The sequence below is a fragment of the Enterococcus sp. LJL120 genome (genome assembly GCF_054871765.1).
In genome coordinates, this window is sequence record NZ_JBTXLV010000002.1 from 1 (window position 1) to 57,671 (window position 57,671).

The following is a 57,671-nucleotide window of genomic DNA, read 5'->3' on the forward strand; positions in this document are numbered from 1 at the left end:
GCGTCGAATAAGTCGACTCTACGATAGGATAAATGAAATCAAAAATAATAGATTGATCAATTTTTCTTACTAAATGGTCTTTAGGAACCAGGTCATCCATAATAATCAACGTCATTTGATTGCGACCGTTGGCATCATGTTTGGACATCATAGGCTTTCTCTCCTTAAATTCGTTTTCATAATTCTATTATAAAAGAAAAGACTGTAGACTTCATCCAGAAGTTGGACTTTGTCTACAGTCTGAGCCTCAGCTAAATAGCTGAGGCCGCAGTTTTTAGAAATTATTTGCCGGCACGTTTTACGTAAGTGCCTTCTTGGGTATTGATTTCCAATAGCTCATCTGTTTCAACAAAGTCCGGTACATTGACAACTAAACCAGTTTCCATAGTTGCTGGTTTACCAGAGCCTGTCACAGTTGCGCCTTTAATAGAAGGCTGAGTTTCCACGACACGTAGAACAACAGTTGTTGGCAATTCAACACCAATTACTTCTGTACCATAAAATTGAATTTTCAATTCTGAATTTTCTAAGACATACTTCATTTCATTTTCAATCGAAGTTAAAGGTACTTCATATTGTTCGTAGCTTTCCATATCCATGAAAACTGCCACGTCGTCTTGGCTATATAAATATTGTACGGTTTTCGTATCAATATGAGCCCGTTCAACTTTTTCTTCCGGACGCATGGTTGTATCAAACGTTGCGCCAGTGCGGACATCCCGCAGTTTCATTCGCATAACGGTATTGCCTTTACCTGGTTTGTGGTGGCTAATTTCCAAAACTTTAATTAATTTACCATCTAAGATAAAGGTCATCCCTGCTTTTAAATCACTAACTGAAATCATGTTGTTTTCTCCTCCAATGCTGAGTTACACGCAAAATTATCCTATCCTATTGTAGCAAAGTAGCGCTATTTATTCTAGTAAAAATCGTTAAAACCGGCTTTTCAGCTAACTTTCAAAGATTTTCAGCGCTGCCCAAGAGCTTTGCCAGTCTTTTTTCGCCACTCGCTTACGATAAACAGCCATTCGCTCAGACGTCTCTTTAAAAAAAGGCGTCGGCCGAACTTCAAAATTTAGTAAATCAGTAGCGCCATAAGGCAAAAATAATTCCAGCTCTCCCTCAGCCAACAAACGAGCAGCAATCGCCGTACAAGTCTCAGGAAATTTACTGATAGCTTCTTGGCTATTTAGATATGGTTCAGCACCTGGATTGTGCTGGTGCATATAGACTTCATTTTTTAATTCCCACGGATACTCAGGATAATTCCTTTTGAGCTTAGCCTCCAGCTCCAATGTTTCTTGGTAGCTAATCTTAGGGTCAAAAAAGACCACATCGACATCCTGCTGATGAGCCATTAAGGGCTGGTCACTCAAATAATTCCAAAGAAAATTTCGCAAACTACCGGCCGCTAGCCAGCAGTCCTCTAGCTTCAAGCTTTTTATGATGGTCAAGATATCGAATAATCTTTCATTTTGCAGGATTAGCTGTTGGATTTGGTGGTGGGTCATAAACTCGGTCCTCTTTTCTTTTGTTCAAGTATCTCTCTTATATATACTAACTTATCTAGTATGCATATCAAACTTTTCTTTAATGTTTTCGCTCTTCTACTAAAAAACTAGCAGCAGAATCTCCCTCACAAGATTCAACTGCTAGTTTTCTAGTTTATTTAATTTTTAATGGAGCTAATTGTTCGAGAATATCCTCTTGGTTTGTGCCCGCCTGTAATAAGGCGGCGGCTGTATAGGCTCCTTCGATGAAGGCGACATCCTGTAAGAGAATTTTTTTCTCTGTCATTTCCATGGCCATCTCCAAGTTCATTTTGGCTGAACCTAAATCATAAAAGGCAAAGAGTTCATCAGCCGTGTTGTCTTCAAATGCCGTAGAAATTTTATCAAAAGAGGTGCCAATATCGCCGTCTTCTGTTCCACCAGCTGTGGTGATGGGGACGTCTTTAGCGACTTCACGAATCAATTTTTCTAAGCCCTCGGCAACTTCCTTTACATGGGAAACTAACACGATACCGCTAGTCATGGTCTAACACCCCAGCTTCCATGAAGGCTTCAAATAAATATTTAGAAGACATTGCGCCGGGGTCAATGTGACCTTTGGAGCGTTCTCCTACATAGGATGCTCGTCCTTTAGTCGCGACTAAATCTTTGGTGGCTTCGACAAATTCTGTCAGTTTTGCTTCTGTTAAATCGCCAGCTTTGACTGCCGCCACTGCAGGAATCCATAGATCTAGCATCGTTTTTTCACCGAGTGTGGCTTTGCCTCGTTTTTCAATACCGGCAATTCCGGCAGTTAAAATGGTTGTGGGATCCTCAGTATCTTTGCTGGCTTTGGCCATTTCCATGAAGGCCGTACCGTAAAGCGGACCTGAGGCACCACCGACTTTACTAATCAGCTGCATCGCAACTAATTTTAATTGGTCAAACACGCTGCCGCTTAAATCCTGCTGGCGAATCGCTTCCATACCGCGAGCCATATTGTTACCGTGGTCGCCGTCACCAATTGGCGTATCCAGCTCGCTTAAGTAGGCTTTATTGGTTTCAATTTTTTCATCAAACAGACTGATGGCTTTGGTTAATTTTTCAGGTGTAAACATCTGCAACAATTCCTTTCAACAACTGCGAAAATTTTACCAGCCGATTACATCAACCGGTTCATTTAAAGCAGCCACAATTTTTTCATCGGTTTTAATTAGTGTCAACGATAGACCCGCCATATCAAGGGAAGTCATATAGTTTCCGACTTTACTGAAGGTGATGCTAATGCCATCCGCCCGCAATAGTTCTTCAACATCATTATAGAAAACATATTGCTCCATCAGTGGAGTCGCTCCCATACCATTGACTAAGACGCCGTATTCATCGCCAGCTTGCCAGTTAAATTCTTCTTTCAATTTGCCGACAATTTCATTGGCCATCTCTTTTGAAGCTTTTAATTTTTCACGACGATAGCCGGGTTCTCCGTGGATACCAACACCGTATTCCATTTCATCTTCGGCTAACACGAAACCAGGCTTGCCCACTTCTGGAACAGTTGCGCCAGATAGCGCGATGCCGATAGTCTTAATTTGTTTAACCAATTCATTGCCATAGGTTTCCAATTCTTTGACACTTTGACCACTGCGAGCTAAAGCACCTAAAATTTTATGCACTAAAACTGTTCCAGCAACGCCACGGCGCCCTTGCGTATAGGTGCTGTTTTCAACAGCGATGTCGTCATCGACTAAGACATAGCCGACTTCGATGTCATCCATTTCCGCTAAATCCTTCGCCATTTCAAAATTCATGACATCACCGGAATAATTTTTGACAATCAATAAGACCCCTTTGCCAGTTTGGGTAGCGTTGATCGCTGCCTGCACTTGGTCAGGTGTTGGCGAGGTAAAGACTTGCCCGCAAACTGCAGCGCTTAACATGCCATCGCCGACAAAACCAGCATGAGCCGGCTCATGGCCGCTACCACCGCCGCTGACTAAAGAAACTTGATCGGCATTTTTTAGCCGTTTGACAACATAAGTATCCGGCACTAACTCGATTTTACTGCTGTATGCCTTTGTCAAACCAGTGACCATTTCTGCAACAATATTCTTCGGATCGTTAATAATTTTTTTCATCATCAAAGCCTCCAATAGGTTAATATTGCTTCTGCTGTTAGAAAAATAACTGCTATTTCTCTACAGTAAAAGCATACGCTTTCTTAAAAAAATAAGCAAAAATTTGTCGGTTCCTTTTCACTAAAAAAGGGATAAGAGCATCAACTTTTGTCGACGGACCTATCCCTCCTGTTAAAATTTTTCATTTACTCCCAATTGAATTTGAAGTCAACGTGGTACTTGTCCCGCACAGCCACTAATGATTTTTTGACGGCTGGATTCAACGGTACTCCGTGTTCTTTACGGTCCAAATAAGCTAAATATTCTTTTTCGCCGGCCGTATAAATTCGTTCAGCCCCTTCAGCTTTTTTGGAAGCCCGCAAGTCCCTGAGAATATCACCGGCTATTTTTTTAAAATCCGCCGGGTCAGTGAAGGCATTGATATCAATGGCCATAAAGAAATGTCCGAGATGATAAGGCTGCTTTTCACCCTGTGCATCAACTCCTGTTAACTGATGCAAGAATGAACCGCCCTGTAACGCTGCTGAAAGAACCTCAACAACAGTCGCATAGCCATAACCTTTATAACCAGCCAATTCTTCACCGATACCACCAAGGGGTGTTAAGGCACAAGTTCCTTTCACTAAGCCTTCTAAAGCAACATCAGGATCAGTGACGGCTTCACCTTTTTCATCGATAACCCAGCCATAAGGCATCGTTTTACCGATTCTGGCATAGTGTTCAATTTTTCCCCGTTGTGTAATTGACGTCGCACAATCAATTACAAATGGAAAATCTTCATCCGTGGGAAAGCCGATGGTTAATGGATTGGTGCCTAGCATATTTTCAACGCCAAAAGTTGGCGCAATCGAAGGACGAGCATTCGTCCCGGTGATGCCAATCATGCCTGCTTCAGCCGCCATTAGCGGATAATAGCCGGCAATGCCGTAATGGGTGGAATTGCGCACGGCTACCATGCCCATGCCATACTCTTTGGCTTTCGCTAGCGCCATTTCCATCGCTTTAACGCCAATCACATGACCCATGCCGTCACCGCCGTCTAACACGGCGGTGGTTTTCGTTTCCCGAATGACTTGCAGATTAGTTGTTGTATGTTGAATGCCTTCTTCAATCCGATCTATATAAATCGGTTTAAAGCGGCCAACACCGTGAGAATCAATGCCCCGCTTATCAGATTCAATTAGGACTTTTGCGCAGATGGCAGCATCTTCTTTAGGCACCCCGACTGCTTCAAAGCCTAAATCCATAAATTTTTCTAAGCGTTCAAAACTTTCATAGGAAATATCCGTCATTGAGCCTCCCCGCTTTCTTTATTTTAATGGCCGATGTTTGTATTTCATCGTTGCTTCAACCGCTTCTTGCCAGCCTTCGTATAAATTGTCTGCCAATGCTGGCTCCATTGTCGGATCAAAGCGCACGCCGGCTTGGTTGAAGGCCTTCAATTCATCTAAATCTTTCCAGAAGCCAACTGCTAAACCAGCCAAGTAGGCTGCCCCTAAAGCCGTTGTTTCTAAATAATGGGCCCGTTCAACTGGTGTTTGTAAAATGTCTGCTTGGAATTTCATCAGGAAGTCATTATTCGAAGCCCCTCCATCAACCCGCAGCTCTTTAATTTCCACACCAGAATCTTTATTCATGGTTTTCACCACATCGGCTGTTTGATAAGCCATCGATTCTAAAGTTGCCCGAATGAAATGTTCTTTTTGCGTGCCCCGGGTCAAGCCAAAGACTGCTCCCCGCGCATCTTGATCCCAATATGGCGCACCAAGACCTGTGAAGGCCGGCACTACATAGACATTCAAACTATTTTCAACACGAGTTGCATATTCTTCAGATTCTGGTGAGGATTTAAACATTCTCAAGCCATCTCTTAACCATTGAATCGCAGAACCCGCAACGAAAATACTACCTTCTAACGCATAAGTTACTTTACCGTTAATGCCATAGCCAATTGTCGTCAACAGACCATTTTCAGAATGAATGGCTTCTTCACCGGTATTCATTACGATAAAGGCTCCGGTACCGTAAGTATTTTTCACTGAGCCCGCTTCAAAGGCAGTTTGGCCGAATAAAGCCGCTTGTTGGTCACCAGCCATGCCGGCGATTGGCACATTTTCGCCATAGAAATGATAGCTTTCTGTTTTACCGTAAACTTCTGAATTTGAGCGAACTTCTGGAAGCATTTCTTTTGGAACATCCAACAGCTCCAGAATTTCTTCATCCCATTTCAAATCAAAAATATTATACATCATGGTCCGACTAGCATTGGTATAATCGGTGACATGGGATTTACCGCCGGTTAGTTTCCAAACCAACCAAGTATCAATCGTACCAAACAATAACTCGCCTTTTTTCGCCCGCTCACGAGCGCCATCAACGTGGTCTAAAATCCATTTCACCTTGGTTCCAGAGAAGTAGGAATCAATAATCAAACCAGTTTTCTTTTGAATTTTTTCTTGATACCCTTTTTGTTTTAAATCTTCTGCGATATCACTGGTTTGTTTTGATTGCCAGACAATTGCATTGTAAATCGGCTTGCCAGTATCTTTTTCCCAAACAACTGTTGTTTCCCGCTGGTTCGTGATCCCTAAAGCAGCAATTTGTGTCGGTTGCAAACCACTTTCAATCAAAGCTCCTGCGATAACTGATTGCACAGAATTCCAAATTTCATTGGCATTATGTTCCACCCATCCGTCATGTGGGAAATATTGCGGAAATTCTTTTTGCGAACTCCCGACCGGTTTACCTGCTTTATTAAAAACAATTGCTCTCGAACTCGTTGTTCCTTGGTCAATAGCCATAATATACTTTTCTTCTGACATTCAATACCCTTCTTTCTAAAATATTAGTAAACTAATCCTTGGAAAATGGATTGAGATCCCCAGTCACCACCCTTATTTCACATTTTCCCTTACTTCGATTTTAAGCGCTTACAAAACCAGTTAAAAAAAGAGGTTCCTTTATAAGTCTAACACAAAATGAAATAAATGAGTAAGAAATTAGCCAAAAAAGCTGCTCATTTATTTCATCAATTTTTGTTTTTTTTAGGCAGTCCATTTGTTTACTTATTTCCGCGGATGCCAGCTTATTTTTTGCTGTATCCTGTTAAAATTCTTCGTAAACAGCTGGGTCTTGATTAAAGGTGCGGCCATCTGCGTGGGACAAGTGATTAATAGTTGCCATTTCTTCATTTGATAAAGTAAAATCAAAAATTGCTAAGTTGTCCCGCTGCCGACTAACATGACTAGCCTTAGGAATCGGTACAACTCCTAATTGCAGATGCCAACGCAAAATAATTTGGACAATCGACTTTTGATGAGTAGTCGCAATTTCTTTGATTGTTTCATTTTGCAGAAGATCATTGGCCCGGCCTAGAGGACTCCAAGCCTCCGTAATAATTTTTTTCGAGGCGTCAAACTTCCGTTGCTCTGCTTGGTTGAAAAACGGATGCAGTTCAACTTGGTTGACAGCTGGCAGAACGCCTGTCTCTTTTTCTAGGCGTTCGATGTGTTTCGGCAGAAAATTACTCACCCCGATAGAACGAATCCAGCCCCAACGCTGGGCATCGATCAAGGCCTGCCACGCTTCGACGTACAAATCTTTCTGAGGATTTGGCCAATGAATCAAATATAAATCTAAATAGTCAAGACCCATCCGTGTGACCGATTCTTGAATTGTTTCCAAGGCTTCTTGATAATGATGATGACGCCCGGGAAGTTTTGAAGTCACCGTAATCTGATCTCGTGGCACACTGCTGTTTTTGATTGCCTGACCGACAACTCCTTCGTTCTCATAATTGAAGGCACTGTCGATTAAGCGATAGCCAACGCTTAAAGCCGATTCAATCCTGCGGGCCCCGGCTGTTCCATTTAAGCGATAGGTCCCAAAACCAACCTTTGGTAAGTCAAAGCCATCATTCAATTGATACATTTCCATTGTCAATAATTCCTCCTTGCAAGTTAGTTTGCGAATCCGTGGTGAGAGTGTGGCTTAGGTTAAAACTAAAGATGAAATAAGATTTCCAGATGCTCATCTGGCGAAGGATACTAATGTTGTGAAATTGCGATTAGTTCCTGTTCAATCACAAAAAAAATCTGATTCAAAGCTCGTCTAAGAATAAAACCTGACACTATCTCTGTTAGCTTAATTTTAGCAGATATCCCTTGAGATTCAATTTCTGCGCTTTTTTCAATTAAAATCACCAAGCATGGGTTCGAGACAAACCTGCTAGAGAAGTTTTTCTTGATTCGTCAAAGTACCCGTCAAAATCCATAAAAATCTAGTTGGCAAACTTTTTTGAGGAAAGAAGGTAAGAAAACTTTCAAAATGATTTCTCCCAGAGTATAATAGCGAAGGAAAAGGCAGGTAATCATGATGAACAAAGATGTTTCACCCCACGAAACCTTAAAAATTGGTGCCCTCTTAGCGGTAACTGCGGGCATTTTAGATGCGTATACGTATTTGGTCCACGGCGAAGTTTTTGCCGGTTTGCAGACCGGCAATTTAATTTTAATGGGCATTCATATTTTAAATAGTAATTTTGCAGATTTAGTTCACTATCTAATTCCGTTATTTGCATTTATGCTGGGGGTTATTTTAACCCGGCTGTTCCAGCAACGTTATGCGGAACATCACGACGAAAGTCTACGACCGATTTGTTTGATGATTTTTGAAATTATTTTGATAATTTTGACGGCCTTTTTGTCACCATATTTATCTGACCGGCTGGCAAGTGCCTTGATTTCAATTACGGCTGCCATTCAATTACAAGAATTTCGCAAACTAAAAGGTGCTCCCTTCACTTCCTTGATGATGACCGGTAATATCCGCACTTTAGCCGAAAGTTTTTACGACGGTATTACACAAAAAAATAAAAAAGCCCTCGAAAAGGGCTGCGATATTTTAGTCATCATTCTCAGCTTCTTTTTAGGCGCTGTTTTCACCAGCCTATTAGTGCCAATTCTTAATGAAAAGGCCGTGTTACTGGCAGCTGTCACGTTGCTGATTGGCATCTTTATTCTCTTAAGAGTCCGCAGTAACCAAAAGCTTAAGAATATTGTGCCGAAGGTTTGAGAAATCTAGTCAATCGTAGTTAATATCACCTATTTAAATAATCCTGCTAGAATAGTTTGAATTTTGATTTTCTAGCAGGATTTTTTTGTGGTCTATTTGAAAATTGAGCACCAAAAATTAATTTTAACGCAACAAAAAAAGCTCAGCCGCAGTTAGCTGAACTTTTTTTATTTTACTTATCTACCAACTAGCTTTCTTGACGCCGGGGATTTGCCCCTTTAAGGCAAGTTCTCTAAACTTGACCCGTGACATGCCAAATTTCCGGTAATAACCACGGGGGCGACCATCGATTAGGTCACGATTTTTCAAGCGATTAGGGTTAGAATCTTTTGGTAATTTCCGCAGGCCATCTAAATCATTGTTGGCCTTTAATTCTTGACGGAGATCTGCATAACGAGCAATCAATGCCCGTTGTTTTGCTGCTTTCGCAATTTTTGATTTTTTAGCCATCTCAGTGCTCCTCTTTTCCTCTTAAAAGTTAAATTTTTTATCCTGCAAACTACTTTTCCTTTTAGCCTAAATCCACGTTCCTCTGAACCCAGCCTGAAAATTTCATCCGCATTAACAAATCGAAATAATTACGATTTGGATTATAATAATTTAACAGCTTTTTAGGAATTTGTCAAAAATTGTTACTCGCAGATTTTATTTATCTAAACGAATGGTATTAACAAAATCCCAGAGGCTAGTGCCCCGCAGCGTTCTGCTAGCGGAATCCAAGTCACTTACGCGATGAACTGGCTGTTGATTTAAAACCTTTTCGCCCCAGTCAGGATCAATAATCAAAGCCTGACCAACCGCAGCTAAATCAGCATGGTTCAACAATGCTTCAACGTCAGCGGCTTCTTCAATGCCGCCAACAGCTACTAATGGCACCCGACCGGCAATTTTTCCCTGTAGATAATCGACAATACTTTTTTCTTGGAATTCTTTTTGAACAGAAACACGTTGGTACTCATTTAAAGAGACATGGAGATAATCTAAATTTTTTTCTGCTAATTGGTCAACTAAATATAAAGTATCCTCCATGCGAATGCCTGGTGTTTCATATTCTTCTGGAGAAAAGCGATAGCCAACGATAAAATCGGTTGACTTTTCTTTACCGGCCGCCAATATTTCATCGACTAAGATATCAATAAAATGGAATCTTCTGACTAGACTGCCGCCCCACTCATCTTCCCGTCGATTGGAATGAGGAGAGAAAAATTGCTGAATCAAGTAGGTGTTAGCGCCGTGGATTTCGACACCGTCAAAACCAGCTGCCACCGCCCGCTTGGTAGCCGCCTTAAAATCGGCCATCACTTGTAAAACTTCTTCACCGGTCAAAGCCCGTGGCGTCGGTGCGCCTGGTCGTTCGGCCGCTACGGCGCTGGCTGAAACCGGCTCAGCACCATTTAAAATATTTTTTGGCGACATCCGGCCACCGTGAAAGATTTGTAAAATTGCTTTCGCCCCGCCGGCTTTAATCGCCGTCGCCAATTTAGTTAAATTGGGAATAAATTTATCATCGTAGACGCCAAGTTCACCAGCCCAGCCTTGGCCGACTACCTGCACGTTGGCAGCGCCAGTGATGACCGCTCCAATCGCTTGGCTACGATTTTGATAATACGTAATTTCATCCTGCGTGATTACTCCATTAAAAAAACTCATTTGCGTAGTCATTGGGGCCATCATTAAGGGATTGCGCAGGGTTACGCCATTTTTCAGTGTCACCGGTTGATTAATTTTTGTCATGCAAATCGCTCCTTTTTTGAATACTACAAATCTAGCATGAAAAAAAACAATCAGCAAAAATTTAGTCTGCTGATTGTCAGGTCGATTATAGATTTTCTTCTATTATAAGCTCAACCGCTTCACTTGGTTGGGCCCAATGGTTGGTTGGGCCGTGACCATGTCCCACTGAGATTCCCTCGGTAATTGCGCCTTGAATAAACCCTTTGGCAATAAAAATCGCAGTTTCTAAGTCGGTCCCTTTAGCTAATTCTGCGGCGATGCAGGCCGAGAAGGTATCGCCGGTCCCGTGGGTATTTTCAGTTTCCACTCGGGGCGTTTTCAGCCAAAATGCTTTTTGATTGGCCAATAAAATAAAATCGGCGGCCTGTGGATCGGCACTATGCCCGCCTTTGATGATTACATTTTTGGCGCCTATGGCTTGAATATCTTTAGCCGCTTGAATCATCTCGGCGGCTGTTTTGATTTCTCTGCCTAAGATCACTTCGGCCTCCGGTAAATTAGGCGTGATAACTGTTGCAAGCGGGAGTAATTTTTCTTTGATAACAGCCACTGCCGCATCCTGCAATAAAGGATGACCACCCTTTGCAATCATCACCGGATCAACAATTAATGGTCCAAAATCATATTTTTTCAAATTTTCAACGACGGTTTCCACCCGCTCAATGTCTGCCAGCATTCCTGTTTTGCAAGCTTTGATAGCAAAATCGGCGGCTAAAGATGAAAATTGAGCATCAATAAATCCGCTGGGAATCGCCAGGCTATCTTGGACCCCATAGGTATTTTGGGCAGTCAAGGCCACGATAATGCTCATGCCAAATGCATGGCGGGCTTGAAACGTTTTTAAATCCGCCTGAATACCGGCACCGCCCCCAGAATCACTGCCGGCAATTGTGACGACTTGCGGAGTTCTATTTTCCATTTATTTCTCCTCCAATAATTCATTCATTTTTTTATTTAAGCTGCGGACTTTTTCGGCCACTTGATCAGCCTTCATAATCTCACTGACCACTGCGATACCGGCAATCCCGCTGCCTGAGAAAGTCTGTAGATTTGTTTCATTAATGCCGCCAATTGCTACCACCGGAATGGCAACCGTTGCTGTGATATCCTTCAAAGTATTTAATGGCGTGACAGGACTGTCTTTGGTTTTCGTGGGAAACATCGCCCCAACTCCCAGATAGTCCGCTCCACTGGCTTGCGCTTCTTCAGCCCGAGCCACGCTCTTTGCCGACACCCCTAAAATTTTATCGCCGATTAATTGTCGCGTCACCGCCACCGGTAATTCATCATCGCCGATATGCACACCAGCGGCATCGACAGCCAGACAAATATCAACCCGATCATTAATAATCAAAGGAATCTGATAGGTGTCGGTAATTTTTTTCACCTTGACCGCTAAGTTAAAAAAATCGCCGGTGGTTAAGGTTTTTTCCCGCAGCTGGACTAAAGTGACGCCATTTTCACAGGCCTCTGTAATCACCGACAAAAATTGCGCCTCGGATAAATCAAATGCTCCTGTCACAAGATAAAGCTTCAGTAGTTTTTCCATCTTCATAAAACACTCCCCTTTAACTTTTCAAACCAGAGCGGCTGCTCCTTTAACAGCGCCAATTGATTGAGGGTCTCCTGGCGAAAATCAGCCAAAGCCTCTGGCGCTCTCAATGTTTGACTGGCAGCTTCACCGCATAAATTGAAATAGGTCACAGCGGCCAGCGCTGCCACAATCGTCCTTTGCCCGCTGCCTAAAAAGGCAGCTGCTAAAGCACCGACAATGTCTCCGGTTCCGGTAAAATTATCCAACTGCCAGACACCATTTTTCAAAAGCAGGCACTCGTTTTTGTTGACCAATAAATCCTGCACACCGGTTGCTAAAAAGATCGTTTCAGGATAATCTTGCGCAACTTTTTGTAGTGCAGCGGCTAATTCCTGTAAAGCGATCATTTCCTGATCCAATTGGCTGCCGTCAACGCCCCGGCCGTGGCTGGTTAACTGGCAAAAGCGCCGCAGCTCAGATATATTGCCCTTCACAATTTGCGGCTGGTGCGTCATCAGTTGCCAAGCCAAATCGTAGCGCAGCTGACTAGCAGAAACGCCGACTAAATCAATGACCATTGGCGTCGCCGTTTTTTCAGCAAAAGCAGCGGCGGCTAGTAAATTGGCTTCCCGTTCTGGCGATAAATGTCCTAAATTCAGCAGCAAGCTATCATTTTGCTTAAAGAAATCAGCAAACTCCCGCGGATCATCCGCCATCACCGGCTTGGCCTCGATATATAAGAGGGCATTTGCGACAGACTCACAGGTGATTTCATTAGTAATACATTGCACCAAAGGACCTTTTTTCAAAGGAAAAATTTCTGCTAGTGCTTTAGTGTAATCTTCAAGCCTTGAGTTTTCCATGGGATTTCCCTCCAAAAATTTGTTGAACACGTTTGAAACTAGGGAGCGGGCTGATTTTTTTCAGCAAAAGCCACGCAACGGCGGAACCAATCAGCGTTGCTCCGATAAATCTTGGTGTATAAATAGACCAATAAAGACTTTGGCTACTACCAGTAAAAAGAACCATCACTGGATAGGATAAAATCGAACCGAGAATACCTGTGCCGATAATTTCCCCCAGCATCGCTCCGATTGGTTTTTGAAATAGACGAAAGCCAATGCCTGCTAAGGCTGCTCCAAAAACTGCCCCCGTTAATGCTAACGGCGGAATACCTAATAAGGTCATTCGGATAATGCCGCAGACTAGCGCCATCACCGTTGCAAAAAATGGTCCCAGCAAAACACCCGCGATAATATTCATAACGCTGGACATTGGTGCCATCCCTTCAATGCGAAACAGCGGTGATAACACGACATCTAGCGCAATCATCAGTCCTAAAAAAGCTAGGCGAAATACTTTTTGCGAATGGGTCATCTGTTCCTCCTTATTTTCCGATTTAACTGTCTTAGTGATTTCTTAGCTTAAATTTTTAGTTCAACAACAAAAAGCCATTTATTTTCTATTCACTTAGAAAACAAATGGCGGCTAAAAAAAAGAGGCTGCGACAATAGTCCAACAAAGCGCAACTTTCAAAATATTCTCAGCGAATACTTAAAAATGGCTCCGTTAACAGATTAGCGTCACAGCCTCTGAAAAAATTCAGTCATTGACATTTCCCTTCGGCAGTTTTAACTGCGGCAGGTTCAATGGGTATAATCTCAGCATAGTGCACCCCAAATGTTTCTTTATTTAATTGTTTTTAGTATAGCACAAGTCTGCTAAAGAAAAGCCAGTCTTTATGAAAAAGCCATCCAAGTCGGCTCCATCAAATTGCCATCAGGGTCCTCCACTTCCAGTTGAACCATCTGTTCTTCGGGAATCCCCATCTCCAAATGATAGAAATCGCCGCCATTAGCTTTGGCGGTTGCGGCAAATTTTTTGACTGCATCGCCGCTAGCTAAACCAAAGGCTACCATCGATCCACTGTGGGTGTGGGGATTGGCAATCTTTTTATCCCGAATAAAGCCTTGGTAAAAATCATGGGTCAACAGCATAATCCAAAAGTTATCGTCCCAGACTAGTGCCGCCGAATGCTCATTGGAAAAATCGCGATTTTGTTGAAAGCCTAGCGCTTCGTAAAAATTGATAGAACGAGTCAAATCTGTTACTGGAAAGTTTACAAAAACCATTGTACTCATTAGAACACCTCCTTTTTTTAGACAAGTATCACAAGTTTCCACCATTTTGTAAAAATATCTGCTTTGAATTTTTACTTCCGGCCATCCTTGAGCATCACAACAACGCGAAATTGGCGTTCAGGATGGCTGTCTTTATTGACAGCTTGAATAAAGGCTTCAAACATTTCGCCGTAGCCATAATATAAGAGCTGGCTGAGCACTTGATTTTTGCCCCTAGGTACATAGCCAATTTTCTTATCTTGATAATAAACCGCCACAGCTTCAGGATCGTGGGGATTGTCCGGTTCAGCCTGAAGCGTCACTGGCTTGCCCCAGTTCAACTCTTCTGCCACATGAATCCCATCCCAATAGGCAAAGCCGGCCAAATGAAAGTCGCTGAAATGGCGACTTGGTTCACTTTTTTTGAATTCATTCATCATTTTAAAAGCGCCTCCTTTTCTTTTATTATAACAAAAGTTATCGGAAGCGGTAGCCTTCATCGGCAATAGCTGACTATTTTAAAAAAATTCCCGCAATCTTTTTATTTTATTTTTCCCGCTGATAATGCAGCTCAACAAATTCTCCCATGATTGTCGTATCCACTAGCTTTAAGCGCTGCTGGTAGTCCGCTTCTTCAAAAAGGCGTTTGCCTTTGCCTAGTAAAATCGGGGTAATCTGAATCCACCATTCATCAATCAAGTCTGCTTGAATCAGCTCGGTCACAAGGCCACCACCGCCGACAATCCAAATCATTTTTTCCTCTTGAGCTTTTAATTGTGAAATAAAAGCAGCCGGCTCCTGCTTCACCACAATTGCATCGGGCAAGTCAGCCGTTAGAGTGTTGGAAAACACATAATTTTGCTTGCCGGGATTTAACGGCTCGCCGGCTAGAATTTTTTTGGTCTCTTGATAACTGATGCGACCCATCACAGCCGAACCAATTTTTTCGTAAAAGGCGCTGTAAGTCTCGACACCTCCTTGATTGGTTTCAAATAACCATTGCAGACTGTCCTTTTGGTCTGCTAAAAAACCATCTAAACTGATGGCCCCGTAAAACGCTACTTTTGCCATTGCGCTCTGTCCTTTCTTGTCAAGTTTCTTCTATTAAAACCATTATCATCGGAAAAGAACCGTAACACAAGAAAAAACTATGACCAACAAAGTAGCCGCTGAATTTCCAAGTCCTTTTCCTGCAAATTTTTTTGCAAGTAAGAACCTATTCAGCAAGTTGTTAGGGCTACAATCAAAGTCATAGTTTTTATCTTTAAAATTTTCAATTAAAGTAGTCTTTACGTTTCAGCTTCAAGGCTGATCTTCACCGGGGTCTTGGCGACCATATCCTTTGGCAGTACGGTACACGCCCACTCCCAAAAGAAATAATCCTAAGCCAACTAGAGACAATTGGCCGACAGTATCACCGAAAAATGGCGTAATCCATAGATGCCAAGAAAAAACCCATGCTAAAGGAATCAAGGCAACCATGATCCACAATAATTTTTTTATAAGTGTCATCTTATCCCCTCCTATTTCATCTGAAGTGATTCCATTTCTTCCAATAAGATTGTTTGCTAGCCAACTGTCTTTCCTTTTACAAAACAGCGGACTGCAACAAACTAGAAAAAGTGGAACCAGTGCTTCTAATAATTTATTTCGCTATCAGGCACGTCATAATATTTATTAATCATATGATAGGCCGTAATCTGCAAAATTGTCATCAGCGGCAGCATTGCCGCTGATCCGACTGCTACCCACAATTGTGATTCCCGACCGCTAGCTGCGTCCATAATCGATAGTGCGGGCCCGGCACTGTTCACAATTACATTGGGATACAAGCCTTGGAAAATAATTCCCATAAAGGCGGCGATACAAACGACCGCCAGCCAAAAAATTAGCTGATGCCTTTGGCTAGTTCTCAGTAAGTAAGCCATGCTAAGGCTGCAAACTACTATAACCACAATTAAAAAGGTAATCGCTACAAAATGAGTGTTGAAAACATTGGTAGCATTTGCCAAAAGGATAACTTCAAGCACCGCAAGCACAATAAAAATTAGATTGACGACCCGCAATTTTTTGCCTAGTGAGGCCTGCAGTTCCGCTGAAACTTTTTTTATCACACGGGCTAAACCGATTTGTAGACAGGCAGCCATTAACAACAGTGCAGAACAAATCGTAAACGGGGTGAAAACATCCCCCATCGTGATATAGATAAAATTATCGCGAATCGGCACGCCTTTTAAAATGCTGGAAAACACAATGCCTAAGATAAAAGGCGGAACTAAGCTGCCTAAAAAAAGTCCCCAATCCCACAGCCGATTATAAGTTTTGGAACGCCATTTTTTACGATAATCAAAGGCCACGCCTCTAAACATAAAGAAGACTAACAGTAAAATGAAAAACAGATAAAAGCCTGAGGTCAAGGCCGCATACCAATGGGGAAAAGCGCCAAAGACTAACGCCATGCCGGCCACCAGCCAAGTTTCATTGCCACCCCAGACGGGTCCGGAGGTGCGGACGATTTCATCTCGGTCGCCGTTATCTTTGACAAAGAAGGTCGCCATGCCGGCGCCAAAATCTGTTCCTCCTAAGATGAAAAACATGGTCAACTCGATGGAGACTAAAATAAATAAGGCAAATTGTAAATTCGTTGGTGAACTCATGATTTACTGACCCCCTCAAAAAAATTATTTTCCAGGCTTGCCGGAGGATCGTAATTGCCGTGAATATTCGGCGCACCTTTTTTCAGCGTGCGATGGGTAATGGTCAGCACGGTACCGAGTAAAAGTAAATCCATGATGGCTAACAGCGTGACCGAGGTAATAATTTTAGCCGGTGTCATATCCGGCGAGACGGCGTCTAATTGGGTAAATATTCCATAGACGACAAACGGATAACGGCCGACCTCGGCAACTACCCAACCGGTGACGACAGTTACGTAAGGGAACCACATACTGACTCCAAAAGCCTTCAGCAGGCGCGGATGCTCTTCGATTGATTTTTTCTTGCGGTAAAGCAACAATAAGCCCACCGTTCCCAAGACAACATAATAATACCCGGAATAAAACATCCAGCGCATACACCAAAAGAGCAGTGTTACCGGCGGATAATAGCTCATCTCGCCATCGTAAGAAGCCGCGACCTCTGAATCATATTTTTCATGATAGGTTTTGGCAATCTCATTCATCCCTTCCGCACCGCCGACAAAGGTTCCGTTGCCAAAATAACTCCCTAGCCCCGGAATTCCGATTCCAGTGGACGTATGCTCACTTTCATTAATCCAAGCGGCAATGTCCCACGGGGCACCAGTTGTATCGCTACCTTCGTTTTCATAGCGGCCTTCAACGGCAGCGAATTTCATCGCCTGTAACGCTCCGCTGGCAGTAATTTGATTGTCCCCCATCTGCTGTTGGATAATTGCAAATGGTAAAAACATCAAGACACCGATTTGAATTGATTTTTTAAAAATTTTGCGGTCACGATTTTTGAGAATCTGCCATGCCGAAACGCCGCAGACCACGAGGCCGCCTAAAATCATAATGGCGCCTAAAACGTGAAGTGCCTCTGGCCAGTATTGTGGATTTTGGACTAGTGACAGCACGCTGTCTAAGCGCGCGCGGCCCCCCTCCATCGTAAAACCAACCGGATTTTGCATAAACGCATTGATCATAATAATCCAGACCACTGAAAATAATGAGGTAAATAAGAGCAGTGCTGCAAATAAAACGTGGAGCTTCTTGTTGATTTCCCCCCAAGTGAACCGCCACAGTCCGATTAGCGTGGATTCCATAAAGAAAGCCATAATCCCCTCCAACGCTAACGGAACACCAATGACATCGCCGAAGAAGTAAGCGTATGCCGACCAGTTCATCCCAAATTGAAACTCCATAATCAAACCAGTAACAACCCCTGTCGCAAAACTGAAGAAATACAGCTTTGCAAAAAACAAAGCTAAGCGGCCATAATGCTCGTTTCCTTTTTTGCCAAATACATAAATTAATTCAAAAATCAGCGTCGCCGCCATTAACCCAATGGTCGTCGGCACAAAAAAGAAATGCATAATCGCCGTCATAGCAAATTGAATCCGTGACATCGTCGTCACAAACATCATTGAACCAATCATAAACCTTCCCACCTTTCCCCTTTTTTGAAAAACCGCTTTCTTTATATCTTTAATAATACTACCATCTTCAAATTTAAGCTATTTTTTTTAGTTTTCCGACAAAAATTAATTTTTTTTATCATTATTTCTGTTTCATTTTTAACAAATCCCGCTAGAAGACTGCTTAAATTCCCCAAGGCTATTCCTTAGTCCCGCCTTTTTTGGTATACTAAAAAGTGTCTGTCAAGAATCGAGAATTTTTTTATGAAATTAGCATTTTCGTTTTCAAATTCATTTTAAAAATCCCGGTCGTTTGACTACTTTGCTAGTTAAATTATTTTTGACGAAAAACATGAGCTACATCAAAAATAGATATTGTCTTACAGGTGACAAATGATACAATAATAAAAGGATGAGCGTCGTTTCTTTCTATATTAGGGCGCTATTTTTTACATATCATTTGGCAGCGGAGTCTATCTTTAGTTAAACGTATTTACCAGATCGAATTATTTAATTAGGAGTTGAGAGAATGAAGTCAGCAGAAAAAAATCTTTTTGCGACAACCAAGTTAATTTTTAACAAAGACCGCATTATCGAGCAACGTCCTCTAGGAAATCGGGTATCTCCTTGGGGAACTAGTAACCTGCTATTGTACTTGGCAGTGTTACAGGATTTAGAAAACAACCGTTTGACCCCGACGCAAGAAATCGTCTTTTCTCAGGCTGCAGCCCAAGAAGGTCAAGCCTTGCGGGGAACACGGGCAACTGAAGGAGAAAAACGCTTATTAATCGACGTCTTAAACCAAGCGATTTCTCTAAATGCACCAGACTGTATTATGGCGTTATTTGAAGTCTATGGCAGCCGTAGTCAAGGGATTGACCGCATTAATCAACTGGGCAATGAGTTAGAAATTTCTTTCTTCTCCCGTCTAACTGGTACTGGCCGGAAAATCCAAGGCCAATTATCAAATGTTTTTGATTATTATAAAATTGGTGTGGCCTTTTTAAACTTATCTAAATCAAGCTTCCAATATATTGCCAACCGTGACCATGTCATCAATGGTCAATTGTATCCTGCGCAATCGGTTTTAGATAAACAAGGGATGACTTTAGCCAGCATTTTCTGGGGCACCGATCAATCTGACTGCTTTGTCTTTTATGAAGACCAACAGGAAGTTTTGTGCTCTATCGTAATCAACGGGGCTAGCTATGTGCACACTTCGCAATTAGCCTTTAACCAATTACCAGAAACTAGCGAGTTCGATGAAATTGAAATTGAATCACCAATTATCAACTTCTTAGGCGACACTTATTTCGGTGAATACTTTACTGATATTCGCCGCAGCAATCGGATTAAAGATGCGTTGCAAGAACATGGTTACGCTCATTCTATGGCAAACTTAGCGACTAAGATGCCAGAAGATCAATTTAATATTGTGACCTATGAAGGTGTCTTAACAAAACCTGGGCAAGAAAGTACCTTAGCCCGCAAAGTCTTCTTATTTGGCGGCGACGAAAAAGCGACGGTTGGCGAATTAGCTCACCGCAATACGTCTTTAGTCAACTTAGGGACTAACCACAGCATGGACTTTGGGGATGAATCTTTAAGCGAAACCATTGACGCCTTCACTCATCAACACATCAACACAATCGGTGCTGGCAAAAACTTAGAAGATGCGTTGCGACCAATTGTCTTAACTTACAATTACCGTCAAAAAACGGCGATTTTCTCTGGTTATTGGTACCGCCGTTTTGTCGATGAAAACTATGATTTTTATGCCAACAAAGCCAAAGCCGGCGTAGCTGCTTTAAATGGTTTATTGCTTGAAAAAATCAAACAATTTAAGAAACAGCATCCAGATATTTTCGTGACTGTCTTAGCTCATTGGGGCAACAGCTTTGAAAATATCCATGAAGACCAAAGAGAAATTGCCCAGCAGTTAGTAGCTGCCGGCGCTGATTTAATCTTGGGAACTGGCCCCCATAAAGTCCAACCGATTGAAGAAATCGACGGGACAACTGTGGTTTACAGCATGGGAAATGGTGTCTTCAACAGCGATGGAGAAGAGTTCAAGCAAACCGATGCTTTACCATATGGCTATTTCTTAAAATGGGATATTTCTAATCACAAGATTCAAACCTATCCATTTAACAACTACAATCCAGAAACTTTCTGGCAGCCAAGCTTTATCAAAGCGTCTGAACCAGGCAGCGTCTTCGCTGACTTGAAAACAGTCGATCCGGCGAATAAATTTAATCATCCAGTGATTGATCAAGAAGGCTATTTATTATTTGAATTCCCATTAAATAATGCGGAACCAAAAGATGAAAACCACAATCCAGTCTTTAAAGTGCGGGATGAATTTTCTAAATTATTTGAAGGCTATTTCTTAAATGAAAATCTTTTATATGATTTGAAAATTGATCACATCAGCTTTATGGCGCAAAATATTAAACAGCGGAAATGGCAAAACGTGGCCTTCTTGGCTTTAACGCCAGAAAGCCAAAAAGCTTTAGTTCCTGCTAACAACAACTGGCAGCCGGTTCATGGCAATCAAGACTACATGACTCAAGGTATCAGCAGTCAAGTCTCTTTAATTGTCACAGATGAACCAATTCAAGAATTGGCCAATGAAGTCCCACAATTTATCGTGCCAAATACTCTGCGCTTCGTTTACGAATATGCAAGTATGGCAGCGGAAAATTATAAGGGCGAATTGATTACAATTACTGGTAGCACCGGCAAAACATCAACTCGTTTAATGCTGTCTCATCTATTGAAGGACAAAAAGCCATTTGAAAATACTGGGAATGCCAATCTGCATTTACCAACGCTAAATATGACGTTAGAACTTGCAAGCCAACCAAAAGTTTCACTGTTTGAAGTTGCTGCTTCAGCACTGAACGGTCTAGCTTACGGAAATAACGCTTATCTATGGGAAAGCGAAGCAGCTATCTTCACTTCCTTTGGTTCTTCACCAGAAGCGAAGGGCGACGAGCAAAATCTACGGATTAACAACGATATCTTTAAAGGCGTGAAAAATGGCGGCTACGCAATTATCAATGCCGATATCGATGAAAAATATCTGTGGCGCATTATCAAACAAGCCAAATCACAAAACTTAAACGTTCGTCTCTTCAGCCTGCACAATTCAGCAGCCGACTGTTACGTAATTGATAAGATTGTGGATAAAGATAAGACAACTGTTTCACTATTGCTGTCTGGTAAGTTTGTTCACTTTACTTTAACCAATGATAGCGACGGCCAAATTCAAAATGCCTTAAGCGTACTCTTAACCTTGGATAGCTTAGGCTACGATGTTAAAGAATACACCGACAAGCTAGAAAGTTTCCGCAGCCTGCCGCGGGTATTAGAAACAATTGACGTAACTGTCAACAAACATCAAGTGACTGTTTTAGATGATACGTACAGTAGCTCAACTGAAGCTGCCATTGACGGAATTAAATTATTTACCGAAAAGAAAGTCTTCTACGCTGGTAAGAAATTTATTGTTCTCGGTCAAATCGCTGATTTCGGCCGCTTTAGCCGCGAGGAACATCTACGCCTGTTGCCTTATTTAGAGGCTGCTGGTGCAGATAAGATTTATCTATGGGGCGAAGCCTTTGAAGCCTTAGCGAACGATCTGCCAAATGGCACTTGGTTCAAAGAAAAAGACAATCTTGTTCAAGCCTTGGAGGAAAATCTTGATGATAATTCTTTTATCTACATCAAGGGTTCCCATGCGAGTCGCTTCTATGAAATTGTCGACCGTTTGAAATCTCAACGCAACGTACCATTTACAAATGTTGCTGAAGATACAGCCGCTGAAGTGGTTGAAACCCCAACGGTAACACCAGATATTCATCCTTCTGTCGCTGCATCATTAATGGATGCCACTGAAGACGAAGCTGATACAACAGAAACAGAATAAGCGTAATCTAAAAAGATTCTTTTAGGAATGTCGTGTTCCTGAAAGAATCTTTTTTTCTGTAAGCTATTTTACTTGTTAGAGAATAAGCACTATGCTTTTCTAATTTGCTTTTGAATGCGGCTTAGTCTCTGCTTTTGTTCAGTCCATCAGTAAGGAACAACCTGTCCATTTAATAATTTTCAAATTTAGTTTAACTAAAAATTCTAATTAAAATAACGTCAGTTATATGTCTTTTCTATGAACTTCCTAAAGAAAAAATTAAGATATTTTCATATTAATTTCTATTTAAGTCTAAAAGAATTAGCTCATTTTAAAGGGATTGTCCAATTAAAGAGGGCTTTCAATAAATTTAACCCCTTTAATTTTTCATAATATGAAAACAAAATAAATAATTCCGGTATTGGAATAAAATTCAAAATATAACTAACAGTTCAATAAATTGACGATAAATCTCCTAAAGAATAGACTAGGCAACGAGTCAAAAACAAAAATCTTAGGAGATGTTACATTATGTTTAAAAAAGCAATTATTAGCGGGGTTAGCCTTGCAGCCTTAACAGTTTTATTAGCAGCTTGTGGATCAAGCACAACTTCATCCAGCTCAAGCAGCACAAGTGAATCGACTTCTATGAGTTCTTCCATGAGCACTAGCTCTTCTAGTGAAGCAACTGCTACTAGCGCAACAGCTGGTGAAATTATCGGTAGCGATACAAGTTCAGACGGTTCTGCTAAAGAAATTACATTACCAGGCGATACAGTAACTTTTGAAGTGCCGGTTTCTAGCAGCGAAGAATATTTACACTTTGCCTTTATGCATGCAGCTTCTGGTGAAAAAGGTTGGTACTTTGCTCCTGAATCTGAAGACGGTATTGCCTTGAGCTCTTCAATGTTTGATGATACTGACACAGTGGATATCACTGATCAAATCGCTTTGTTTGCCGCTCCTGATGCAACAACCTCAACCGCAGTGACAGCTAACGATGGTGATTTAGTGTATGGCACTTCTGATAACTACTTGAAAGCTACTGTTACAATGGAAAATGATATGTATGTAATCACCATTGAAAATACTTCAACTGGCGACTACGAAACTCCATTCTCTTCTGGTGTTTGGGAAGTAACTGACATGAAAGAAACTAGCTTTGACCACACTGCCTCTGCCGCTCTTTCTACATTGGCAACCTCTGGGAAACGGGCTGACCTTTACACAGAAGTTTCAGAAGCTAGCAAATAATTTTTAATTCGCATATTTCTCAAAAAAACAGACACAGTTATTGCCATTTCTGCTGTCTTTACTATAAATCAAAAATCCCCCCGATTTTTGGATAGTTACTAACTATATATATAAATAAGTTTTTTAGCCTTCTGTTCCAGTATTTTTGGACACAGGAGGCTATTTTTAATTCATGGATAGCAGGAAAAATCTCAGGACGAAAAACACAATAACAGCCTCTTAAAATAATAAATTATTTACCTGATTAAAAATAAAAAATCGGTGACCCACTTTGGCGTATCCTCAAAAAATCAGCTTTTTAAACTAATTTTTTGAGGTTACACTTAAATGGACCAACCGATTTTTATTTATTTCAACTACTAGTGACTGCTTTCGAATTTTTTTGTCGCTGATAGACTATCTCAATCCGTTCCAGTGCTTCTAATAATAATTTTCTAGGCATGCCAATACTTAAGCGAACAAAGCCTTCCCCGTCTTGGACGAAATAGCTACCCACCACCATTGTCAAATTGGCCTCCGTGAAAAAGGCGGTCATCTCTGCCTCATTATCAAACCAATTGTGGACGTCGATCCAAGCTAAAAAAGAAGAATCGGCTGGCATAACGGTGGCTTCAGGAATTTTTTCAAAAAATTGATAGACGATTTGCAGATTTTCGGCAACGTAATCAATCATCTCATCCAACCAGGCTTCGCTTTCGTTATAAGCGGCAATTATTGCTGGCACTGCAAACACATGGGGTGACGTGATAGAATTGCGTTTTAATTGTTCCAATAAAATTTCTCTGACCGCCTGGTTGGGAATCACCACATAGGAAGTCTTCAGGCCGCCGAGGTTAAAGCCTTTATTCGGCGATACGCATAAAATACTCTGCTCTTTAATTTCGGGGCAAGCATTCCAGATGGAGGTGAAGTCCTGATCTTTAAAGACAATATCCCGATGAATTTCATCGCAGACTAGGAGCACTTGATACTTTAGACATAGCTCCGCCACTTGACGTAGCTCGTCTTTCGTCCAAATTCTACCAGAAGGATTTTGTGGACTACAGAAGATAAAAACTTTAATTTGACCAGTTGCCATCAAGCTTTCCATATTTTCAAAATCTAAGTAATAGCGATTGTCGCGATTGATTAGCGGACTGCAAAATAATTCCCGCTGATTGTGAACAACGGCTTCGGCAAAAGGATCGTAGGCTGGGGTATTGATTAAAACGCCGTCCCCGATTTCTGTATAGGCCTGCACAATATAATGCAAGGTTGAAACTGTGCCAAAAGTCAGCTTAATCCAATCTTTTTCAATTGTTGTTTGATAGCGCCGCTGATTCCAGTTAATCACGGCTTCATAAAATTCATCGGGGATATAGGTATAGCTGTAATCACCGACACTGGCCCGCTGCTGAATCGCCCGTTGAATGGCCGGCGCTACTTCAAAATCAATATCCGCTAAATCCATCGGAATGGCCTCTTCATCAAGGCCGAATTTTTCTTTTAAAACGGTGTTGCTCCACTTGCGGGCATTACCAGCCTTACGGTCGATTACTTTATCAAAATTGTACATCTACTCACCTACAATCAACAATTCTTTAGTTGTTTTATTCAATGGAACACCCCGGCCATTTTGAATCACGACATCGTCTTCAATTCTGACGCCGCCAATTTCTGGTAAATAAATCCCCGGCTCACAGCTCATCACCATATTTTCTTGTAAAATCGTTTGACTCGCGGGATTTAAAATCGGCAAATCGCCGCCCATGCCAATCCCATGGCCGAGACCGTGACTAAAATACTCGCCATAGCCGGCCTCAGTAATCACTCTGCGGGCCACCTCATCAACATCATGACCAGTGACACCGACTTGAATAAAATCAGCTGCTGCCTGTTGGGCTTTTTTAACAACGTGATAAATTTCTGCCAATGTTTCAGAGGGCTGACCTAACGCAACGGTTCTCGTCATATCTGATTGGTAATTATCTAAGATAACGCCAAAGTCAATGGTAATCAAATCACCGGCGATAAACTTTCTTAGAGTTGGCCGACCATGAGGCATGGCACTGCGAGGACCGCTGGCGATAATCGGATCAAAGGCCATCCCACTGGCACCTTTTTTCAACGACAGATATTGCACCAGTGCGCCTAATTCATTTTCCGGCATTCCCGCATGAATCTGCGGCAAAATTTCTTGAAAGACTTCATCGGTTAATTGACAAGCTGCTTTAATTTTGGCAATTTCTTCAGCACTCTTGATGGCCCGCAGATTCATAATCTGCTCCTGCCATAACGCCACGGTAAATTCTTTGGTCAGAGCAATGTATTTCTTCAGCGATAAGCCATTTGCTTCAATGGCTAAGTTAGTCAGCTGATGTGCCTTTAAATATTCAAAAATTTTGGGCAGATAACTGCCTTGCGGGACCTCAATATTTTCAAAGCCCGCTGTTTTTTCTTTGATTTCTTGGCGATAGCGACCATCATAAAATTGAATTTGCGAAGAAGGCGTGACAACTAGATAGATGCCACTGCCTCCTAATGAGCCGAAATACAGCTTATTTTCTTTATTTTTTATGATGATGGCATCGCAGTCGGCTGCTGTTAGCAAAGCCTGTAATTTTTCAATTCTCATCCTGCTACTCCATTTCACTTGGCGAAATTAGAAGTCTAAGTCAAGACCATCCAAGATATCACTATCTTTTTCGTCGAAGATTTTCTTTTCTTCTTGTTTCTTGTGTTCATTTTTCAATTCATTGCGTTCCATAATCTTGAAGAATGGCAGATACAAGGCAACTGTCAACACTAGTTGCAAGCCGTTAGCCACGATGGAGCGCCAGTCGCCATTGGTTAAGAAGCCTTCTAAGAAAACACCCACATACGGCGGATCGAAAATTGGTTTGCTGAGCCAGCCCCAATGCATCAAGAACATTGGTAACGTTCCGATGATTGCCCCACCAAAAACGTGAGGGATAAACATGATGGGATTTAAAATAATCGGTGCCCCGAATAAAATCGGTTCGTTAATCCCAAACAAGGCTGGGAACAAGGAAACTTTCCCGATTTGACGATAGCGTTTGCTCTTAGACAACATGCAGGCAATCACACAGCCGATGGAAATCCCGCAGCCGGTAAAGCCGAAGAAGGCGCTGGAAGCTCCCGCTGTGTAGAAATGCGGAATTGGTTCGCCAGCTTGGAAAGCGGCAATATTTTCCGCAATAAAGGCCACCATAATTGGCCGTGTAATCGGACTGAACACTGACGAGTGAATCCCAAAGAAGAAAATCAAACAGATACAGAAGTTCAAGGCCAAGACTGACCACGGATTATCCATTGAACCAACTAATGGTGCTAAGAAACGCGTTAAGATGGTTGGCGGTAATTCCCCAACTGTATTCATAAAGATAAAACGGCCTAAAATAAAGGTGCCACCGACAATTAAAGTAACCGGTATCAATTCAAAGGAGCGGGAAACAAAGTCCGGCACACCTTCGGGCATTCTGATGGTTAAGTTTTTCTTTTGACAGAAGTGATACAATTCAACCGTGATTAAAGAAACAAACATGGCGGTAAAGAGACCTTTTGCCCCTAAGTTGGTCATATCTAGGGCGCCATCTTCCGTAAAAGTTGCGACCATGAACAAGAAAGCAAAGGTTGATAAGGTAATGGCACCAGGAATATACAGCTTGTAATGATTGGCTAAATTGTAAGCAATCGCCATACAGGCATACAAACCAATCAAGCCTGTCGATAATGACACTGGCAAATTAAATAATTCCGCGTTGTTTAAAATAAATTGACTAAAGGCATTGCCTTCTCCCAGCATATTCGGCAGTGCTGGTAAAATGGCGAAGAAACTGCCTAGGATGGTAAAGGGCGTCATCGCCACCATCCCAGCTTTAATTGCGCTGAGATGAGGCTGGTTATCAACTTTATGGGCTAGGGGGACAAAGAAACGATTCATAAAGGCTTCAAATTTTGCAAACATGGTTTTTCCCTCTCCTTATGTGAATTTAAACGGCTTTTTGATTCGCCAGCTGATGTTTTTTATAAGTGACTAACGCTAGTTTCATCACGGTGGCGCCATCCATTTGACCGTAGACATCTTTATCAATCACTGCAAAGGGAATATTTCTTGGTTCTAAAACCGACTTGATAAAGTCAACTTTATGGGTGATTTGTGGTCCGACTAAAACTAAATCCCAGCCGTCAATTTGATCTTCAATGGAATCTGCAGGAATCGCTGTAAAATCAAAATCTTCATCCTTTAATTTGGCGCTTTGTTGGACAACCTTGCGCATATTTTGCATTAACATATTTGTTGAAAAGCCTCCGGCACAGCATAGTAAAATTCTCATGATACATTCTCTCCTTAGTTGGTTTAATATAATTTTTATTCAAATACCGTGATTAGTGTTTCGATTAAATCTCTCGCCAATTGGCTGGTCATATAGTGATCTTGGGCATGGACCATCAAAAGACCAATCTCTGATGATTCTTCGTCTTCATTCAGCTCTTTTGAAATTAATTCCGTTTGAATATTGTGGGCTTCTAAATCCAGCGAGCGGGATTCTTTGATTAATTCCCGCGCTCGGTCAAATTCTTTGGTCTTCACACATTTCAACGCTTCAAAGGCTTTGGCCTTGCTGTCTCCGGAAATGGAAATCAATTTCACAATGTTTAGTTCTTCTGTTGTCATCTTTTACTCTCCTAAATAAAATTCACCATGCGGCGATAAGTTTCTTCATTAAAATCAAGTAGCAATTGTTTATACAAAGCAATCATCTGGTCAACATCTTGACCGTTAACAATCGAATAAGCGCAGTGTCCATAGCGAACCGGTAAAATAGTAACCACAGTTGGCTTGCCTTCATTAACTTTATGGGCTTCGCCGCCGTCCGTACCGCCGGCGTTAAACATATCCAGTTGCAGCGGTAGCTCGGCCTTTTTAGCTGTTTCCTTAACATATTGCAGCATTTCTAAATTCGGCGCTAAGGTCCGGTCAAAATGAGTTAAAATCGGACCGGCACCGATTTGCCGCTGATTGGTATGATTGCGGACAAATTGTGTACTGAAGGTGGCAACATCAATCACAAAGACGATATCTGGATTGATTTTTTGAACGGCTGTCTTAGCGCCACGAATGCCGACCTCTTCACTGGAGGTATTAGCAAAATGGACAGTCAGCGGTAGTTCAACTTCCGCCAGCTCCTTCATCAGCTCCGCCATCACAAAGCAGGCTAGCCGATCATCAAAGGCTTTGCCGGCATAAATATTTTTAACGGCAAAGGCTTCAAATTCAGTTGCATAACAGACCATATTGCCGACTTCAATTCCCAAAGCGGTAACTTCTTCGGCACTGGTTGCACCTAAATCACAGTAAAGATTTTCGGTGGCACCATTTTGAAAATCACCGTTGATGACAGCGCTGATTTTGCGACCGTCAAATGTTGTGATGCGGACTTTTTGCAAATGTTGGGCCAAAGGTTTCACGCCGCCGACCACCATCAGATGAATCAAGCCGAACTCGCTGATACTGCGGACCATAAAGCCAACCTCATCCATATGGCCGCAAATCATAATGCTCTTGTCAGACTGCTGACTTCGCTTGGTAAAAATCAGACTGCCCAACCCGTCCGTCGTCTTTTCATAGGGCAGCTTACCAACCTCAGCTAAAATGGCTTGGCGCACCTCTTTTTCATTGCTGGCAATTCCGTCAGCGTTTGATAAGGCTTTCAAAAAATTGCTGTTCAACTTACTTCCTTCTTCCTAAAACTTTCTTTAATGTATAGTAAAATTCTTGAAAATTATTACTCTTAACTAAAATCGCTACCGCCGCTGGATTACTCATCAGCTTGCTGAGCTCTTTAGAAATAATCCGATGCCGCTCCAGTTGTTTTTCCTCTAAAGAGACCATAAAAATAATTTGTGGATTATTTTGGGCCTCGCTAGCCCCCTCCGGCAATACGCCGACAAAAATCTGATTGCGACTGCCCTGCATGGTCAGCGGATGGGGAATGGCAATTCCATTTTGATAAACCGTGGACAGATAATCTTCCCTTTCTAAAAGGGAAGCGCTATAGCCGGAACCGCCACCAGCTGCCTCTAAATTTTTCGATAGCTCAGCTAAAATCCGGCGATAAGGTTGCTTAGGTAAAATCGCAAAATTTTCTGCTGAGAAAAGTTCGAAAAAGCTTTCCTCAATCGAAAAATTTCCCTCCTGCTGCAACAAGTCGAGGTTTTCACTGACCTCCAGATAATCTAGCTCGCTTTGAACTTCATTGATTAAAATCACCGGACAATTTAATTCCAGCTGCAATTCAATAATCGAAAAAACTAAATCTGGAAAATAATCTTGAATCTTCTGAACTTCAAACATTGAAAAAGTTTGAATCTTAGCCTGTGGGAAAATCCGCCGTAGCTTCATTTCCACCAGATAAGCCATCCCGCCCCCGGAGGAACAGACGACAGCGATGCGGTAAATATTTTCAATCAGCTCCTGCTGCCGTTTATGAAACGGCACTGTCATATGGGTCGCCAGATAACCGATTTCTCCTGATGAAATCGTCAGCTGATATTGCTGCTCTAGCCATTTGGCAAAGAGCACCGCATAATTGAAAATCGTCGGATATTTTTTGCTGATTTCTTCGACATAGGGATTATCCAAAGGCAGCGCCTGCCGTGAGCGCTCAATCAATGAGGCGACATGCAGATAGACCAGATGGATAAATTCTTGATCTTCAGCAAAATGGGTCTGCTGCTGTTGATCTTGTTCTTTAAAGTAGTTTAAAATTTCCAGCTGCAGCTCCTCTCGGTTGCTGCGGATAGCCAAAGTCTTGGTCTTGGCTAAAATACTGGCTTCAAAATACTGATAGGCTTCCTCAGAAAGCTGTAACGAAAGCCCCGCTGCTTGAAACAGCTCCGCCAACAGATAGCCCTCTGACTTAGCAACTGTCCCTTGACTTTCAATCAGTATCAATAGCATAATTTCCTCTTCTAAATGACGAAAGTCGCTGTAATCAATATCCCACTGCCGTTTAGCAACCAATTGGAACAAGGCTGCTTGCAAAGCCTGACGTTTAGTTTCGGTTAATGCTTCAGCTAATAGCTCCTGCAGCTTGGGATTTTCCCGCTGCAAGCGATCCATCAACAACAAAAGTCGGTTGCGTAAATCACCGATGATTCTGACACCATAGTGGGCTTTGCGCTCTAATTTAAGTGCGGTACCATCGAGATACTCGGCGAGCTTGGCCAAATCATTTTTAATTTGGCTTTGACTGACTAAAAAAGTCTCGCTGATTGCTTGAATCGTTTGATATTCCTCTTTGACTAATAAAATAATCAGCAGCGATTCTAAACGCATCTGCTGCATGTCAATTGAAGAATCGGCGGCATTTTTTTGATACTCTTGAAACAATTCTTGATTGGTAATCACTAAATGATAGCCCAGCTTGCGGGAACGTTCGATGAGAAAACCGTTCTCCGTTGCCACCAGCTGCTGAAGATCATTACGGATTGTCCGGGGTGACACGCCGACAATATCCGCTAGTTCATCCGGCTTCAGATATTCCTGGGCTAATAAAGCCATTACAATTTTTGCCTCCCGCATCCCTTCAGCTCCTTTATTTAAGCGCTATCATTTGACATCCCCAGTATAGAAAAATCTTTCGCAATAGAAAAGTCCATCTTTTGCCATTTCTTTTTGCAAAAATTAGCTGAAATGAAAACAACGCAGCGCTAGTAAAATTTTTTTAAGATTTGTGAATGAAATCACTTTTAAAAGATAACTAATTTCCCGGAAAAATACGAGAAATTTCGCGGTTAGTTCTTTAATAAAAATATGAGAGAACTATCATTGTTCATATAAAAAAAGCTGAAGGCGTCTGCTTCAGCAAAATTTTAGAACGTATTATCGACTCTTTTCAAGCTCACTAAAGATTCACCACCAGCTGCTCAGCAAAAACTTAAGCAGCTGCAATAAAAAACAATCAAACCGCCGCTAGCGAAAATTGCCATCAAGAAAGCTCAGGATGCAGCTGAATATTGCCTGAAATCCAGAGAATAATTTCAGTGGTTTTGTGCAACCCTGCATTACCGATTTTTACCTATAAGACATAATAATAGATAAAATAATCCTCAAATTCCCCAGAAGGCAACCGAAAACCCTGTGGCACAGCACCGGCTTTTTGAAAGCCGATTTTTTCGTAGAGATGAATCGCGCCGGCATTATTAGCGACAACCGCATTAAATTGCATCAGCTGAAAGCCAAACGCTTTGGCGATTTTCAATGAGTCTCGAACCAGCTGCTCGCCGATTTTTTGGCCTTTGACATCTTGCTTGACACCATAGGAAGCATTGCCCACATGACCAATCCGGCCGACGGAATTTGGATGTAAGATGTAAAAGCCGACCACTTCACCCACCAATTCCGCCACCTGCGTGCGGGTCTGTTCAGCAAAGAAAATTTCAGCTTGGGCTGCTGACAGCTCGCTCTCTTGGGGAAAATACAAGCCATCTGCTACCACTTCATTCCAAATCGCCGTCACTGCCGGCAAATCTTTTTGTTGATACTCCCGTAAAATCATCTCTCATCCTCCGAACCTACTAATAAGATTTAAGTATACCCCAGACAAGCAAAAAAAGCCCCGCCTTGAGGGAGACTTTTCTGATAGTTACTGGTAATTATTGTAATAATTCTTTGACGCCTTCTGTTAGGCTAGTAAGTGGTCGGCCTAACGCTTTGGCAAAATCAGCAGACGTAACATCCAGCACATCCGCTTTGATATCTGCTTGGAAGCCGTAAAAAATTTCAGCGACTGGGGCTGGTAAACCTGCTGCTACGAGGCTCGCCTCGAAATCTTTTTGATTGGCGTCCTTAACGGCTAATGTTTTACCGGTTGCTTCTTCTACAGCAGTCACCAGTGTTTGATAGGTAACAGGCGTGCCAGAAAGTTCTAAAATTTCTGGATAGTCGCTGCCGGCAACCGCTTTAGCGCCGACTTCCGCATATTCCCGTCGTAAAGCCCAACCAGTTTTACCAGCACCACTAGCATGAACAAATTCTCCGCTTTGCAAGGCAGCGCCAATTAGTGGCAATTCATTTTCCAAATACCAATTATTCCGCAAAAAAGTGTGGGGAATGTTCGCTGCTTCAATGGCTTTTTCCGTATAGGCATGGTCGGCTGCTAATCCGCTGACTGAATTTTGCGCATCAGCAAAACTTGTATAAGCGATGTAAGAGACCCCTGCCGCCTTGGCAGCGTCGACAACATTTTGGTGTTCCTGTTGGCGATTGCCCGGCGCACCGGAAACAAATAATAAGCGATCGATTCCTGCAAAGGCTGCGTTTAATTCTGCTGGTTGATCGTAATCGGCAAGACGGACATTAAAGCCGGCCGCTGTTAAGTCAGCCGCCTTTTCAGCGCTGCGGGCCAGTGCAAAAATATTTTCTTGAGGCACTAAGGCCTGCAAACTTTTTAACGCTGCTGTTCCAAATCCTCCAGTGGCACCTGTGACTAAATAATTCATAATAAATCGCTCCTTTTTTTGGCTGCCAACAAATTTCCAGAGAAAACCGAAAATTTTTGATTGCTGACAACTGATTCCTTTTTGAATTTTTTATTTCGTCAGCTGTAACTTTTTTAATTACAGCATTATCTTACAGTTTGTGCTAAGATTAGTCAAGAATTTAATTCGGAGGAATTTAGATGCGTTATTCAGTTAGATTTTCAGATGCGATTCACATCTTAGCTTATATAGAAATTTATCAGGGAACTGATTTGTCCAGTGAGATGATTGCCAAAAGTATTGAAACAAATCCCGCCAACGTTCGCAAATTGATGAGTTATTTGCGGAACAGCCAGCTGATTCTCACTCAAAATGGCAAGGCCAAACCGACGTTAGCCCGCAAGCCTGAAGAGATTACCCTCTTTGATATTTATCGCAGCATCGAAGGGGAAAGCAATTTGATTCAAGTCGATGAAAAAACTAATCCGGCTTGTATCGTGGGTGGAAATATCCAAAAAGTTTTACAAGCAAAATATGACGATCTGCAAGCAGCCGTCGAAACCGAAATGAAGAAAATCACTTTGGCGGAAATTATTCATGATATTTCTGTCGATGAAGTCGCCCAAAGACCGGAAAGTTTCCAGACGGTCAGCCGCTTTTTATAAAGGAATGAAAGAAGTTTAACGAATGAAAAAATATTGGGGTATTGTGGGCGTGGGTCTGCTGCTGCTTGCCGTTTTTATCGGCATCAGCTGGTCTCAGGCCACCGAAAAACAAAGCTATTTGACAACTGAGGAACAAACCGATTTTTGGCTGATTACCGATCCGCATTTTTTAGCACCTAGTCTCCATGATGACGGTGAAGCCTTTCAGTTTATCCAAAGTACCGCCGCCGGTAAAGATTTGCGTTATCAAGAAGAAAGTCTGACAGCCTTTGTCGATCAAGCTTTAACGGCTAAACCAACGGGCATTATTATCACCGGTGATTTAACCTTGAACGGTGAAAAAGTCAGCGCTGAAAAATTGGCGGAAATTTTAGCACCACTGGAAAAAGCCAACATTCCAGTTCTTTGCATTCCGGGAAATCATGATATTTATGATGGCTGGGCCCGTAGTTTTGCCGACGACCAGCAAAATGTCGTTGCTAGTATCACCCCGGATGACTTTAAAAATTTATTTCCTGATGGCTTTACGCAGGCTGCCAGCAGTGATCCAGATTCTTTAAGTTACACGATTAATCTCAATCAAACCTACCGGCTATTTTTCTTGGATACCAATATTTACAGTGAAGCCAACAGCAGCAGTCAACCAACTACTAACGGTGTGATTGCTGATAATTCTCTAGAATGGCTGACAGAGCAGCTACAAGTTACCAAAGATGAAGGCCAGACTCCCGTCGTTTTTATGCATCACAATCTTTATATGCATAATAGTCAAGTCAATAAGGGATACGTGTTAGATAATGCTGACGAGGTAAAAAAACTTTTTACTGAATACCAAGTTCCCATTGTCTTTTCAGGTCATATCCATGCCCAAGACATTCTCGGCGGAACAACAGGCGAGCCTCAAGAAGTTGTTACTAGCTCCTTTGCGATGACGGATCAGGCCTATGGAGTTATTACGCTAAATGAGCAGGAAATCACTTACCAGCGGGAAAATTTATCCGTCGATGAGTGGGCGCAGGCGCAAGGCTTGAGCAATCCCGATTTGCTTAACTATCGGGATTATTTGAAGGATTTATTTTTAAAGGATAGCCAAGCGATGACCTATTCCAGCGCCTATCGGACCGGCGATTTTGCTGGCACAGAATTAACCGCAGCCGCTGATTTGGTGGCTGAGTTAAATTGGAATTTTTTCACCGGCCATGATTTATACACGGCTGACGAAAAAGCCGCCATTCAAAATTCAGCAGAATATCAATTTCTCAGCAGCCGCTCTGATTTTCTGCCCAGCTATTTAGACAGCTTGATGACCGATACAACTAGCGACCAAGAGATTAGCATTCCCCTCTCTGAAAAATAGAAATGGAAATAACTTGATATGCGTTATTTTCCACTTCTAAAATCTTTTTACGATAAATAAAAGCAAAGCACTGGATTAAACAGAAATTTTATAATTCTGTTGATTATGGCTTTGCTTTTTTATTTTATCAGAGCATAGGCAAGTAAAATTTATTCGTTAAATTTCAGCTAACAAAACTGTTATCCAAATCGCCGTTCTGATATTAGCCAAGAATTTTTTCTTCCTGTAAGATAGAGTAAAAAGGAGGCGGTTAACAATGGCAAAAATTCCGGATGTCCTGCCGGCTGAGATTACAGGTCTCACCTTAGCAGAAATCAGCCAGGCCCAAAAAAGCGGCCATGTAAATCAGAGTGCCTCAACGACTTTAAAAAGTACCAAAGATATTCTGCGGGAAAATATTTTCACTTTATTTAATCTGTTAAATGTTGTCTTAGCCGCACTGGTTGTCTGGGTTGGTTCCCCGCAAAATGCTTTATTTCTAATGGTGATGATTATCAACAGCGGCATCGGCATCTTCCAAGAGCTGCGGTCAAAAAAGACGATTGATTCCTTGGCAATTCTAGCAAAAGTTCCGGTTGTCGCTGTCAGAAATGCTCAGTTTACCAGTCTTTCTGAAGAGGAAATTCTGTTAGGCGACACCTTATTTTTACAAGCGGGGGATCAAATCCCCGCTGATGGTATTGTGATCAGCCAGCCGGCTTTTTTAGTGGATGAATCTTTATTGACCGGTGAGTCTAATAAAATTACTAAGAGCCGTGGCGATCAGCTTTTGAGCGGCAGTTTTGTGACTGCCGGTGAAGTGTATTATCAAGTAACGGCCGTTGGTGCCGATAATTATGCAACAAAATTACTGAATGATGCCCGCTTTAAAAAGCGGCCGCAGTCAGAACTCTTGCTGATGCTGCGGAAGCTGACGCGGGTTTTGACGCTGGTGATTATTCCTTTTGGGATTTTGATGATTTATCAGCAGCTGCAAAATGTGGAATCCTTTCAACAGGCTATCTTGGGCAGCGTGGCAGCAGTCGTGAGTATTATCCCCGAAGGTTTAGTCCTGTTAACCGGTGTCGCCTTTGCCGTTGGTGCCGCCAATCTGGCCAAACAAAAAGTTTTAGTCCAATCTTTACCTAGCATTGAAACTTTGGCTCGGGTCAACACCCTGTGTTTAGATAAAACCGGCACCATCACCGATGGCACCTTAACCGTTGAAAAAATCGTGCCGTTGCAGGACTTATCTGAGATCCAGCTTGGCCAAAAAATTGCGACTTTGTTAGCTTCTTCAGCTGATCAAAACGCAACCGCTCAAGCCCTCAGGGAAAAATTTCCCGCTGACCAGCCGGTTGTCCCAGAAGAAGTCATTCCATTTTCCTCCGATTACAAATGGAGTGGCGCCAAATTTACTACTGGATTTTTAGCAATGGGGGCCGCTGAATATATTTTTGCCGAGGTTCCCGTTGAGGTCGCCAAACAAAGCCAAGCCTTTATGGCAGAAGGCTATCGCGTATTGGTCATCGTTTTGGCGGCGCAAATGTCAGCCAATTATCGTCTCGTGGAACCTCAAGCGTTGGGGCTGATTGTCTTAGGCGACAGTCTGAGGGAGAATGCGACAGCAATTTTCCAATTGCTGATTAAACAAGGCGTTTCTTTAAAAATTATCTCCGGCGATCATCCGCTGACCGTTTCAAAAATTGCTGAAAAAGCTGGTATTCCTGAGACAAGTCACTTTGTCGATATGTCGAACATTCCTGATGACACTGATTTTGCTCAGCTCGTTGAAAATAATACCGTCTTTGGTCGGGTTTCTCCCTATCAAAAGCAAAAACTCTTGCAGGGCTTGAAACAAAATCATCAGGTCACCGGGATGGTCGGCGACGGTGTCAATGATATTCTAGCTTTGCGGGAGGCAGACATCGGTATTGCAATGGCACAGGGCAGCCAAGCGGCTCGGGCAGTCGCCGATGTGGTCTTACTGACGGGGGATTTCTCAGTTATGGAAAGCATCATCAAAGAAGGCCGCCGCGTGATTAATAATCTGCAGCGAGTCTCCTCCATGTATTTAGTCAAAACTATTTATGCGATTTTACTGGCGCTGATTTTTATTTTGTTAGCCACAGCTTATCCCTTCGCGCCTTTACAATTAACGCCGATTAATGCCTTAACCGTCGGCATTCCCAGCTTCTTTTTAGCCTTGCAGCCTAGCTATGAACGGCCCCGCGGTAATGTTTTAGACAATGTCTTACGGATTTCTGTCCCCGCAGCTCTAAATGTTGTCATCAGCGTGCTGGGAATTAAATTTATCGGCGATATCTGGCAGCTTGATTCCGCCGTCACCTCCACGTTAAGCGTCTTTTTAGTCGGCGTGGTCGGCTTAAAAGTTTTACTGCGGGTTTCTTTACCTCTGAATTCAAAAAAAATCTGGCTTCTCTTGGCGATGACCGCCAGTCTGATTTTCTGCTTTTTATTCTTAGGCAAAATTTTTATGTATGACAATGTCTTTGATGCCGATTTATTGATTTTAATTCCTTTTATTCTCTTTATCCACTTCTTCTTCGACTGGACTTCTCGGTTGATGAACCAAGTGATTTACTGGAAAAATCTGCGCAAAAAAGAATAGCAAAACCGCCGCCAGTCCCTTGAGGAGTGGCGGCGGTTTTTGGTTCACTATCAAACTAAGAAAAAAATGTGAATTCTTCAGATGCTAAGACATCCTATTCATTTTTCTGAAATTCTAAAGTCATTCATAAACATACAAAGCAATCATTTCTTCTTAAAACTATTCTTCGCTCAAGCCTAAATCTTCCAACTGAGTTGCAAGTTCATCATAGGCAACATCACCAGTATCGGCTGTCATTCCAGTTAGATCGTTAAAGACTGTTGGGTCGACATTTTCCAAATCCAAAGTGATGGTAACGCTGAAAACATTGTCGGTAAAATCATTTTCGATTGTTACCCCCTCGCTGCCATCATACTCCTCATACTGGGCGGCCAATTCATCCTCAATGGCTGCCTGTTGAGTTTCATCCAAATCCGCCGTATCTAAACCCAATGTTGTTAAATCAAAGCTCGATACCATTTCAACTTGATTGACAGTTTGATCTTCGTGGGTGACTTTGACCGTCACATCCGCACCAGAATAAGAACCGGAAAAAGTGTTTACCTCTGTCTGACTGCCTCCGCAAGCCCCCAAAAAGACTAGTCCCAATGCCAACATTCCCAAAATTTTTCCAATACGTTTCATTTTCTACTCCCCTATCCACTTTTTTAGCTACTTTTTAGCAAAGTGATTAATTTTACAGCTTTCTCACTTTAACAAAAAAATCCAATAATTAATTGGTTACGCTTCCTTAATGGTAATATAGACGTTTTGGGAATGCAATCTCATTTTTAGCGGAGCGGCTACTTTTAAGGCAAGCTGTTCGGTAAAATCGAGCTGTTCTCCGTGTTTAGCTAAAAAAATGCAACTCAGCTAAAGTCAGCGAGCCATAATTTCTATCTGAAACTACAACTAAATCTCCAAGCTCATTGCGAATAAAACTTTATTTGATAAATCACTTTTCAATTGTAGTCTTCAGCTGAAATTAAATTTTGTTGAATAGACCAAGAAATTCAACAATAGTTAAAAACTGATTTTTTCAAAAAAAATACCGCAAGCAAGGTTTTCATCAAACAACCTAACTTGTGGCGACATTTCTTTTTTCAATTATTTTAATGACAGCGAGTCCGGAAAAGTTTTAAATCTTTTCCTGATTGCTAATCACAATCTTTCCACTGGCATGATGAGTAGCACTTAAATCATGGGCGGCTTTTATGCCGTCTGTGGTTAGAGGATAGGTGGCGCCAATCACGCTTTTGATTTTTCCAGCAGCCAGCAAATCGGCTATTTCTTGCAGATGCTTGCCACTCGGTTGCAGCCAAATGCTTTTGGCCAATTGAACTTTGGCAGCTTGGTCGGCTGCGGGTTCGCCGACAATCGAAATCAAGCGACCTTCTGGATGCAAAACATCAAAGCTTTTAGCCTGAACCTCGCCCCCCATCGTATCAAATACTAAATCGACCTTGTCGATGACTTCGGCAAAGTCAACTTTTCGATAGTCAATGACTTCGTCAGCGCCTAGGCTTTTTGATAATTCATGGTTTTGCTCGCTAGCAGTAGTAATTACTCTGGCACCGGCATTTTTAGCTAACTGAATGGCATAGATACCTACACCGCCGGCTCCAGCATGAATCAAAACTGTTTCGCCGGCTGACAGTTTTCCGTGGGTGAATAAAGCTTGATAAGCCGTTTCACCGGCTAACGGCACTGCCGCTGCTTCAGCAAAACTAATATTTTCTGGCTTTTTAGCTAAGAGATGGTCGTCAACAATCGTTAAGTCGGCGTAAGTTCCAAAACGGGTTGTTTCCGGTCGGGCAAAAACCAAATCCCCTACATGCCAATGGTTGACCTGACTGCCGATGGCAACAATTTCACCGGCAACATCCCAGCCTAAAATAATCGGAAAATCCCAAGTCATCATTTGTGACAAATAACCTTCCCGTAATTTCCAATCGATTGGATTGACCGAGGTAGCGGCTACCTTAACTAAAACTTGATGTTCGCCAAGTTCTGGCAGGGTTACTTGAGCTTCTTTCAAACGACTGCTGTCGCCGTATTCTTCAATGACAATGGCTCTTGTTTCCATAATAAAATCTCCTTTAGTGTTGCGCTGAATATCACTCATTATAAATCTTTAGCCAAAAAGTTGATAACCTTCTGCTTAAGGGAGTGACTGCCACATCAACTCAATGGCTTATGCTATACTTTATTTAGTATTTAGGAGTGGAGGGGTTAAAATGGGTTGGTTTTTTAATCGCGAAAAGCAAGAAGAAAAGGAGCGGCAAGACGCCAGTCAATTCCGGAAGGTGATGCAGACTTATCAGAAATATGCAGAATTTCCTTATATTAATCCGGACGAGTCGCTGTTAAACGAGCGCATTCAACAGCTGGCTACCGGGGCAATCCCTTTTGTTGAGCCGGCCGTGATGGAGCGCAATCAAGATGGTTATTTATTAGGCGAGCTGATTTTATTAGATTGGCTACATGGGAAAAGCTCAGAGATTAACGATTTCCCGGATTATTTTGAACTTAAATTGGGAATTAATGCTGCTGAAACTGTTATGCCGCTGTTAGATGATGATTGTCTAGATATTTTAGAGGATGAAGGTGCCTTGTATTTCTGGCCTTTAGAGGAATTGAATGATTTGGCTGAAGAATATGGCTTAGAAAGAAAAGCCACTTATGATGAGCTGATTGCTAGTTTTAAAGCGGGCTTCACCCCCGATTTTTTGGCGGATTTGATTGGCCGAGGTGTTTATGTGCCGATGGAATATGGTCAGCAGCTATTGACTAAATACCAGGCAGACTTCGAAGCGTTTCAAACAAAACATCAGCTATAAACAATTGCCCATTTAGCAAAATTCAAAAATTTTGCTAAATGGGCTTTTTATTTGTCCTTAAAATTTTTGCTGGTTACAAACGGCAGCTTGTTTGATTTGCAGCGGCTTAACTAAGTGCCGCTGATTTCCTTGTGTGTTGTGAAGAAAATCAACGATCAAGATTAACAGCAAAATCGCCAAGCAAAATTTTAAGCAGTTTCAAAACTTGTAGGCACTTTTCGCAGCAAGACCAGTCAAGGCTTACCTCTTTAAAATTTCTCCTTTTAAAAAGGCTAACTACACAGAGTCTTCCGCAACTCCAATTTCACAATCCCAAAATCAAATCCTGCAAATGTCATAAATTTGTCAGGATTTCCAGAGAAAAACTGTAGAAACCCAAGACGGAAAGCGCAAATATTGATTTTGCATCCCTGTTAGACTGGCTTTAAAGAACAAGTTAGGGAGTGGGAAGATGAAAAAAATTGCGTTAATTTTTGGCGGAACTTCTTCAGAGTATGAAGTGTCTTTGGCGTCAGCAGCGGGAGTTTTAGCGACTTTACATGAATTGGACTATCAAGTTTTTCCAATTGGTATCACGAGAGATGGCGGTTGGTTTTTAACTGACGCTGATGTTGAGCAGCTTCAACAGGATACTTGGCAGACCTCCTCATTATGTCAATCAGCTACGCCGCAGTTTAAGGGCCAAGGTTTTTGGCTCGGTAAAGACCAAAAATTTTTCAAGCCTGATGTTTTATTGCCGATTTTACATGGCGGCAGTGGCGAGGACGGTAGCTTGCAGGGTCTTTTTGAAATGATGGCCCTGCCTTATGCTGGCTGTGGCGTTGCAGCTTCGGCCCTGTGTATGAATAAATTTCTCCTGCACAAATTTGCAGATACGCTAGGTATCAAAAGTGCCGCCACTGTTTTGTTGGATAGCATCACCGATCAGCAAACGGTTGAACAATTTATAAAAAATGTTGGCTTGCCGATTTTCGTTAAGCCTAATGAAGCCGGTTCGTCTAAAGGCATCAGCAAAGTGACTGAACTAGAACAGCTGCCACAAGCTTTAGCAGAGGCCTTCAGGTACAGCCGGCAGGTAATTTTGCAAAAGGCTGTCAGCGGAATTGAAATCGGCTGTGGTATTTTAGGCAATCATGGCCTGCAGCTGGGAGCCTGCGATGAAATTTCTTTAACCGGCCAATTTTTTGACTACGTGGAAAAATATCAGCTGTTAACCGCCAAAATCACCGTGCCAGCCCAAATACCAGCCGAAATCAGCGAAAAAATTCAAGTCCAAGCACAGCGTCTTTATCAACATTTAGGCTGTCGCGGCCTAGCCCGGATTGATTTCTTTTTGACGGATGATGGCACTATTTTATTGAATGAAGTCAACACCTTACCGGGCTTCACGCCTCACTCTCGCTTTCCGGCGATGATGGCAGCGGCCGGTATCAGCTACAACCAAGTGCTAGAAAAATTGATTAGTTTAGCAGAGGAGTCCTATCATGAAAAACATTTACTTGCAATTAGTTAACCGCCAGCATCCCCTCCTTAAAAGCAATGAGCCGCAGCATTTGGTTTTAGCCCCCTTCAGCGAAAAAGATATTTATCTGCAGCCGGAAGTTGCCAAGCAGTTACAAAAATTATTAACCGACTGGCAGCTGACAGAAGACATCATTCTGTTAGACGGCTACCGGACTGAACAGGAACAGCGAAAATTATGGGAGTTTTCGCTGGCAGAACACGGACCTAAATACACGGCTGAATTTGTCGCCTATCCCGGTTGCAGTGAACATCAAACAGGACTCGCTGTCGATTTAGGTTTACGGGGAGCTGATAATGACCTGATTGCTCCCAGTTTTCAAACTGGTCCAACTGTGACAAAATTTTTAGCTGAGATGGCCAACTACGGCTTTATTCTCCGTTATCCGCCCCATAAACAAGAAATCACTGGTATCGGCTATGAACCGTGGCATTTTCGGTACGTCGGCGTACCCCACAGTCATATTATCAGCGGGCAAGATTGGACTTTGGAAGAGTATCTGCAATTTTTACAGGATACTAGCAGGTCAATCGCATGAACAAACAAAATGCTAGTATCAATAATTTCCGACTGCTCGCTGCTGTGATGGTGGTGGCGATTCACTGCTATCCTTTTCAAAGTTTCGCACCGGAGCTGGACACCCTCATCACCTTAACTTTATTTCGAGTGGCAGTCCCGTTTTTCTTAATGGTCACGGGCTATTATTTAATCGGCCCGCTGGCGGAAAAAAAGCAATTTCCGCAACGTCTGCGGGTCAAAAAATTCCTAAAAAAGCAGCTTTACCTTTATTTAGCGGCGAATTTACTCTATTTGCCGCTGGCACTTTACAGCGGCGAAATTTCTTTGCAGATGTCGTTAGCTAAATTTTTACAAGCGCTAATTTTTGAAGGTTTTCTTTATCATCTATGGTATTTTCCGGCGTTGCTTTTGGGCGTTTTCCTCGTCAGTCTGCTGCTAAGAAAATTCTCATTGAAATCGGTACTCTCCGTTGCCATTGGTTTGTATCTGATTGGTTTAGGCGGCGATAGCTGGTGGGGGATTACCCGTCAGCTGCCGTTTTTAAAAACTTTTTATAATGGTCTCTTTCACTTCTTCGGCTTAGCTCGTAATGGTCTCTTTCTAGTGCCGCTGTTTTTAGTCTTGGGAGCCATTTTATATCAAAAACGGAGCTTTCAAGCTCAGCGCAATACGCTGTTCTTAATCGTTTCAGCAATCGGTCTTTTAGTAGAAAGTTTTGCTCTGCACCACTGGTCTCGGCCCCGCCACGATAGCATGTATCTCTTATTGCCATTGGTCATGTATTTTCTATTTCAGGAGGTGCTCCATTGGCAGTCGCAAAAAACTTTGGGAAATGCTAGCAGGCTTGCACTAGGAATTTATCTTTTTCATCCTTATATGATTGCCGTTTGGCATTTTATCGCAAATAAAGTACCGCTTTTAAAAAACAGTTTAATAAATTTTTTAGTCGTTCTACTATCGACCTTTTTAATCTGTTGGCTGACCTTCAAGCTTCTGGCGAAACTGACCAAAAAAAATTCAAAAGGACCAGCACGAGCCTCAAAGCAGCTGTCAACTAAAGCGCTGAAGGCTAACTTAGCTGAAATTAACCGGATTATTCCTGAAAAAACCAAAGTGATGGCGGTGGTGAAAGCCAACGCCTACGGGACCGATGCGAATATTTATGCCAAAACTTTGGCGCAAAACGGAGTCGATTTTTTTGCTGTGGCTACCTTAGAGGAGGGGATCGCCCTGAGGGAAGCCGGAATTGCCAAGCAAATTTTAATTCTCGGCTATACTTCTGCTCGCCGCATAAAAGAGATTAAAGCCTATGACTTGGTTCAAACGATTGTCAGTGAAGCTCATGCGGCCGCTTTAAATCAACAAAGAATAGCGATTGATTGTCATTTGAAGGTCGATACCGGCATGCATCGCTTAGGCGTAGAGGATGATGTTCAAAAAATTAAAGCTCTCTATCAACTGCCCTATTTAAAAATTAAGGGCATTTATTCCCATCTAGGTTCTGCTGATGAGCAGTCAGCGGCGGCTAAAGAACGGACCGAAAAACAAATTGCCATTTTCAATCATTTGTTAGCGCAATTAAAAGCCCAGCAAGTTCCCTTTGGCGTGACTCATCTGCAAAGCAGTTACGGTATTTTGAATTATCCAGACTTAGCCTATGATTATGTCCGTCCCGGCATTCTTTTATATGGCTGTCTCAGTAGTCAACGCGATGTGCCTAAAGAAAAAATCACCCTCACGCCGGTCGTTGAAGTGCAGGCCCAATTGATTTCTAAAAAATGGGTGGCTGCTCAGGAATATTTGGGCTATAGCCTAACTACGCAACTATCAGAAAGCCGTTTAATCGGCGTAGTCAGCATTGGCTATGCTGACGGCATCCCCCGCAATTTAAGCCAGACCGACTGGCAGCTGACTTATCAAGATCACCAGCTGCCGCAAATTGGTCGGATTTGCATGGATATGCTGCTGATTGATTTAACAGCTTGCCCAGAAATCCCTTTAGAGGCTCAGTTGAGTGTGCTGCCGGATATTTTAGCTGCCGCCACAGAAACTGCGACCTTGACCAATGAAATTCTCAGTCGCTTAGGCGGCCGTTTAACCGTCGAGGTCTCCAGTTAAGCTGTAAATTGTGCTACACTGAAAAAGAGATTTCTTAAAAATCAGAGCTGGAGTGAAGGAAATGACAGATACAATTGTCGTGGTGGATGATGAAAAGGAAATTGCCAATCTGATGGCAACCTTTTTGAAAAATGAAGGCTTTCAGGTGGCTGCCTTTTATAACGGCAGCGAGGCTTTGGCCTTCATTGACCAAAATGCTGTTTCTTTGGCAGTACTGGACGTGATGCTGCCGGACATCGACGGCTTTCAATTATTGCAAAACATTCGGGAACATTATTTTTTTCCAGTGCTGATGCTAACCGCAAAAGGCGAGGACTTGGATAAAATTACTGGGCTGACTTTGGGAGCAGATGATTATATCACCAAGCCCTTTAATCCATTAGAGGTTGTGGCACGGGTCAAAACGCAATTGCGCCGCAGTCAGCGCTATAATCAGCCGACAGCCCCGCAAGCAGATACGGAATTTGCCAAAGACGGGCTGTTTCTTCAAAAAAACAGCCACAAAGTCTTACTTTTTGAGCGGGAAATCATGATTACCCCGATTGAATTTAAAATCTTGCTGTATTTATTTGAACATCAAGGGACCGTCGTTTCCTCCGAGGAGTTGTTTGAGGCCGTCTGGCAGGAAAAATATTTAGACAATAACAATACGGTGATGGCCCACATCGCACGGCTGCGGGAAAAGCTCAAGGAGCAGCCCCGCAAACCAAAATTTATTAAAACTGTCTGGGGGGTTGGCTATATCATTGAAAAATAACTTGAAAAATCCGTTAATCAGAAGAATTCTTTTCCGCTACGTGGCGACAATCGTGATTGCCTTTGCCATTTTGACGCTGATTCCTTTTACGATTTTAATCGTCATGAATTTTTGGACCTGGTATGGAGATGAGTTTATTTATCGGCTAGTTTATTTCTTCTATAATAATCTGATTGCCACCTTTTTAATCAGCGGCATTGCTCTTTGGCTAGCTATCACCTTTTATTTCTTTAGTAAAATTGCCAGCTATTTGAATGAAACCATCCATGGCACTAGTCAACTGCTGGCCAATCCCGAGCAGCGCATTAAATTGTCACCAGATTTGGTGGCGGTTCAAGACGAAATGAATGAACTGCGGGAAAATAATAACCGCACGCAGCGGGCCGCCAAAGAAGCCGAACAGCGGAAAAATGATTTAATCGTTTATTTGGCCCATGATTTGCGGACGCCTTTGACCAGCGTCATCGGCTATTTGACTCTCTTAAAGGAAGAGCCCCAGCTATCTTTAGATATGCGGGCCCGCTACACTGATATTGCCTTAGACAAGGCGGAGCGTTTGGAACAATTAATCAATGAATTCTTTGAAATCACCCGTTTCAATTTGACTACCCTGACATTAAATAAACAAGTGATTGATTTGAGCATTATGCTAGAGCAGATTAGCTATGAGTTTCTGCCAATTTTAGAAGAAAAAAATCTCCAATGGCAATTGGAGATTGAAAAGGAAGTTTTGGCAACCGTCGATGCAGAAAAAATGGAGCGGGTCTTCGATAATCTGATTCGCAATGCGATTAATTACAGCTTTGCTGATTCAGTCATTACCTTGGAACTAGCCAAAAAAGAGCAAATTGAAATTACGTTTAGCAATAGCGGCTACACGATTCCACCGGAGAAATTGGCCCGAATTTTTGAGCCCTTTTACCGGATGGACAGCTCCCGGGCCAGCGCCACCGGTGGCACCGGCTTAGGCCTGCCAATTGCAAAAGATATTGTCGAGGCTTTAGGCGGCATGATAACTGCCGCCAGTCGTGACAACCAGATTATTTTTACCATCAGCTTGCCTTTGCGCAATTAATTTTTGTTGACCGTCATGAGGCTGTGACATTAGTTAGAACAAAGCCGAACTTTACGAAGGACAACTAGTGAAAACGACTAGCTAGTGTTAATTTGCGATTCGGACCTACTGGACCACAGGAGCAAGTATCATATAGTTCGGGGGTTCAGCTGTTAAAAAACTAATGACACAGGTTCTTTTTTTTCTGATTTAAACTGCCCAACGCCCGCAAAATACGGTAAACTAGTGAGTAAATAAATGCAAAAAGGAGATTTGAAACCATGTTGCCAAAAGAAATTTTTGATACGTTAAACTCTGGTGAGCTCTACTTTGAAACCAAGGAAATGAATCAGCTACAAGCCCATTATCGGGACTTGTTATTTGAATTCAATCAGCTGCCCCCCAACGAACCACAGCGCTTAGCGGCGATTGCTGCTGAATTATTCGGGGATTTTGCTGAGGGGGCTTACATTGAGCGGCCCGTTAAAGCCAATTGGGGCATCAACACTTATTTTGGAAAAAACGTTTATGCTAATTTCGGCTTGACCCTCGTTGATGATGCTAAGATTGATCTAAAAGACGATGTTATGATTGGACCAAATGTGACGATTATCACCGGCACCCATCCTTTAAAGGCTGCCGAACGAAAAGAGCGGGGGCAGTACAATCTACCCGTCACGATTGAAAAAAATGTCTGGCTAGGCGCCGGTTCCATTATTTTTCCCGGCGTGACCATCGGCGAAAATACCGTGGTTGGCGCCGGCAGTTTGGTGACCAAATCTATTCCGGCAAATGTCGTCGCTTATGGCCAGCCATGTAAAGTAATTAAAGAGTTAGAAAAATAAAAAGTGAGGCTGTAACCTTAGTCTTGCTAGCAGATGCAATTCCCAACTATCTTGTATTTGATAGTGCTTGCCAGTTATTGTTCGGAAAAATCAATTCTGTTTTAAACTAAGGTCACAGCCTCACTACCTAAAATCAAAAAATAACCGCAACCTGCAAGAGCACCAAAGCCAGCTAACGAAACTGGCTTTCGGCGAAAAGCTTGGATTGCGGTTTTTTTTTTAATATTTATCCGCCAAAAACAAGTTTTCCATCTTCAATTTGATACACTTCCTCAGCGACGGCCTCCACAAAATAGCGGTCGTGGGAGGTAAACAACAGGGTTCCCGGATAAGCTCGTATTAATTTTTCCAGGGCGGAAATAGTGGCTGCATCGATAAAATTAGTCGGCTCATCCAAAATCAACACGTTGGCTGGCCGTAAAAAGACTAAGGCGAGGGCAACCCGCGTCGCTTCGCCGCCACTTAACGCTGCTAGCGGTTTGGTGATTTCTCCTTGGGCAAAGCCTAAATTATTTAAAATACTGCGGATGGTTGTTTCGGCAAACTCCGTTCGCTGACTGAGATAATCCAACAGTCTTTGCTGACTAACTAGTTGATAATCCAACTGCTGATAAGTCGAAAAAACAACCTTTGGCGAGACGGTGATGCCGGGAGCACCGGCCTGAATTGCCTTTAAAAAAGTTGATTTGCCAGCACCGTTGCTGCCGGTAATCGCAATTTTTTTACCTAAAGGAAATTGAAAGTCGACGGCCTCCAATATATTTTTCTCACCAAAGGCTAGGCTAACAGCTTCACCACGAATCGGAAATTTATTGTGGAGCGTCAGCAATTCATTTTCGGGAAAAATTATTGCTCTACTAGTTTTAACGGGGGCCACCTCCGTCAATTGTGTCAATCTGGTTTCCAAGCTCTTAGCTGATTTTTGCAGCCGTTTTTGCACGGTGTCCTTTTGCTTAGAAGCAGACAGGCGGTCAGGACGGACAGCTTGCTGTCGCTGTTTTTGCGTGACCTTGCCAGCCTTTTGCGCCTGCTCCTGTTTTTTAGCGATTGCTTTCGTCAGCCGCTGTTTTTCCTGTAAATATTGATCTGCCGCCCGCTCCTGCACTAAGGCTGCCTGCTCTTTTTGCTCCTGATAGGCGCTAAAATTGCCAGCAAATTCCCGTACCTGACCCTCAGCTACCTCCCAAATTTTGGTTGCCAGCTGATCTAAAAAATAGCGGTCATGACTGACAAAAATCAAAGTGCCATAATAATAGGTCAGCTCTGCTAATAAACTATCAATCCCCTGTTGGTCCAGATGAGTCGTTGGCTCATCCAGCAGCAAACCCATTTGATAATTGCCCAACACTTCAGCCAATCTCAACTTGGTCGTTTCGCCGCCGCTTAAGACAGCGGCGGGTGCATGGGGCACTCGAAAGCGGCTTAGTAATTCGCCGACTTCGCTGTTTGCCATCAGCTGATCAGTCCCATTTTCCATCTGCGAAAAATAATTAAATTGGATTTCCCGCTGAACGTGGCCTTTTTCTGGGGCAAGCTGGCCTTGAATCATCTTTAATAAAGTTGATTTGCCAGCTCCATTGGCCCCAACAATACCGATACGCTCCTGTTGATAGGCACTTAGTTCAGGGATTGTTAAAATTTCTTGATTGCCGTAGCTATGTTCGATATTGCTTAATTTAACTGCTAAGGTTTCCATAATTTCCTGCTTTCTTCTCAGGAAAGCTGGTACAACAAAAAAGGTTCTATCATCGGCGCGCCACTCAGCAAATCACCGCCGAAGCACAACAGGTTTAGCAGCTGGCTAAAGTCAGCTTTTTAACCTGTCCCACTAAGGCGCCAATTAGTCTGGCGGCCGCTTCTGATACAACCACTGATTTTTCATTGAAACTGAGGGCAGACTCCCCCCTTGAAACAGCTTTTCCCAAGACTTTTGAATGTTTTATTTAGTTATGATTCAAAAGTGGTAAGCGTAATTTCATGGATGCAGTCATCTGTCAGTCTCCTCATCAATTTAATAAATTAAGCTTAGCAGAAATTTTTCCGAAAGGCAATTGGAACTTATTTGGCCAAGCCTGTTGCAATCTGTTCAAAATTCCAGGCCATCATACTGTAATAGCTGTCGCCTTCTTCACCGGGCTCAGCTACTGAATCTGTAAATAATTTGGCATCATTGATGGGAATGCCGGTGTCCTTGGCGACCGTCTGCATCGACCGCGCGTCAACACTGCTTTCGACAAACAATGTCGGAACTGAAGAGGCCCGCAGCTGTTCAATCAAGCTTTGAATTTGCTCAGGAGTGCCTTCCTCTTCGGTATTTATTTCCCAAATATAGGCCGCCGGAATTCCGTAAGCCGCTGAAAAATATTTCATACAGCCTTCACTGGTCACCAAAAGCTTTTGCTCATCCGGCAGAGCCGCAAATTTTTCTTTGGCGGAGGCGTCTAATTCCCGCAGTTGACTGAGATAAGTTTCTAGATTAGCTTCATAATAATCCGCATTTTCCGGATCTTTAAGGCTGAGCTGCTTTGCAATATTTTCTGCGTAAATCATCCCATTGCTTAAATTCAGCCAAGCGTGGGGATCTTCTTTCCCCTGTTCTTCGGCCCCCTCCAGATAAATCACCTCGACACCGTCACTGACGGCAAAATAATCTTGATCTTTGACTTTGCCGGCATTCTCCATCAACGTCGTAAACCAGCCGTTGCCGCCAGTTTCCAGATTGATGCCGTTATAAAAAATCACGTCCGCTTCAGAGGTCTTTTGGACATCCGCCGGTAAAAATTCATATTCATGGGGATCACGCCCGACTGGGACAATGCTGTATAAATCAATTTTATCCCCGCCGATATTTTTAGCGATATCGGCGATAATCGAATTGGTGGCGACGACCTCCACTAAATCAGCATTTTCCTGCTGATTTTCTCCTTGACCAGCTGTCCCGCTACAACCTGTCAAAACTAACAAACTCCCAAATAAGGCAGCCAAAACTAGCTTAATTTTTTTCATTTTCCAGAATCCTCCTCGTAAAAATTTTTGCTTCGGTGATAAAAAGAAGCCGACCACAAAAAATGCGGCTGCGGTTAAGACAATCGTCGAGCCCACCGCCAAATTGAAGCTATATCCGATAAAAAGTCCTAGCAACGAAGCTAAACCACCGAGGCTTGCCGATAGTAAAATCATCGACCGTAAGCGATTGGTAAAGAGATACGCTGTGGCGGCGGGCGTAATCAACAGGGCGACGATTAAAATCGTGCCGACGCTTTGCATAGCGGCCACGGCAACTAATGTCAATAAAATCATCAGCAGATAATGGTAAAATTGGACCTTCATGCCCACGGCTTTAGCTAACAGTGGGTCAAAGGAGGTCAGCAGCAGTTCTTTGAAAAACAAGCCAATTATCACGAGCACAAATAACGACACGCCAATGGTTAAATACATATCGGTAGTCTGAACTGCCAAGACATTGCCAAATAAAATATGGAATAAATCCGTCGAGCTGTTGGCAACACCGATTAAAATCACCCCTAAAGCTAAAAAGGAGCTGAAGGTGATTCCGATGGCTGTGTCCCCTTTGATTAAGCTATTACTTTTGATAAAAGTAATTAGCAGGGAGGCCAGCATGCCAAAGAAAATTGCGCCGACGAAAAAATTAATTCCTAAAATATAGGAGAGAGCGACCCCCGGTAAAACTGCATGGGAAATCGCATCCCCCATTAGAGACATCCCTCGCAGGATAATAAAACAACCAATCGCACCGGCCACGATGCCAATCGTCACCGAAGTAATCAAGGCATTCCTTAAAAATTGAAACTCTGTTAACCCGTAGATGAAATTTTCAATCATGCAACATCCCCTCCAAAATAAAGCTGCCCGTTAAAGGCTTGCCCCAAATAATTTTTATTAAAAACTGTCGCCGTCTCGCCATATGCAATCACTTCTTTATCGAGAATCAAGAGCTGATCAAAGTAGTTTTGCACCTTTGCTAAGTCATGGTGCACCACAAAAATAGTTTTTCCGGCCCGTTGCAACTCCCGCAAAATCTCAAAAATAATTTCTTCGCTAACGGCATCAATCCCGACAAATGGTTCATCTAAAAAAATATATTGGGCTTCCTGCACCAAACATCTAGCAATTAAAATCCGTTGGAACTGTCCGCCAGAAAGCTCGCTGATTTGGCGGCTGCCCAAAGCCGCCAAGCCGACCTGTTCCAAAGCCGTGGCCACCTGCTGCCAATTTTTTTTCGTCAAGCGCCGCAAAATGCCCACTTCCCGATACAAGCCCAAAGAGACAAATTCAGCCACGGTGATTGGAAAAGTAAAATCCAAATTGCTTTTTTGTTCGACATAAGCCACCTGCTGCCGCTGTTCTTTGATTGGCTTGCCGTCAATGGTGATATTGCCGGCAAAGGGAATGATTCCTAAAATCGCCTTGATTAAAGTCGATTTACCAGCACCATTCGGCCCGATAATGCCGGTGATGGCATGATCTTCTAAATGCAGATTTATATTTTTTAATGCTAGCTGCTGCTGATAAGCAACAGACACATTTTGACAGATAATCATTTTTATTCTCCTTTACATTTTTTAGGCGCGCCTAACTTTTTATATTTTTAGGCTAACCTAAAAATTATTTCTTGTCAATAATTTTAAAAAAATTTCATCTGTGCCGATTTATTTTTTCAAAGAAAAATAGCCTTAAAATCGCTGTATAGTTTTTTTAGTGTTTTTTTCGGTAGCCAGCTTTACTTTTAAAAAAAACTGGGTTAAAATTTCGTTAACCAAAAAAAATAAAGGTTAACGAAAGGAAAATTATGAAATCTATTAGTTTACGAGAATTAATTTTAGCTGCTATCTTTGCAGCCGTTATCGTGGTCTTATCCCAAATTACGATTCCCGCCGGTTTAGTTCCCTTCACCATGCAAACTTTTGCTGTTGGTTTAGTGGCAACTATTTTAGGCAAAAAAGTCGGCACCATTTCCGTCTTCATCTACTTATTGTTAGGTCTTATCGGACTACCGGTTTTTGCCGGCTTCAGCTCAGGCTTTGCTGTTTTATTCGGCCCGACTGGTGGCTTTTTAGTCGGCTTTTTGGCGAATGCCTTTGTCACCGGCTGGTTGTGTGAATTAAAGGAAAACAACTTACCGATGGCAATCATTGCCAATCTAGTCGGCGCTTTGCTGACTTTAGTCTTTGGTACTTTCTGGCTGCAGCTTGCTGCCAGCATGAGCTTTGGCGCAGCAGCAGCGGCGGCCTTCACACCATTTATCATTCCGGGTATTGTCAAAGCGGTAGCCGCAGCCTTCGTCGGAATCTTAGTGACTCGCCGGCTACCAGTAGCAGCCCGCAGCTAATTTTTATTTATTCGAACACAAAAAGCGCCGAATCCTGCTGGATATCGGCGCTTTTTTTACATATACAACTGTCCTATACTTAAATAACTTTGCGCTGCTTTTCTTTAATCTGCAACTTTTTGTATCGATTTTTTAGCATTTTACTGGCTAAAAGAGTCCCGCAAATAATTGTCACGCCGGCTAAGGCTTGTTGTCCGTTAAATTCCAAATCATACGAAAATCCCTCAGCTTTAATACTTAGCTTCATTTCCATCACCTTCTCTTTCGTCAATTTCATTCAGTCTATTTCAGCTTACCCGAAGTAGCGGAAATCACCAACTCCAAAAGGGGCGATTCTTCAAAAAATCCAACATAAAAATTTTTATGAGACAGAAACGTTAAGAAATGTTTAAGGCGTTTCACAGAAAAATCATGAATTTAAATCTTTTTCCCTCACTATTCCATAATTTTTAACATAATAAAAAGCAAAATATTCTTTCTTTGATTGCCCAACCACATAATTTTCGCTCTCGATTTTCAGCAAAATGCATTTTTTTCATTTCTTGATAACATTTTGAATTTTAGATAAAAATTAGTTTCATTTTTATATTCTAAAAAGAGCGTTTTAAAAAACTATTTTTTAAAATAAAGTTTCTTTTATTCAACGATAAAATCGGTCTTTTTCCATGAAAAACGCTTCCTATAATCTCTTTCCGATGAAATAAAATAACAAGCACCAAAACCTGTTTTCATTCATTTCAAATGCCCCAAATAATGTTTACTGCTCTCAAGTCTTTCATTATAAGGCGTGCATTTAATTTGCCAGATTGTTTAGTAAACGGTTATGGTTTCCCATGAAAATAAAAACACACGTAAATATCTTTTTCCATGAAAAGTGGCTAGCTGCTTTAAGTCATTTTTTAACTTGTTGGTTAAGAGTTACAGAAGGAAGGTTTCATCAATGAAAAAAATAAAAAAGGGTTTTATCTTGGTGGTTGCTTTAGCAGCTGTTTTAGTGCCTCTTTATCACGTTTTTGCGGCGACGGCAGAAACCGGCACCGTGACCGATGATTTAACAGATACCAGTGACAACTTGCTGGGGATTGCCTCACAGTTTCACATCTTTGCCGAAAATGCTAGCTTAAATGCCCACACTGAAGGAAATTTGGCCGTTGATAATTTAACTGGTAGTGCCAATTTTGGCACAAATGGCATCGCAAACAGCGGCAAACTGGATTTATACTATATTGAAAATATTTCTGCCATAAATGGTGGTTCATTTGTGTCGGGAAATAATACAAAAGTTGTTCTCGGCAGTAGCATTACCGTTACCAATAATGCCAATCAAGTTTTTGCCAATGGCTCAATGTGACGCTGGATGACGTCTATACAGATACAAACGACTCCTATTTAAATATTGCCGACACTTTAGCAACTTTAGCCACCACTTCAGCATCCTTGGCAACCGCCGCTACTTCTGATGGTGTCGTGGAAAACTTTTCGGATATGAACAATCGCACCATTGACTTAAGTAACGCCACCCCAACCGATGGCGTGATTACTGTCGATTTGACTGCTGCTGATTTGGCTGCATCGACACCGATTTATTTCACCGGCATCAGTTCATCACCCGGTTATACAGTGGTGATTAACGCAACGGATACAACGACTGTTAACAGCCATATTTATATGCAAATTGACGGCCAAAATGTCAGCAACGGTGAAGTTGCAGATTACAGCAATAACGTTGTCTTATGGAATTTCGGAACTACTGCTAATGCGATTAATATTAACGCTGATTTTATCGGCAGCTTACTGGCGCCAAATGCCACTGTTGCCACCGGTCAAAATCTGAACGGTAATATCGTGGCTAAAAATGTTACCGTCAACGCTGAAAGTCATCGCTGGGATTTACAACCAAAAACGATGATGACTACACCGAGCAGCAGTTCTAGCACAGACAGCAGCTCATCAACAAGCACAAGCAGTACAACTACCGATTCAACGACGAGCACTTCATCTACTGATAGCTCTTCGTCTACTACTGATTCAACGACGAGCACTTCGTCTACCGATAGTTCTTCGTCCACTACTGATTCAACGACGAGCACTTCATCTACCGATAGTTCTTCGTCCACTACTGATTCAACGACGAGCACTTCATCTACCGATAGTTCTTCGTCTACTACCGACTCGACGACGAGCGATTCGACTACCGATAGTTCTTCGTCTACTACTGATTCAACGACGAGCACTTCGACTACCGATAGTTCTTCGTCTACTACTGATTCAACGACGAGCACTTCGTCTACTGATAGTTCTTCGTCTACTACCGACTCAACGACGAGCACTTCGTCTACCGATAGTTCTTCGTCTACTACCGATTCAACGACGAGCACTTCATCTACTGATAGCTCTTCGTCTACTACCGATTCAACAACGAGCACTTCGACTACCGATAGTTCTTCGTCTACTACCGACTCGACGACGAGCAGCACGACGCCAAATTCTGGTACATCGGGTAGCACTTCTACCACAGATTCGACGACGAGCGATTCTTCCACTAGCGGAAGTTCCACGACGGACTCGACGACAAGTAGAAGTATGAATTCAACTAACTCAAGCACTTCGACTTCCAATACTCCGACAGGAACGAGTTCTTCAAATACCAGCAGCGGCTTACCACAATTAAGTGATGTCTCAAGCTGGAGTTTAATTGCGTTGGGTGGAGCGTTGATTGGAGCCGCCATCTATCTCTTCAAACTTAAAAAATAGTTAGTAGTTTGTGAGTCTAACAAAAATTGCCCTCCTTTGAAATAAAAAAAACGAGTTCTGCAAAAATCATAGCAGAACTCGTTTTTTCGTTTTTAAAGCCTATTGATAATAGATTGGCTCGGGTGTTGTAAAATCAAAATTTGTTATCCAGTTAGCAATTTCTTTGGCCAGCTGCTGCGTTAATGTTGAAGCAGCCGCAATCTGGGCTGATGTAATCTGATTGACATGGACACCGGCTGTAATCACACAGGTGCCGGGTAATAGCGGTTGAATTTTTTTCGCGACTATCAACGCTAAGACATCGTCTTTATGCAGGCGACCATCATGGCTGGGAAAACAGCGGGTCTCGATGGCCGCCGTTTTAGTTAAGGTGGTGACTGTCCCGATATGCGGCGTGTCACCGCCGCTAATTTTGATTGCTAAATCTTTGCTGACAATCGCCACTTCAGCCGAAATGGTCAACCCCAGTTCTCCTGCTGAAAAAATTTTTAGCTCCGTCATCCTTTAGCCCTCCCAGCGTTGACTTAATTGATTGTGAATGCCGAGGGCGTCCAAAATCTTCATCGTATGATGGTCAATTAAATCTTGAATTGTTTGCGGCTGATTGTAAAAGCCGGGAATCGGCGGAATAATTTGCACGCCGAGTTTTGCCAGCTTCGTTAGATTTTCCAAATGAATCACACTCAAAGGCGTTTCTCTAGGCACAATAATTAATTTTCGCTGTTCCTTTAAGGTGACATCAGCGGCCCGGCCGATTAAATTATCGCTAAAACCACAGGCGATACCGGCGACTGTCTTCATGCTGGCCGGCAAAATCACCATGCCGTCCACTAAAAAGGAGCCGCTAGCAATTTTTGCTCCAAGGTCACGATTTTTATAGGTGAAGTCGGCTAATTCCGCCACTTCATGGAAGGAATAGTCGGTTTCAATTTTTAAATTTTCTTTGGCCCAGTCGCTGAAGACTGCGTGGACCTCGACTTCAGGATTATTTTGCAGCTGCTGCAATAAATTGATAGCATAAATTGTACCTGAAGCTCCTGTGACACCGACGACGATTCGTTTCATTTTCGATTCCTCCATGATTTTTAATTTTCACCTATAATGGCTATTGCAAATATTTTTGCCAATCCGTTACTTCTTTGAATTGGGCCCGCTGAAATTCCCCCTTCAAATCAAAGGGCACTGTGCCATCCAAAACTAATTTGGAAGACATGCCTTTAAAACGGATGATGCCCGGCGAATATTCCGGCCGCTCCGATGGGTCCAGCGGATGATTGCGCATCCCTTCCAAGACCATGATGTCTTGGTGGGCTTGAAAGCGGGTATTGATGGTCCAGATAACATCATTCATATCAAAAATATCAACATCATCATCCACTAAAATGATGGTTTTCAGCTCTTTAAAAGCTGAAAAAGCTAACAAGGCTGCCTGCCGTTGAATCCCTTCATCAGCGGCATTTTCCTTATGAATCTGCATGATGGTCATAAATTTGCCACCGCCGGCTGACGGATTGTACACATTGACAACTTTTCCGGGAATGGCTTTGTCCACTAGATTTAAAATACTGGCTTCAGTCGGAATGCCCGCCATCGAAACATGTTCTTCACTAGGGCCGATGGTCGTTTGCATAATTGGACGGTCTTTGCGGTGGGTGACTGCTTTGACTTTGATGACATTGACCGCCGGATTAGCCTCACCGTTATAACCGGGAAACTCCGGCATCGCATAACCAGTGTTGGTGTTAATATCTTCGCGGATTGCTTCGTGGGGCAAAATTTCCCCTTCGATAATAAATTCCGCCCGCGCCAAACCAACTTCATCAACAGCAATGCCGTCAACTAATTGGACAGGTTCATTTCTCAAGGAACCTGCTACCCACAGTTCGTTGTAGCCTAATGGCGTGGTCGGCGGTTCAAAGGTGGTGCCAATACTAATCGCTGGATCCAAGCCGATGCTAATCGTAATCGGCATTGGTTTATCGAGGGCTTGATATTCTTCAAGAAAATGCCCGATATGCCGACCGCCGGGCATGATATAAATCCCCAATGTATCTTTATCCTCCAACACCATCCGATGAATCGTGACATCGCTGATTTTTTTGTCAGGACTGGAGCCGTAGACAACACCCATCGTGATATACGGTCCTGCGTCATATTCTGTATTGGTAGGAGCGGCCACCAGCTTACGAATATCAAAATCCGCATCGCTAGCTAAATGAACAACTTTTTGAGCAGGTGCCTGCTCCCGCGACACTTTAATCGGCTTTACCGGATTGCTGACAGCCTGGTTTAATAATTGCCCCAAAGTGCGGTAGTCATGTTTTAAAATTTGACCGACCCGTTGACGGCTGGCCATAATGCCCGTCAGCACCCGCGTTCCCGGAAAGCCTTTGACATTGTTAAACATCATCGTCGGACCGATTTGAGTCTGACGCATCACGGTTCCGCCCGCACCGATGTAACGATAG

The 57,671-nt window shown here is 42.6% G+C and carries 54 protein-coding genes, 1 pseudogene and 1 riboswitch (1 of these 56 running past the window's edge); of the genes and pseudogenes, 16 read left to right on the forward strand and 39 right to left on the reverse strand.

Going from position 1 to position 57,671, the window contains the following annotated elements; translation table 11 throughout:
• From ACYSNU_RS03145 to ACYSNU_RS03185, 9 genes and pseudogenes are all read right to left on the reverse strand, one after another.
• A pseudogene (locus ACYSNU_RS03145) lies at positions 1-151 on the reverse strand (IS5/IS1182 family transposase); the annotation flags it as partial.
• Positions 152-281: 130 nt separating this feature from the next.
• Positions 282-845, reverse strand: coding sequence for an elongation factor P (efp, locus tag ACYSNU_RS03150; protein ID WP_265456555.1), 564 nt, complete (start codon positions 843-845; stop codon positions 282-284).
• Between the two features lie 105 nt (positions 846-950).
• Positions 951-1,511, reverse strand: a complete 561-nt coding sequence (locus ACYSNU_RS03155; protein ID WP_461735763.1) for a nucleotidyltransferase family protein — start codon at positions 1,509-1,511, stop codon at positions 951-953.
• A 154-nt stretch (positions 1,512-1,665) separates the two neighbouring features.
• Positions 1,666-2,034 carry a dihydroxyacetone kinase phosphoryl donor subunit DhaM gene (gene dhaM, locus ACYSNU_RS03160; protein ID WP_461735764.1) on the reverse strand — a complete coding sequence of 123 codons (369 nt, stop codon included), beginning with the start codon at positions 2,032-2,034 and terminating at the stop codon, positions 1,666-1,668.
• The gene (gene dhaL, locus ACYSNU_RS03165; RefSeq protein ID WP_461735765.1) at positions 2,027-2,608 is read right to left on the reverse strand and encodes a dihydroxyacetone kinase subunit DhaL; all 582 of its coding nucleotides are present in this window, start codon (positions 2,606-2,608) and stop codon (positions 2,027-2,029) included. Before dhaL ends, dhaM begins: the two co-directional genes overlap by 8 nt.
• A gap of 33 nt (positions 2,609-2,641) precedes the next feature.
• Complete coding sequence (gene dhaK / locus ACYSNU_RS03170; protein ID WP_461735766.1) at positions 2,642-3,625, reverse strand: dihydroxyacetone kinase subunit DhaK; 984 nt, start codon at positions 3,623-3,625, stop codon at positions 2,642-2,644.
• A 185-nt stretch (positions 3,626-3,810) separates the two neighbouring features.
• Positions 3,811-4,917 (reverse strand): Ldh family oxidoreductase, encoded by a 1,107-nt coding sequence (locus ACYSNU_RS03175; protein WP_461735767.1) that lies wholly within the window; start codon positions 4,915-4,917, stop codon positions 3,811-3,813.
• Positions 4,918-4,935: 18 nt separating this feature from the next.
• Positions 4,936-6,447 (reverse strand): glycerol kinase GlpK, encoded by a 1,512-nt coding sequence (gene glpK / locus ACYSNU_RS03180; protein ID WP_461735768.1) that lies wholly within the window; start codon positions 6,445-6,447, stop codon positions 4,936-4,938.
• Between the two features lie 283 nt (positions 6,448-6,730).
• Positions 6,731-7,561, reverse strand: coding sequence for an aldo/keto reductase (locus ACYSNU_RS03185; RefSeq protein ID WP_461735769.1), 831 nt, complete (start codon positions 7,559-7,561; stop codon positions 6,731-6,733).
• A gap of 438 nt (positions 7,562-7,999) precedes the next feature.
• Here ACYSNU_RS03185 and ACYSNU_RS03190 point away from each other — a divergent pair, with 438 nt between their 5' ends.
• Positions 8,000-8,698 carry a YoaK family protein gene (locus ACYSNU_RS03190; protein ID WP_461735770.1) on the forward strand — a complete coding sequence of 233 codons (699 nt, stop codon included), beginning with the start codon at positions 8,000-8,002 and terminating at the stop codon, positions 8,696-8,698.
• A 180-nt stretch (positions 8,699-8,878) separates the two neighbouring features.
• Here the strand turns inward: ACYSNU_RS03190 and rpsN are convergent, their stop codons facing one another.
• The 12 genes from rpsN to ACYSNU_RS03250 all read right to left on the reverse strand — a co-directional run bounded on the left by rpsN (position 8,879) and on the right by ACYSNU_RS03250 (position 18,215).
• Positions 8,879-9,148 (reverse strand): 30S ribosomal protein S14, encoded by a 270-nt coding sequence (rpsN, locus tag ACYSNU_RS03195; RefSeq protein WP_461735771.1) that lies wholly within the window; start codon positions 9,146-9,148, stop codon positions 8,879-8,881.
• A gap of 195 nt (positions 9,149-9,343) precedes the next feature.
• Positions 9,344-10,432, reverse strand: coding sequence for an NADH-dependent flavin oxidoreductase (locus tag ACYSNU_RS03200; RefSeq protein WP_461735772.1), 1,089 nt, complete (start codon positions 10,430-10,432; stop codon positions 9,344-9,346).
• An 85-nt stretch (positions 10,433-10,517) separates the two neighbouring features.
• Positions 10,518-11,351, reverse strand: a complete 834-nt coding sequence (thiD, locus tag ACYSNU_RS03205) for a bifunctional hydroxymethylpyrimidine kinase/phosphomethylpyrimidine kinase (protein ID WP_461735773.1) — start codon at positions 11,349-11,351, stop codon at positions 10,518-10,520.
• Positions 11,352-11,981 (reverse strand): thiamine phosphate synthase, encoded by a 630-nt coding sequence (gene thiE, locus ACYSNU_RS03210; protein WP_461736162.1) that lies wholly within the window; start codon positions 11,979-11,981, stop codon positions 11,352-11,354.
• A 2-nt stretch (positions 11,982-11,983) separates the two neighbouring features.
• Positions 11,984-12,829 (reverse strand): hydroxyethylthiazole kinase, encoded by an 846-nt coding sequence (thiM, locus tag ACYSNU_RS03215; protein WP_461735774.1) that lies wholly within the window; start codon positions 12,827-12,829, stop codon positions 11,984-11,986.
• On the reverse strand, positions 12,810-13,298 hold the full coding sequence (gene thiW / locus ACYSNU_RS03220) for an energy coupling factor transporter S component ThiW (protein WP_461736163.1): 489 nt from the start codon (positions 13,296-13,298) through the stop codon (positions 12,810-12,812). The genes thiM and thiW overlap by 20 nt, the downstream gene beginning before the upstream one ends.
• A gap of 268 nt (positions 13,299-13,566) precedes the next feature.
• A riboswitch (TPP riboswitch) is annotated at positions 13,567-13,655 on the reverse strand.
• A 50-nt stretch (positions 13,656-13,705) separates the two neighbouring features.
• Complete coding sequence (locus tag ACYSNU_RS03225; RefSeq protein WP_461735775.1) at positions 13,706-14,107, reverse strand: VOC family protein; 402 nt, start codon at positions 14,105-14,107, stop codon at positions 13,706-13,708.
• Between the two features lie 71 nt (positions 14,108-14,178).
• The gene (locus ACYSNU_RS03230) at positions 14,179-14,523 is read right to left on the reverse strand and encodes an HIRAN domain-containing protein (protein WP_461735776.1); all 345 of its coding nucleotides are present in this window, start codon (positions 14,521-14,523) and stop codon (positions 14,179-14,181) included.
• A gap of 109 nt (positions 14,524-14,632) precedes the next feature.
• Positions 14,633-15,157 carry a dihydrofolate reductase family protein gene (locus tag ACYSNU_RS03235; RefSeq protein ID WP_461735777.1) on the reverse strand — a complete coding sequence of 175 codons (525 nt, stop codon included), beginning with the start codon at positions 15,155-15,157 and terminating at the stop codon, positions 14,633-14,635.
• 231 nt (positions 15,158-15,388) lie between these two features.
• Positions 15,389-15,598 carry a hypothetical protein gene (locus ACYSNU_RS03240; protein ID WP_461735778.1) on the reverse strand — a complete coding sequence of 70 codons (210 nt, stop codon included), beginning with the start codon at positions 15,596-15,598 and terminating at the stop codon, positions 15,389-15,391.
• A 125-nt stretch (positions 15,599-15,723) separates the two neighbouring features.
• Positions 15,724-16,743, reverse strand: coding sequence for a cytochrome d ubiquinol oxidase subunit II (gene cydB / locus ACYSNU_RS03245; RefSeq protein WP_461735779.1), 1,020 nt, complete (start codon positions 16,741-16,743; stop codon positions 15,724-15,726).
• Complete coding sequence (locus ACYSNU_RS03250) at positions 16,740-18,215, reverse strand: cytochrome ubiquinol oxidase subunit I (protein WP_461735780.1); 1,476 nt, start codon at positions 18,213-18,215, stop codon at positions 16,740-16,742. The genes cydB and ACYSNU_RS03250 overlap by 4 nt, the downstream gene beginning before the upstream one ends.
• Before the next feature lie 496 nt (positions 18,216-18,711).
• On the opposite strand from ACYSNU_RS03250, the gene ACYSNU_RS03255 reads away from it, so the two are divergent.
• Positions 18,712-22,113 carry a CapA family protein gene (locus tag ACYSNU_RS03255; protein WP_461735781.1) on the forward strand — a complete coding sequence of 1,134 codons (3,402 nt, stop codon included), beginning with the start codon at positions 18,712-18,714 and terminating at the stop codon, positions 22,111-22,113.
• A gap of 510 nt (positions 22,114-22,623) precedes the next feature.
• On the forward strand, positions 22,624-23,346 hold the full coding sequence (locus ACYSNU_RS03260; RefSeq protein ID WP_461735782.1) for a hypothetical protein: 723 nt from the start codon (positions 22,624-22,626) through the stop codon (positions 23,344-23,346).
• A 352-nt stretch (positions 23,347-23,698) separates the two neighbouring features.
• Here the strand turns inward: ACYSNU_RS03260 and ACYSNU_RS03265 are convergent, their stop codons facing one another.
• The 9 genes from ACYSNU_RS03265 to ACYSNU_RS03305 all read right to left on the reverse strand — a co-directional run bounded on the left by ACYSNU_RS03265 (position 23,699) and on the right by ACYSNU_RS03305 (position 32,853).
• Complete coding sequence (locus tag ACYSNU_RS03265) at positions 23,699-24,901, reverse strand: MalY/PatB family protein (protein ID WP_461735783.1); 1,203 nt, start codon at positions 24,899-24,901, stop codon at positions 23,699-23,701.
• Entirely contained in the window at positions 24,902-25,960 is a 1,059-nt protein-coding gene (locus ACYSNU_RS03270) for a M24 family metallopeptidase (RefSeq protein WP_461735784.1), read from the reverse strand. It lies immediately after the preceding gene.
• A gap of 27 nt (positions 25,961-25,987) precedes the next feature.
• Positions 25,988-27,313, reverse strand: a complete 1,326-nt coding sequence (locus ACYSNU_RS03275; protein WP_461735785.1) for a PTS sugar transporter subunit IIC — start codon at positions 27,311-27,313, stop codon at positions 25,988-25,990.
• Between the two features lie 25 nt (positions 27,314-27,338).
• Positions 27,339-27,683: a PTS sugar transporter subunit IIB gene (locus ACYSNU_RS03280; protein ID WP_461735786.1), complete on the reverse strand. Its 345-nt coding sequence runs from the start codon at positions 27,681-27,683 to the stop codon at positions 27,339-27,341.
• A 35-nt stretch (positions 27,684-27,718) separates the two neighbouring features.
• Entirely contained in the window at positions 27,719-28,024 is a 306-nt protein-coding gene (locus tag ACYSNU_RS03285) for a PTS lactose/cellobiose transporter subunit IIA (RefSeq protein ID WP_265456609.1), read from the reverse strand.
• Positions 28,025-28,035: 11 nt separating this feature from the next.
• Positions 28,036-29,079: an aminopeptidase gene (ypdE, locus tag ACYSNU_RS03290; RefSeq protein ID WP_461735787.1), complete on the reverse strand. Its 1,044-nt coding sequence runs from the start codon at positions 29,077-29,079 to the stop codon at positions 28,036-28,038.
• 1 nt (position 29,080) lies between these two features.
• Positions 29,081-30,934: a BglG family transcription antiterminator gene (locus ACYSNU_RS03295; protein ID WP_461735788.1), complete on the reverse strand. Its 1,854-nt coding sequence runs from the start codon at positions 30,932-30,934 to the stop codon at positions 29,081-29,083.
• Positions 30,935-31,430: 496 nt separating this feature from the next.
• Positions 31,431-31,910, reverse strand: a complete 480-nt coding sequence (locus ACYSNU_RS03300; protein ID WP_461735789.1) for a GNAT family N-acetyltransferase — start codon at positions 31,908-31,910, stop codon at positions 31,431-31,433.
• Between the two features lie 97 nt (positions 31,911-32,007).
• The gene (locus ACYSNU_RS03305) at positions 32,008-32,853 is read right to left on the reverse strand and encodes an SDR family oxidoreductase (RefSeq protein WP_461735790.1); all 846 of its coding nucleotides are present in this window, start codon (positions 32,851-32,853) and stop codon (positions 32,008-32,010) included.
• A 179-nt stretch (positions 32,854-33,032) separates the two neighbouring features.
• Between ACYSNU_RS03305 and ACYSNU_RS03310 the strand changes: the two genes are divergently transcribed.
• The 3 genes from ACYSNU_RS03310 (at position 33,033) to ACYSNU_RS03320 (ending at position 37,465) form a co-directional block, all read left to right on the forward strand.
• Positions 33,033-33,497, forward strand: a complete 465-nt coding sequence (locus tag ACYSNU_RS03310; RefSeq protein WP_461735791.1) for an Rrf2 family transcriptional regulator — start codon at positions 33,033-33,035, stop codon at positions 33,495-33,497.
• 22 nt (positions 33,498-33,519) lie between these two features.
• Positions 33,520-34,854, forward strand: a complete 1,335-nt coding sequence (locus tag ACYSNU_RS03315; RefSeq protein WP_461735792.1) for a metallophosphoesterase — start codon at positions 33,520-33,522, stop codon at positions 34,852-34,854.
• A 256-nt stretch (positions 34,855-35,110) separates the two neighbouring features.
• Complete coding sequence (locus tag ACYSNU_RS03320) at positions 35,111-37,465, forward strand: HAD-IC family P-type ATPase (protein WP_461735793.1); 2,355 nt, start codon at positions 35,111-35,113, stop codon at positions 37,463-37,465.
• 159 nt (positions 37,466-37,624) lie between these two features.
• Here ACYSNU_RS03320 and ACYSNU_RS03325 read toward each other — a convergent pair whose 3' ends face one another.
• Together ACYSNU_RS03325 and ACYSNU_RS03330 are read right to left on the reverse strand one after the other, a co-directional pair.
• Complete coding sequence (locus ACYSNU_RS03325; protein WP_461735794.1) at positions 37,625-38,089, reverse strand: DUF1307 domain-containing protein; 465 nt, start codon at positions 38,087-38,089, stop codon at positions 37,625-37,627.
• A 493-nt stretch (positions 38,090-38,582) separates the two neighbouring features.
• Positions 38,583-39,530: an NADP-dependent oxidoreductase gene (locus tag ACYSNU_RS03330; RefSeq protein ID WP_461735795.1), complete on the reverse strand. Its 948-nt coding sequence runs from the start codon at positions 39,528-39,530 to the stop codon at positions 38,583-38,585.
• Between the two features lie 151 nt (positions 39,531-39,681).
• Here ACYSNU_RS03330 and ACYSNU_RS03335 point away from each other — a divergent pair, with 151 nt between their 5' ends.
• The 7 genes from ACYSNU_RS03335 to ACYSNU_RS03365 all read left to right on the forward strand — a co-directional run bounded on the left by ACYSNU_RS03335 (position 39,682) and on the right by ACYSNU_RS03365 (position 47,099).
• Positions 39,682-40,284, forward strand: a complete 603-nt coding sequence (locus ACYSNU_RS03335) for a hypothetical protein (protein WP_461735796.1) — start codon at positions 39,682-39,684, stop codon at positions 40,282-40,284.
• Between the two features lie 451 nt (positions 40,285-40,735).
• Positions 40,736-41,797 carry a D-alanine--D-serine ligase gene (gene vanC, locus ACYSNU_RS03340; RefSeq protein WP_461735797.1) on the forward strand — a complete coding sequence of 354 codons (1,062 nt, stop codon included), beginning with the start codon at positions 40,736-40,738 and terminating at the stop codon, positions 41,795-41,797.
• The gene (gene vanXY, locus ACYSNU_RS03345) at positions 41,769-42,344 is read left to right on the forward strand and encodes a D,D-carboxypeptidase/D,D-dipeptidase VanXY (RefSeq protein ID WP_461735798.1); all 576 of its coding nucleotides are present in this window, start codon (positions 41,769-41,771) and stop codon (positions 42,342-42,344) included. Before vanC ends, vanXY begins: the two co-directional genes overlap by 29 nt.
• Positions 42,341-44,443: a membrane-bound serine racemase VanT gene (gene vanT / locus ACYSNU_RS03350; RefSeq protein ID WP_461735799.1), complete on the forward strand. Its 2,103-nt coding sequence runs from the start codon at positions 42,341-42,343 to the stop codon at positions 44,441-44,443. Before vanXY ends, vanT begins: the two co-directional genes overlap by 4 nt.
• Before the next feature lie 61 nt (positions 44,444-44,504).
• Positions 44,505-45,200, forward strand: coding sequence for a VanR-ABDEGLN family response regulator transcription factor (gene vanR, locus ACYSNU_RS03355; protein WP_461735800.1), 696 nt, complete (start codon positions 44,505-44,507; stop codon positions 45,198-45,200).
• Positions 45,190-46,275 carry a vancomycin resistance histidine kinase VanS gene (vanS, locus tag ACYSNU_RS03360; protein WP_461735801.1) on the forward strand — a complete coding sequence of 362 codons (1,086 nt, stop codon included), beginning with the start codon at positions 45,190-45,192 and terminating at the stop codon, positions 46,273-46,275. Before vanR ends, vanS begins: the two co-directional genes overlap by 11 nt.
• A 260-nt stretch (positions 46,276-46,535) precedes the next feature.
• Positions 46,536-47,099, forward strand: a complete 564-nt coding sequence (locus ACYSNU_RS03365) for a sugar O-acetyltransferase (RefSeq protein ID WP_461735802.1) — start codon at positions 46,536-46,538, stop codon at positions 47,097-47,099.
• 226 nt (positions 47,100-47,325) lie between these two features.
• Here ACYSNU_RS03365 and abc-f read toward each other — a convergent pair whose 3' ends face one another.
• The 3 genes from abc-f to ACYSNU_RS03380 all read right to left on the reverse strand — a co-directional run bounded on the left by abc-f (position 47,326) and on the right by ACYSNU_RS03380 (position 51,661).
• Positions 47,326-48,795: a ribosomal protection-like ABC-F family protein gene (abc-f, locus tag ACYSNU_RS03370; RefSeq protein ID WP_461735803.1), complete on the reverse strand. Its 1,470-nt coding sequence runs from the start codon at positions 48,793-48,795 to the stop codon at positions 47,326-47,328.
• Between the two features lie 362 nt (positions 48,796-49,157).
• Positions 49,158-50,942 carry a metal ABC transporter permease subunit gene (locus ACYSNU_RS03375; RefSeq protein WP_461735804.1) on the reverse strand — a complete coding sequence of 595 codons (1,785 nt, stop codon included), beginning with the start codon at positions 50,940-50,942 and terminating at the stop codon, positions 49,158-49,160.
• On the reverse strand, positions 50,939-51,661 hold the full coding sequence (locus ACYSNU_RS03380; RefSeq protein ID WP_461735805.1) for a metal ABC transporter ATP-binding protein: 723 nt from the start codon (positions 51,659-51,661) through the stop codon (positions 50,939-50,941). Before ACYSNU_RS03380 ends, ACYSNU_RS03375 begins: the two co-directional genes overlap by 4 nt.
• A gap of 248 nt (positions 51,662-51,909) precedes the next feature.
• On the opposite strand from ACYSNU_RS03380, the gene ACYSNU_RS03385 reads away from it, so the two are divergent.
• The gene (locus ACYSNU_RS03385) at positions 51,910-52,449 is read left to right on the forward strand and encodes a biotin transporter BioY (RefSeq protein ID WP_461735806.1); all 540 of its coding nucleotides are present in this window, start codon (positions 51,910-51,912) and stop codon (positions 52,447-52,449) included.
• A 79-nt stretch (positions 52,450-52,528) separates the two neighbouring features.
• On the opposite strand, the gene ACYSNU_RS03390 is transcribed toward ACYSNU_RS03385, so the two are convergent.
• Positions 52,529-52,696 (reverse strand): hypothetical protein, encoded by a 168-nt coding sequence (locus tag ACYSNU_RS03390; RefSeq protein ID WP_461735807.1) that lies wholly within the window; start codon positions 52,694-52,696, stop codon positions 52,529-52,531.
• A gap of 693 nt (positions 52,697-53,389) precedes the next feature.
• Here ACYSNU_RS03390 and ACYSNU_RS03395 point away from each other — a divergent pair.
• Entirely contained in the window at positions 53,390-53,800 is a 411-nt protein-coding gene (locus ACYSNU_RS03395; RefSeq protein WP_461735808.1) for a hypothetical protein, read from the forward strand.
• Entirely contained in the window at positions 53,797-55,203 is a 1,407-nt protein-coding gene (locus tag ACYSNU_RS03400) for a collagen-binding domain-containing protein (RefSeq protein ID WP_461735809.1), read from the forward strand. Before ACYSNU_RS03395 ends, ACYSNU_RS03400 begins: the two co-directional genes overlap by 4 nt.
• Before the next feature lie 99 nt (positions 55,204-55,302).
• Here ACYSNU_RS03400 and lpdD read toward each other — a convergent pair whose 3' ends face one another.
• The 3 genes in view from lpdD to ACYSNU_RS03415 are tightly spaced (at most 40 nt apart) and all read right to left on the reverse strand, a layout consistent with a single transcriptional unit that may run on beyond the window.
• Positions 55,303-55,704, reverse strand: a complete 402-nt coding sequence (gene lpdD, locus ACYSNU_RS03405) for a prenylated flavin chaperone LpdD (protein WP_461735810.1) — start codon at positions 55,702-55,704, stop codon at positions 55,303-55,305.
• A gap of 3 nt (positions 55,705-55,707) precedes the next feature.
• Positions 55,708-56,268: a UbiX family flavin prenyltransferase gene (locus ACYSNU_RS03410; protein WP_461735811.1), complete on the reverse strand. Its 561-nt coding sequence runs from the start codon at positions 56,266-56,268 to the stop codon at positions 55,708-55,710.
• A 40-nt stretch (positions 56,269-56,308) separates the two neighbouring features.
• Positions 56,309-57,671 carry the 3' portion of a UbiD family decarboxylase gene (locus ACYSNU_RS03415; protein WP_461735812.1) on the reverse strand. 110 nt of this gene lie beyond the right edge of the window, so 1,363 of the gene's 1,473 nt are visible here — the last part of the coding sequence; its start codon lies beyond the right edge, outside the window; its stop codon occupies positions 56,309-56,311.

Excerpts from the sequence above, each read along its gene's own strand:
- vanR (WP_461735800.1), top strand. The coding sequence starts at position 44,505 with ATGACAGATACAATTGTCGTGGTGGATGATGAAAAGGAAATTGCCAAT.
- ACYSNU_RS03225 (WP_461735775.1), bottom strand. The coding sequence starts at position 14,107 with ATGAGTACAATGGTTTTTGTAAACTTTCCAGTAACAGATTTGACTCGT.
- ACYSNU_RS03300 (WP_461735789.1), bottom strand. The coding sequence starts at position 31,910 with ATGATTTTACGGGAGTATCAACAAAAAGATTTGCCGGCAGTGACGGCG.
- ACYSNU_RS03335 (WP_461735796.1), top strand. The coding sequence starts at position 39,682 with ATGGGTTGGTTTTTTAATCGCGAAAAGCAAGAAGAAAAGGAGCGGCAA.
- ACYSNU_RS03320 (WP_461735793.1), top strand. The coding sequence starts at position 35,111 with ATGGCAAAAATTCCGGATGTCCTGCCGGCTGAGATTACAGGTCTCACC.
- dhaK (WP_461735766.1), bottom strand. The coding sequence starts at position 3,625 with ATGAAAAAAATTATTAACGATCCGAAGAATATTGTTGCAGAAATGGTC.
- vanC (WP_461735797.1), top strand. The coding sequence starts at position 40,736 with ATGAAAAAAATTGCGTTAATTTTTGGCGGAACTTCTTCAGAGTATGAA.
- ACYSNU_RS03385 (WP_461735806.1), top strand. The coding sequence starts at position 51,910 with ATGAAATCTATTAGTTTACGAGAATTAATTTTAGCTGCTATCTTTGCA.
- ACYSNU_RS03305 (WP_461735790.1), bottom strand. The coding sequence starts at position 32,853 with ATGAATTATTTAGTCACAGGTGCCACTGGAGGATTTGGAACAGCAGCG.
- efp (WP_265456555.1), bottom strand. The coding sequence starts at position 845 with ATGATTTCAGTTAGTGATTTAAAAGCAGGGATGACCTTTATCTTAGAT.
- vanT (WP_461735799.1), top strand. The coding sequence starts at position 42,341 with ATGAACAAACAAAATGCTAGTATCAATAATTTCCGACTGCTCGCTGCT.
- glpK (WP_461735768.1), bottom strand. The coding sequence starts at position 6,447 with ATGTCAGAAGAAAAGTATATTATGGCTATTGACCAAGGAACAACGAGT.
- ACYSNU_RS03260 (WP_461735782.1), top strand. The coding sequence starts at position 22,624 with ATGTTTAAAAAAGCAATTATTAGCGGGGTTAGCCTTGCAGCCTTAACA.
- cydB (WP_461735779.1), bottom strand. The coding sequence starts at position 16,743 with ATGAGTTCACCAACGAATTTACAATTTGCCTTATTTATTTTAGTCTCC.
- ACYSNU_RS03190 (WP_461735770.1), top strand. The coding sequence starts at position 8,000 with ATGAACAAAGATGTTTCACCCCACGAAACCTTAAAAATTGGTGCCCTC.
- ACYSNU_RS03310 (WP_461735791.1), top strand. The coding sequence starts at position 33,033 with ATGCGTTATTCAGTTAGATTTTCAGATGCGATTCACATCTTAGCTTAT.
- ACYSNU_RS03365 (WP_461735802.1), top strand. The coding sequence starts at position 46,536 with ATGTTGCCAAAAGAAATTTTTGATACGTTAAACTCTGGTGAGCTCTAC.
- ACYSNU_RS03390 (WP_461735807.1), bottom strand. The coding sequence starts at position 52,696 with ATGAAGCTAAGTATTAAAGCTGAGGGATTTTCGTATGATTTGGAATTT.
- thiE (WP_461736162.1), bottom strand. The coding sequence starts at position 11,981 with ATGGAAAAACTACTGAAGCTTTATCTTGTGACAGGAGCATTTGATTTA.
- ACYSNU_RS03240 (WP_461735778.1), bottom strand. The coding sequence starts at position 15,598 with ATGACACTTATAAAAAAATTATTGTGGATCATGGTTGCCTTGATTCCT.
- ACYSNU_RS03380 (WP_461735805.1), bottom strand. The coding sequence starts at position 51,661 with ATGATTATCTGTCAAAATGTGTCTGTTGCTTATCAGCAGCAGCTAGCA.
- ACYSNU_RS03230 (WP_461735776.1), bottom strand. The coding sequence starts at position 14,523 with ATGAATGAATTCAAAAAAAGTGAACCAAGTCGCCATTTCAGCGACTTT.
- rpsN (WP_461735771.1), bottom strand. The coding sequence starts at position 9,148 with ATGGCTAAAAAATCAAAAATTGCGAAAGCAGCAAAACAACGGGCATTG.
- ACYSNU_RS03315 (WP_461735792.1), top strand. The coding sequence starts at position 33,520 with ATGAAAAAATATTGGGGTATTGTGGGCGTGGGTCTGCTGCTGCTTGCC.
- ACYSNU_RS03375 (WP_461735804.1), bottom strand. The coding sequence starts at position 50,942 with ATGATTGAAAATTTCATCTACGGGTTAACAGAGTTTCAATTTTTAAGG.
- ACYSNU_RS03200 (WP_461735772.1), bottom strand. The coding sequence starts at position 10,432 with ATGACAAAAATTAATCAACCGGTGACACTGAAAAATGGCGTAACCCTG.
- abc-f (WP_461735803.1), bottom strand. The coding sequence starts at position 48,795 with ATGGAAACCTTAGCAGTTAAATTAAGCAATATCGAACATAGCTACGGC.
- ACYSNU_RS03410 (WP_461735811.1), bottom strand. The coding sequence starts at position 56,268 with ATGAAACGAATCGTCGTCGGTGTCACAGGAGCTTCAGGTACAATTTAT.
- ACYSNU_RS03395 (WP_461735808.1), top strand. The coding sequence starts at position 53,390 with ATGAAAAAAATAAAAAAGGGTTTTATCTTGGTGGTTGCTTTAGCAGCT.
- ACYSNU_RS03280 (WP_461735786.1), bottom strand. The coding sequence starts at position 27,683 with ATGAGAATTTTACTATGCTGTGCCGGAGGCTTTTCAACAAATATGTTA.
- dhaM (WP_461735764.1), bottom strand. The coding sequence starts at position 2,034 with ATGACTAGCGGTATCGTGTTAGTTTCCCATGTAAAGGAAGTTGCCGAG.
- ACYSNU_RS03265 (WP_461735783.1), bottom strand. The coding sequence starts at position 24,901 with ATGTACAATTTTGATAAAGTAATCGACCGTAAGGCTGGTAATGCCCGC.
- ACYSNU_RS03155 (WP_461735763.1), bottom strand. The coding sequence starts at position 1,511 with ATGACCCACCACCAAATCCAACAGCTAATCCTGCAAAATGAAAGATTA.
- ACYSNU_RS03325 (WP_461735794.1), bottom strand. The coding sequence starts at position 38,089 with ATGAAACGTATTGGAAAAATTTTGGGAATGTTGGCATTGGGACTAGTC.
- ACYSNU_RS03235 (WP_461735777.1), bottom strand. The coding sequence starts at position 15,157 with ATGGCAAAAGTAGCGTTTTACGGGGCCATCAGTTTAGATGGTTTTTTA.
- dhaL (WP_461735765.1), bottom strand. The coding sequence starts at position 2,608 with ATGTTTACACCTGAAAAATTAACCAAAGCCATCAGTCTGTTTGATGAA.
- thiD (WP_461735773.1), bottom strand. The coding sequence starts at position 11,351 with ATGGAAAATAGAACTCCGCAAGTCGTCACAATTGCCGGCAGTGATTCT.
- ACYSNU_RS03255 (WP_461735781.1), top strand. The coding sequence starts at position 18,712 with ATGAAGTCAGCAGAAAAAAATCTTTTTGCGACAACCAAGTTAATTTTT.
- ACYSNU_RS03285 (WP_265456609.1), bottom strand. The coding sequence starts at position 28,024 with ATGACAACAGAAGAACTAAACATTGTGAAATTGATTTCCATTTCCGGA.
- ACYSNU_RS03270 (WP_461735784.1), bottom strand. The coding sequence starts at position 25,960 with ATGAGAATTGAAAAATTACAGGCTTTGCTAACAGCAGCCGACTGCGAT.
- thiW (WP_461736163.1), bottom strand. The coding sequence starts at position 13,298 with ATGATTGCGCTAGATGTCGTGTTATCACCGCTGTTTCGCATTGAAGGG.
- ACYSNU_RS03275 (WP_461735785.1), bottom strand. The coding sequence starts at position 27,313 with ATGTTTGCAAAATTTGAAGCCTTTATGAATCGTTTCTTTGTCCCCCTA.
- ACYSNU_RS03185 (WP_461735769.1), bottom strand. The coding sequence starts at position 7,561 with ATGGAAATGTATCAATTGAATGATGGCTTTGACTTACCAAAGGTTGGT.
- ACYSNU_RS03175 (WP_461735767.1), bottom strand. The coding sequence starts at position 4,917 with ATGACGGATATTTCCTATGAAAGTTTTGAACGCTTAGAAAAATTTATG.
- thiM (WP_461735774.1), bottom strand. The coding sequence starts at position 12,829 with ATGGAAAACTCAAGGCTTGAAGATTACACTAAAGCACTAGCAGAAATT.
- lpdD (WP_461735810.1), bottom strand. The coding sequence starts at position 55,704 with ATGACGGAGCTAAAAATTTTTTCAGCAGGAGAACTGGGGTTGACCATT.
- ACYSNU_RS03330 (WP_461735795.1), bottom strand. The coding sequence starts at position 39,530 with ATGGAAACAAGAGCCATTGTCATTGAAGAATACGGCGACAGCAGTCGT.
- ACYSNU_RS03295 (WP_461735788.1), bottom strand. The coding sequence starts at position 30,934 with ATGCGGGAGGCAAAAATTGTAATGGCTTTATTAGCCCAGGAATATCTG.
- vanXY (WP_461735798.1), top strand. The coding sequence starts at position 41,769 with ATGAAAAACATTTACTTGCAATTAGTTAACCGCCAGCATCCCCTCCTT.